The organism is Allobosea sp. 05T433, from assembly GCF_056396065.1.
In genome coordinates this window covers 1-55,739 of sequence record NZ_JBFTKS010000003.1, presented here as the reverse complement: position 1 = coordinate 55,739, position 55,739 = coordinate 1, and the positions used below count along the sequence as shown (strand labels likewise).

Below are 55,739 nucleotides of genomic sequence, written 5' to 3'. Positions count from 1 at the left end.
ATGAGATCTCGAAAGCCCGGTGACAGCTGCCAGGGATCTGGGCGGATGAGAGCCATGGTGCTGCATAGGATCGGCCAGCCCCTGTTTCTCGAGGAGCGGCCAGACCCGCTGCCAGGTCCCGGCGAGATCGGGGTGCGGATCGAAGCCTGCGCCGTCTGCCGTACCGACCTGCATATCGTCGATGGCGAACTCACCCCTCAGAGGCTGCCGATCGTTCCGGGGCACGAGATCGTCGGTATCGTGGAGACGGTCGGCGCGGGCGTTACAACACCAGCCGTTGGAACGCGGGTCGGGATCCCCTGGTTGGGGCACACCTGCGGCCATTGTCCCTATTGTGCTTCGGGGCGCGAAAACCTCTGCGACGCGCCGACATTTACCGGGCACACTCGCGATGGCGGCTTCGCGACCCATGTCGTGGCGGATTCGGCATTCGCCTTTCCACTCAATGGATTCGACGATCCGGTCGCCACCGCACCGCTGATGTGCGCCGGGCTGATCGGTTGGCGCTCGCTTCGGATTGCCGGGGAGGGACGCAGGATCGGCTTCTATGGCTTCGGCGCTGCTGCCCACATCCTGGTGCAGCTATGCTGCTGGCAGGGGCGCGACGTCTATGCCTTCACGCGCAACGGTGACGAGGCGGCGCCGACGCTTGCGCTTTCGCTGGGGGCGCGGTGGGCAGGGAGTTCCGGCTCGGCGCCACCCGAGCAACTGGATGCGGCGATCATCTTCGCTCCGATCGGCGATCTGGTGCCGGGCGCGCTGCGATCGGTGCGCAAGGGCGGCCGGGTTGTCTGCGCCGGTATCCACATGAGCGACATTCCGCAGTTTCCCTACAAGATTCTTTGGGAAGAGCGGCAACTGGTTTCGGTTGCCAATCTGACGCGGCAGGACGCGACGGAGTTTCTCGCCATCGCTCAGCAGGCCGATGTGAGGACGACGACAACGGCCTATCCACTCGACGGKGCGAATGTGGCTCTTGCCGACCTTCGGGCGGGACGGCTCCAGGGCGCCGCAGTACTGGTTCCCTGACCCTGTCACATGGGCTGGAACGTCCGGATACGAAGGGCGCGGTCGATCCTCTCAACTGCGAGCATCGCTCAAGCAAAGGTCGGTTTCTGGTATTCTACGCAATGCATTAGAGGGGCGACCGGCGCCGGCCAGGCTTGCCGCGGCGGTTCTCCATGGCGAGGGACTTCAGCCCTTCGGCTGCGGCAAGGTAAACGAGAGTAAGCCCGGCAACGGCGGCGAGGATGGGCAGAGGCAGCGCGACAAATCCGAAATAGCTGCCAAGCGGGCTCAGAGACAGGGCGAGCGCAATCGCGAGGGCGCCAAGCGACGTTGCTATGAGAACAGGATGAGGACTGCTTCGCCAGAGTGGTCGTGAGGTCCTGATGATGAAGATCACCAGGATCTGCGTCGCAATCGATTCAACGAACCAGGCTGTCCTGAACATCGCGATGTCCGCAGCGAAGACCCAAATCAGCATGGCAAATGTTGCGATGTCGAACAGCGATGAGAGCGGTCCCATGATGAGCGTGAAACGCAGGACCGATTTCATGTCCCAAACCTGCGGCGCGGCGAGTGTTTCCTCGTCGGCCCTGTCGAAGGGGATTCCGATCTCGGATAGATCGTAGATCAGGTTGTTCAGAAGGATCTGGAGCGGTGCCAGCGGCAGGAAAGGCAGCACCAGCGACGCAAGCGCCATCGACAGCATGTTGCCGAAGTTCGAACTCGTTCCCATACGGACATATTTCATGATGTTGGCATAGGTGCGCCGGCCCTCTGCCAGTCCCCCGGCCAGCACGCCGAGATCCGGCGCCAGCAGAATGATGTCGGCTGCCTGGCGAGCGACATCGGTCCCGCCTTCAACCGATAGACCGACATCGGCCGCATGGATGGCGGGCGCGTCATTGATACCGTCACCGATGAAGCCGACGGTATGACCATGCCGACGCAAGGCGCGCACGATCCGACTCTTCTGGTCGGGTGAGACGCGAACGAAGAGGTCGGCTCCTTCGGCTCGGGAAGCCAGGGAAATCTCGGACAGGCCGGAAATCTCCTCTCCCGTCATGAGGCCGCGGGTCGGCAGGCCCAGTGTCTCGACGAGGTGCTCGACGACCGGTGCGGCATCGCCAGAGATGATCTTGACGCGGACGCCCGCCTTGATGAGCTGGGCTACAGCCTCCGTCGCGGATGCCTTGGGAGGATCGAGGAAGGCGGCGCAACCGACAAAGGTGAGCCCGGCTTCATCGGTGAGTTCTGCATGATGGCAGCTGGCGGGCATGTCGCGTCTGGCGATCCCTAGCAGACGGAAGCCCTGTCGCCCCCTCTCGTCCAGCAGCGTCGCGATTTTGACCCGCTCGGTCTCATCAAGCGGCGTCACGATCCCGTCGGATGCCTCGATCTGCGTGCACAGGGCGAGCATCGCTTCTGGTGCGCCCTTGGTGATCAACTCAGAGGCGGTGCCGTGCGAAATGAGGACCGATGCTCGCCGCCGCTCGAAATCGAAAGGCAGATCGTCGACATGCGCCCAGCCGCCATCGAAACCTGTCGGCGCTCCGGCCAGGATCGCGTCATCGAGATTGCTGCGCATGCCGCTGGCAAAACGGCTGTTCAGGCGCACCAACTGTGCCGCGCGTGTGCTTTCCATGCCGTCTGCCCCAAAGCTGGCGACGTGCACGATTTTCGCCTCGGTCAAGGTGCCGGTCTTGTCGGTGCACAGGACGTCCATTGCGCCGAGATCGTGGATGGCGGACAACCGTTTCACCACGACCTGGCTCGTGGCCATCCGCACCGCTCCGCGCGCGAGGGTGACCGTCATGACCATCGGCAGCAGTTCGGGGGTGAGGCCTACTGCAAGTGCAACGGCGAACAGGAAGCTCTCGAGCGACAGGCCGTGATGAACAAGCTGCGTTAGGAGCACGAAGAGGACCAGGAACCCGGTGAGCCGCAGGATCAACATGCCGAGCGCATGCACGCCACGCTCGAACGCGGTCGGGGGCTCCTTCGCCTGGACGGAGCTGGATATCGCGCCGAAGCAGGTGGCACCGCCAGTCGCGACCACGAGCATGACTGCCTCCCCGCCGACGATACTGGTTCCGCCGAACAGGGCGTTGAAGGCGTCGGAGAGCGAAGCCCCTGAGGAAGGTCCCGGATGCTTTTCCACGGGATAGGGTTCGCCGGTCAGGAGTGCTTCGTTGGCGAGTGCGCCATTCGCGGAAAGCACGACGCCATCCGCGGGCACGAGTTCGCCGGCACGGAGTTCGAGCACGTCGCCCGGTACGATTTCCTTGACGGCGAGTTCCTGAAGCCTGCCATCGCGACGTACCGACGCCGTCACCGCGACCGAGCGCCTCAACGCCTCAATGGTGGTCTCGGCCTTGTGTTCCTGGGCAATGTCGAGCCCGATGGAAAACAGGACAATGATCAGGATAATGAGGAAGCTCTGCCAGTCTCCCGTGGCGCCCGAGATCGTGGCTGCAATGAGCAGGATGGCGATAAGGGGTTCACAAAGTCGCTTGCCTAGCTTGCCCACGAGACTGCGGCGCACGCCAGTGACAGCCAGATTCGGGCCATAGCGGCCCATTCGCGCGCGCGCCTCCTCGGAGGTCATCCCCTCCGGCCGCACATCGAGTACTCGCAAGATCTCGTCATTGTCGCCCGACCAGAAGGCGGGCACTCCATTGGCTGGTCCCGACCGCGTGGGCGCCTCTTTCGCGAGGCTCAGCGCACGATCCATTGCTCGCCCTCCTTGCGGTAGCTGTGCTTCACGGCCGCCCAGGCAATGCGGTGAGCGATTTCCTCGTGCTCCTCAGCGCTCCGGTCTGCGTAGCCTTCCCAGGCGCTGTTGAAAGCGGCGCGGTAGATTTCCTGAGCGTGGGCAGGCAAATGCGCCCGAACAGAAGCGGGAAGGTCTTCGAGCCTTGCATAAGGCATGAGGCGATCTCCCGTCAGTCGGATCCGGAGCTGGGACGGTGCATTGATCGCGAATGCGGCCCTGCACGTTCGGTTCTCGCGAGCTGCGCCTATGTGGCCCGCATTTCGATCCCTTGCGCGAGGTGGCGTCCTTTCCACGAACGCGCCGGGAAGCGTTCGATCAGCGGGCTTAACCGTGCACATAGAGCCCCGGCGCGGGGCCCAGTGCCTCGTCCCCGGGCGTGGCGACGCTCTGCGGTCGCGACGTCTGGCTGCTTGAGTGGAGGGCGAGCCAAGCAAACCAGTGAGGCCACCAAGAACCCTCATGGTATTCCGCCGCCTGAAGCCAATGCTCTGGTCCCTGATGCCGTTCATGCATCTTCGCCGTCGCGATCCGGACATGGCGATCTGCCCTGCTAGGCGGGGACACGATGCCCTGATTGTGGCCGCCATTCGTAAGGGCGAAGGTCACTTCAGCATCCGTCAGCATGTGCAGCTTGAAGACAGAGCGCCAGGGCGCGACATGGTCCCATTCGGTACCGACGGCGAAGATCGGGCGACTGATATCGCGTAAGGACACCGGGTGTCCGTCAACCAGGAGGCGTCCTTCCGCCAGGTCGTTGTTGAGGTAAAGCGAGCGCAGATACTCGCTGTGCATGCGGGACGGCATCCGTGTCGCATCGGTGGACCAGGCTGCGACATCGCCCATGGGCTCTCGCTGGCCGAGAAGATAGTGACGGATCATCCGAGACCAGATCAGGTCGTTGGAGCGCAGCAGATGAAATGTACTCGCCATGCGCGAGGCTTCGAGGATGCCTTGCTCCGACATCATGTCGTCGAGGATCGCCAGCTGGCTCTCGTCGACGAAGAGGCTCAACTCGCCAGCCTGGCGAAAATCGGTCTGCGCAGCCAGGAATGTCAGGGTCTCAATTCGGTCGTCGTAGTCACGCGCCATCGCGGCGGCCGCGAGACCCAGCAATGTGCCTCCGATACAGTAGCCGACGGCATGGGCCCGTCTGGCGCCAGTGATGGCCAGCGCCGTGGCGAAGGCAGGAAGCACACCCTGAACCCGATAGTCGTCGAGGCCGACGTCGCGATCGGCCGCGCTCGGATTCTTCAATGAGACCATGAACACCTTGAAGCCCGCGTCGACGAGATGTTTCACGAGCGAATTCTGTGGGCGCAGATCGAGAATGTAGTACTTCATGATCCAGGCGGGGATGATCACGACGGGCTCCGCATGCACCGCCGGGGTCGCAGGGGCATACTGGATGATCTCGGCCAGCGGCGTCCGATGGACGACCCGCCCGGGAGTGATCGCGAGCGTGTGACCGGGAACGAAGGCCTCTGCGCCAACCGGTGGCTGTCTGGCGAGAAGCCGCTGCAGATCCTCGAGCGCGAAGCTTGCACCGCGTACGAGATTGCTCCCGCCGCTCTTCAGCGTCGCATCCAGGACCTCTGGATTGGTCATCGGAAAATTGGAGGGAGCAACGAGATCGAGGGCCTGCCGGCCCACGAAGCGCAACAGTGCCATGTGGTGCTCAGTCGAACCATGAATGTGGCGGCTTGCCTCATCGAGTGTTCTCTCGCAGGCGAGCAGGGATTCCGCGAAGAGCGCGAACGGCCATTGTCGCCAGCTTGGGTGACGGAACCGCTTGTCCTGAGGCAACGAATGCTCGCAAGGCGAGCATTCGCCCCCCTTGGTCAACATCTGGACATTCAGCTCGGCCAAGCGACTGGCCTCCGACAGTCCGGTGATGGCGATCTCGGCCATTCGGGCGGGCGAAACCGATAGGTGAACGGCCCAATCGAACCAGGCCTCTGCGAGGCCCATAGGCGAGAAACCTGCGGCCATCCGGCCGATGCCGGCGTGCAGGAAACGATCCAACGGCTCTTCGGGACCAAGCCTGTCCTGTTGTGGTGGAGCCTCCGGCGGGAGGGGCGGCGCATTGGTCAAATGAGGAGTGGTGTTCGGATCAGTGAAGAGGGTGGATTCGACATTCATGTTCGAACTCCCGTCACCAGCGCACGCGCGAAACACAAACTATCAGTCGCAATCCGTTCGGTGGTTGACCTGCATCAAGGCGACCCTCGCCGGATTGTTCTTGATGATCGATACCCAGGCAGCGCTTGGTGCGCTGCCTTCAGAGGAGGCGAGACATGGTAGCTTCAACGAACCGCGCCAGCAGCCCCGACAAACTGGGTTTCCCGTCGTTTGGCTTCCCGGAGGGGATGGGCAAAACGATGCAGGCGCAATTCGCGACCGCCCTTTCCGTACCCCAGGCCATATTGGAGGCAAATCTGACTGTGGGGGCAGAATGGCTTTCCTTTATGGGGCGGCGCATGAAGGCGCAGGCCGAATTGTGCAATGCCCTCAGTCACTGCCAGGAAATTGGCGAAGCGGTCGAGGCGCACCGGAAGTTCAGCCAGGGCATCGCGAGCGACTACTCCACCGAGTTCGACCAACTGGCGACGATCATGCGCAAGGAAATGGCCGTCGTCACCGCGACCGCAACTGAGGCTGTCGAAGAAGCGGGCCGGGCAGGTAAGCTCGCGGCATAGACAGCATACGGCTGTGGCGCCGAAAGGATTCCTGATGCATTCTTGGCGTCGAGCGCAGGACCCTGTCCGTTCGTGGCCGAGAAACTCAGTAGCGCCTCAGTCGCGCCTGGAGGAGGCAAGCCATGTCCAGCAGTCTCCCCCTTGTTCAACGCGATAGCTGGCTTGTCGTGTGCGACGGCGCCAAGGCGCTCATCCTGCGAAATGATGGCGATGTCGACCGATTGCGGCTGCAGGTCCTTCACACGATGGAACGGCCGTCCGCCCCCGATCGCGAGCTTGGGACGGATCGTCCAGGTCGGGTCCATCAGTCTCTCGGCGAGGGGCGCAGCGCGGTTGAAGCAAATAGCCGCCACGCAGCTGCCGAGGTCTCGTTTGTTGGCGAGGTTGCACTCTTTCTGTCTCGACGAAGCGGCGTCGACCGTGTCAAGCGCATCATCCTGATTGCGCCGCCCAAGGTGCTGGGTGAACTGCGTCGCCAGCTGCTTCCGGCCGTGCAGGCTCTTGTCGTGGCGGAAATCGTCAAGGACCTGACGAATCTGCCTGTCGGCGAGATCGAGCGCCATCTTTTGAGGTGAACGGCTGATTGCCCTCCGCCGGAGGTGATTTTCACCGTGTCTGGCTTTAGTTCCGGGCCCTGGGCGAAGGCCGGCCCGGGGATCGCGAGAGCCGGATAGAGAGCGTGATCTGTGTCAATGCGAGCTGCGATAGGGCCGATAGGCTGAAACCATGAAGCGACAGCCCTCTCATTCTGCGATTTTGCTCCTCTTTGGCGCATGCCTTGGTATTATGGCGAGTGCCGTGAACGCGATGCCGGCGGATGCGCAACGCCCTGAGAATGCCCAGAGTGCGGACTTGGGCAAGAAAGTCGCTCAGCGTATCTGCAGTGGATGTCATGCTGTCGGGCGCACAGGTCAAAGTCCCAACCCCAGGTCGCCACGCTTTCCGCTCATCGCCGAACGTTACCCCGGCGGCAATCCCGCTCCCGTCTTGATTGACGGAACCGTGGTGCGTCACCCGGGAATGCCGGAGTTTCGTCTCACCGAAAGCGAAACCGACGGGCTTGTCGCCTATATCCGGCGGATTTCGCGAAAGTGGAGGCCAGAGTTCCGGTAAGGCCAGGCGTGTGCGAGCCAGGCTGCTGCGCAGGAGGATGGAAATGGACAAGCCTCTCAGGATCGCCTCGTTCCTCGGTCTGGTGGTGACCATGATCGGGATCGATGTGACGGCTGCGCAGAGTATCGGCGATGCTGCCGCTGGCCGCAATCTGGCCTCGACATGGTGCGCTGCATGCCATCGCATCACCGGGGAGGACCGAGATCGGGCCCGCACGCCTCCAGATTTCGGGGCGATAGCCGATACGAGCCAGCAGACCGAGCTCTCGCTCCGGGTGTTTCTCCAGACGCCTCACGGTCAAATGCCGCGCTACCAATTCAGCCGCTCCGAAATCGACGACATCATCTCCTATCTCCTGAGCCTCAGATCGCGCTGAGTCCGCCCTCGTTTCAGCGCAATGTCAGACGCAGGGGGCCGCAGCCCTTAGGATCAGACCGGCGCTGCGGAGTTGATCCAGGTCAACGGAACTGTCGGCTGCTGAGCTAACGATGATGATCAGCCTGGCGTGGAGCGTATCCTGATGAACGATCTGGGTCCAACCATTCGCCCATCCATGCGACGATCGGCCTACGAGATGAAGGCTTGGCCCGGTAAGGAGGCTGGATCACTTGCCGTGACCCCAATTCCATTGGCCACTTCTCCCAGCAGGCGGCAGCGTGCCCATTGGGGCGCCCATCTCATCGACTTGGGCTCAACCGGTCGCGCACGACGGGCTCTCCAGCCGAACGTCGGGGCATTCTCACTCCGAATACCAAAGAGTTTGCTGTTTATGCCACGATGCCGGAGCGTGGTCGCGGTTGGGCGCAAACGAACAGTCTCGTTCGAATAATAATCATATGTTCAGCCAGCCTTCATCTACTTCTCTAAATTTGTCTGGCTCGGAACCGCTGCCGAAGTCTCTCTTTCATTTTGTCTTTCGCATCAGCGGATGGCATCAATTATGGGTTTCCGTCATTTCTGTCGCTGTATTCCTCTTGAATGCCGCGCCAATCGAAATTCAAAGAAGGGTGATCGATACGGCGGTCAAAGGAGGGGCGGTCAGGGACATTCTCCTGCTTGTGACCGCACAAGCCGTGATCATACTCAGTTTTGGGCTGCTCAAGCTCCTCATGAATCTCTATCGAGCTTGGATTGGGGAAAGTGCGACCCGGGCCCTGCGCGTTGCGATCGACACTCGCCTTGCAACGCGCTCGGCCAAGTCACGACAAGACGGTAACGATGCCGTCGGTCTGTCAATGATTATGGCGGAAAGTGACGATGTTGGCGCTTTCGTCGGGTCCAGCATCAGTATCCCGATCGTGGAGATTGGGTTCTTGATCAGCGTCTTCAGCTACCTTTTGATACTGGAGCCGCGAATGGCGCTGGTGAGTGCAGCAATTCTCGCGCCGCAAATCGTTATTGTTCCATTGATTCAGAGGGCAATCAATCCAAGAGTTGCTGGTAGAATAGTTTTATTGCGAAAAATTGGATCTGATATTTTGACTGTCAGCAAATATGGCAGAGATAATCAGAATGACGACGATTTAAATATCGTATTTGATATTAGTATGGGAATATTCGCTTTGAAGTTCTCAATGAATTTTCTGATGAATCTGAGTTATAGCGTAGGCGGAATTCTAATATTGGGCTTGGGTGGCGTGCTTGTCGTCCGCGGTCAGACGGAGATCGCGACGGTCATTACCTTTCTTTCTGCGACGGGAAGGGTGGTCGATCCCTGGAATGACGTGGTCGATTGGGCACGGAACCTGGCAGTTTCAGTGGTGAAATACGATCTGATCGTCAATGGGTTCGCGCGCCTCGACACGGAGGAGGATTTCGCGAGCAGTCGATGAAACGTGACGCGGCGGGCGCGTGCGCGCATCTCGCTGGATCGAGCGATCCCGCGCGAGAGCGGGTGCGCGGCCGCGAGCGGGGCTCATGAATCGCGAGCTGGCGATAGTTCTCGATACATCGATCCGCCAGGGCTAAGATGCTTGCCTAGGTGTTTGCCATGCAGTTTGCCTAATGGGATCGTACGAATATCGAGCGGGCAGGTCGATCAGGCTAATATATTGATCAGCCTGATCGTATCCGGCCTTGCTCTCCAGAAATGACGGAATTTATTACCAGTAAATAAGTGTAGATGATTTCAGGGCGATGGTTTTCCGGTAAAGACGTAGCCGACCCCTCGCACCGTCTTGATGAGCGTCGGCCTCGTCGGGTCCTGCTCGATTTTCTTGCGCAGGCGTGAAATTTGGGCGTCGATCGTTCGATCGAAAGCTTCCAGCCTCCGCCCGTGTGTGATGTCCATCAGTACTTCTCGGGAGAATACGCGTCCGGGGTGTTTTGACAGCGCAGCCAGCATGTCAAACTCTCCGGTCGTGAGAACGATGTCAGAGCCGTCCGCCCTAAGGAGTTGGCGTCGTCCGAGATCGAGGCGCCAGCCATCGAAGCTGACGATTGCGCGATGGTCATTGTGATCAGGTGCTGTTGACGCGTGACGCCGGCGCATGACCGTACGCAGCCGTGCCAGTAACTCGCGAAGATGAAACGGCTTGGCGACATAGTCGTCGGCACCGATCTCGAGCCCAACGACCCGGTCGACGATGTCGTTCCGTCCGGTCAGCATGATGATCGGAACGTCGGAGTGGGAGCGGACTTCGCGAGCCAATCCGAGCCCGTCCTCGCCGGCGGGCAGGACGAGATCGAGCAGAATCATGTCGATCGAGGTTCGCTGAAGGCACTCGCGCATGCCCTGGCCGTTGGCGACCGCCGTGACGCGATAGCCCTCATCCTCAAAATAGCGGACCAGCATCTGCCTGATGCGCATATCGTCGTCGACGACAAGAAGATGCTCGTTCCGGGCTTGCTGTTCGGCCATGTCTGAGCTTCCGGATCACAGTCGTCGAGCCAGCGTACAATCCGTTACAATTTTATACCAACGGTAACTGGCCTATCGTTTCGTCGTCACTGAAGGGCGCTCAATTCTCCGGCTATGAGTGGTTATGCAGGGGAGTGTCATGTTAGCGGGCATCAGTGTTTCGTGCTTAGGCTTACCGCGCGGCAGCTTCCCGGACGCGCAGGTGTCAGCTCCTGACCTGGGGAGCTTGTTCAGGCGGCAACCCATCGAGAAGGTCGAGACTGGAGCTGCGGTCTTTTGGGAGGGAGACGAGGCAACGCATGTCTTCGAAGTTGTCGAGGGCGTCTTGCGCGTTTTCAAGATCATGAGCGATGGCCGCAGGGTGATTACCGGCTTCATCTATCCCGGAGATCTTCTGGGTGTGTCGCTCAAGGATCATTATCTCTATACGGCTGAAGCCATAACACCGGCAAAGCTGCGCCGCTTTGCCCGCTCCCGTTTCCAGGACGAGATCAATCGGTGCCCCGAGCTTCGCCCGCAGCTGTTTGCTCAGTTCTGCGACGAGATGGCTGCGGCCCAGGATCAGATGGTCTTGCTTGCTCGCAAGAGCGCCGAAGAGCGCGTGAGCAGCTTCCTGCTCCTCATTGCCCGCCGCCGGGCCGGAGGTCGGCCGACTTCGCCGTTGCTCGCGGTTCCGATGACGCGCTTGGATATGGCGGATTATCTGGGCCTCACGATCGAAACCGTATCGCGCAGCATGAGCAAGCTCATCGCCTGCGGCGTGATCGCGCCCAGCGGACGCAGCGCGATCATCATCCGCCAGTTGGCAAGGCTGGCAAGGCTTGCTGGTGAAGGGGATGGCGACGATGATGAGGATCGTCCGCCGACCATGACATCGGTGCGGCGCGCGGTCTGGCCTCACTGAGAGTTGATGCAATCCGCGGGGATGACGATGGAGTCCACCGTTACCAGTGACTTCAGTCTTGATGAGATCGTACGGATTCTCGATGGTGCCAATATTATCGTCCATGGCTTTGATGGGGTGATCAGCCGCTGGACATCCGGTTGCGCGGATCTGTACGGCTGGAGCCGCGAGGAAGCGGTCGGCGTCGTGGCGCATGACCTTCTGCGAACCGTCTTCCCGCGGCCGCTCGAAGATATCCGCGCCTACTTGAAGAAACATAATCTCTGGAAGGGCGAATTGACCCACCGACACAGGGATGGGCGTGCCATATCTGTCGCGAGCCATTGGGTCGCGGTGAAGTCGCAGAGCCGGGCAGGCTATTCGATCGTGGAGGTGAACATCGACGTAAGCGATCTGCGGCGCACGCAAACCGAACTCGCCGCCAGCTCCGCTCATCTGCGCTCGATCCTGGACACGGTGCCGGAGGCGATGGTCGTCATCGATGAAATCGGTACGATCCTGTCCTTCAGCGCCGCTGCCGAACGGCTCTTCGGATATGCGGCGGATGAGGTCTGCGGGTCGAACGTCCGGATCCTGATGCCGTCACCGGACCGGGAGGCGCATGATGGCTATCTCTCGCGCTACTTGGCGACCGGCGAAAGGCGCATCATAGGCTTCGGGCGCGTGGTGACCGGATTGCGCGCTGATGGAACCGAATTCCAGATGGAACTCGCCATCGGTGAGGCCGTCGCCGATGGCAGCCGTATCTTCACCGGCTTCGTCCGAGATCTGACGAGCCGGCAAAAAATCGAAGAAGAGTTGCGCCAGGCTCACAAGATGGAGGCGGTCGGTCATTTGACTGGCGGTATCGCGCACGATTTCAACAATCTGCTTACGGTCATCAGCGGCAATCTCGAGATGATCGAAAGGCGCATCGAGAGCGGGAGGCTGCACGATCTGGTGCGCGAAGCCCAAGATGCCGCTGATGACGGCGCCAAGCTGACGGAACAGTTGCTGGCCTTTGGCCGCCGGCAACCGCTCAATCCCAAGCTCATGGATGTCAGCCAACTGGTCGGCAACTTCTCAGCTCTCCTGCGTCGCACGCTTGGAGAGTCCATAGAGTTGCGCACGGTCGTGACGGGGGCGCCGCACCACGCTCTGATTGATGGGTCGCAGCTGCAAAACGCTCTGCTCAATCTCACCTTGAACGCCCGCGATGCGATGCCGCGTGGCGGGCGTCTTACGGTCGATGTTGCTTCGGTTCGGCTCGATGCCGACTATAGCCGCATTCATCCGGATGTGCGGACAGGAAATTACGTGCTGATTTCCGTCAGCGACACCGGAAGGGGCATGTCGGCCGAAACACAGCAACGCGCCTTCGAGCCGTTCTTCACGACCAAGGACGTTGGCGCCGGAAGCGGTCTTGGTCTCAGCATGGTCTACGGTTTTGCCAAACAGTCCGGCGGACATGTGCAGCTCTACAGCGAGTTGGGGCAGGGAACCTGCGTTCGGTTGTATCTGCCGGCAGCCACGAGAAGTCCTGTGCGTGCCCCTGGGCGAGCACCAGTCCCTGATGGACATAACAACCAGATTCCAGGGGGGACCGAAACGATCCTGGTGGCGGAGGACGATGCGCGCGTCCGCCATGTCGTCGTCGCCAGGCTGGAGGACGCAGGGTACAGGGTGCTGCAGGCCAATACCGGGGTAGAGGCGCTCCACCTGCTTTCGCAGCACCCGGAAATCCGGCTGCTCTTCACCGATATCATCATGCCTGGCGGCATAGCCGGGGATGAACTGGCGAAGCGAGCCCGCCGCATCCGGCCCGGAATCAAGGTCCTCTTCACCTCAGGATATGCGGAGCCCAGTATCGCAAGGCGAGAATTCGCCGCCGCGGGGAGCTGGCTCAGGAAGCCATACACCGCTCGGGAGCTGGCGGTCCGGCTACGGGAGTTGCTGAGCGACCCGATTTGAACAGCTTGCCATAGCAGGTTCTCATCGCAGTCCTCCGGCTCTGAGCGCGATGTGCTTCGTCTCCTGGAAATCGTGAAGAGAGGCGAGGCCATTCAGTCGGCCGATGCCGCTTTGCTTGAAGCCGCCTTCCTCGAACTCGTCGTGGATGGCGGCCCAATCATTGATCCAAACCGTGCCGACCTGCAGTTCGCGCGCGACACGGAGAGGCCGATCGACATCGCGGCTCCAGACGCTGGCGGCCAAGCCGAAATCGCTGTTGTTGGCGAGGGCGATGGCCTCCGCTTCGCCTTCGAAAACCTGGAAGGTCGCGACCGGTCCGAACACCTCTTCCTGGACGATCACCAGATTCGCATCGGAGACCTCGAGCAGTGTCGGTCGATAGAATGCCCCCGCCGCGAGTGCAGGCTCGCGCGGGATGCCGCCGCGGACGATGGCCTGAGCGCCCTCCGCCAGAGCTTTCTCCACCATCGCATCGACGCGGGCCACGCTTCGCCTGTCGATCAACGGGCCCATTTCGCTCCTCGGATCGGATGCCGGGCCGACTCTGACCTGATCCAGCCGCGCGCCAAGGGCCTGCCGCAGACGGTCAGCGATGCCGCGCTCCGCCAGGATCCGGCTTCCGGCCATGCAGAACTGGCCAGCGAAGACTGTGATGGCCTTCTCGAGTTGCGGGAGCGCTGCCGCGAGATCGGCATCGTTGAACACGATCATCGGCGTCTTGCCGCCGAGCTCGAGGCCGAAGCGCTTCAAGCGCGATGCGCCGGCTGCCGCGATCGCCCGGCCCGTGCGGGTGCTGCCCGTGAAACTGATCACCGGCACGTCGGGCGACTCGACCAGGAATCCCGAGCCGGAAATGCCGCTCTCGGAAAAGATGTTCACGACGCCAGGTGGCAACTCCGCAATCTCCGAAAGGATCTGCGCGACGAGAGCATTCACCTGCGCGGTCTGACCAGGCATTTTGGCGACGACCGTCGTGCCGGCGGCGAGGGCCGGGCCGAGGGAGCGCATCAGCAGGACGACCGGGCTGTTCCACGGCACGATGAGTCCGGCGACGCCGATCGGGTCGCGCAAGGCCATGGAATAAGCGCCCGGTCGAACCTCCAGAGCCCGGCCATGCTGGGAGAGCGCCAAGGCTGAGCAGTAGCGCAACTTGGGCGCGACCGTGGAGACTTCGAACCGGGCCTCAGGCAGGATCTTGCCATTCTCTGTTGCGAGCATCTGCGCCAGTTCTTCGGCGCGTGCTTCGAAGCGATCGGCGATCACATTGAGGGCGCGGGCGCGCAAGCTCCGGTCATCGCGCCAGGGGCTGTGCAGGAAGGCGTTTCGAGCGGCAGCAACGGCGCGCTTCGCATCGGCTTGCGTCGCGTCCGCGAAGGACCCGATGAGCCCGCCGGTGGCAGGATTGATGCTGGGGACGCGGTTCGCGCTGTCGCACCAGGCCCCGTTGATCCAGTTCATCGCATTCGGCAGATGTTTCACGACGATATCCTCCTGGCTCATCGGCGCGGGGCCGTGGCCGCAAACGCCTCAATCCAGTCCGTAGAGGCCAGGCACGGCCCGATCGACCAACACTTCGACGAGCCGCGGCTTCGCGCTGGCGAAGGCTTCTGAAAGAGCCGGCGCGAGGTCATCGGCGCGCGCGACGCGCACGCCCGCGCAGCCATGCCCGGCGGCGAGTGCCGGGAAGTCCAGGCCGGGCAGGTCGATGCCCGGTGGTGCGGCCCTTTTCATGAGTTGGCTGAAGGCGCGCATCGCGCCGTAGCCACCGTTGTTCAGAACCACCACTGTGATCGGGAGGCGGTGCTGTGCGGCGGTCCACAAGGCCTGGATGGAATACATCGCCGATCCATCACCAATCACGCAGATGACGGCTTGGGTTGGCCTGGCGAGGGCAATCCCAACCGATGCCGGCAGCGCGAAGCCCAAACCGCCGCTCGCCATGCAGTAGAAGCCGTTATCCCGAACCGGCAGATGCCGCTGGAGCGCTTCCTTGTGCGAGGGCGCCTCCTCCACGATCACGCCGCCGGGGTGACGCAGATCTGCGATCGTCTGCATGACGAAGCTCGCCAGGACCGGTTCGGTCGGGGCGATCCGCGGTGCCGGGGCGCGAACGGTGGCGGGTGGGCGATCGCGGAGCGGCACAGTCGCGAGCAGACCGGAGATCGCGGGACGCATCGTCGAGAGCAAGCTCACTCCACCAATGGCGGCTGCGGCGGCATCTGCATCGTCGGTGATGTGGAAGATGGGAGGCCCTGACCTGAGGCCTGCGAGATCGCCGGGAACGTGAAAGGTGAAGGCCGGGGCGCCAAGGATCAGCACCAGGTCGTGCCGTCCCAGTATCTTGGCAAGCGGTTCGGGGGCGGCGGGCAGAAAGCCGTTGAAGAGCCGGTGATCCTCCGGAAACGAGGCTCTGCTTGCCACCGGTGCGGCCCAGACTGCGGCGCCCAGACGTTCTGCGAGGGCAACGGCAAGTGCCGACGCTTCGTCCCGTGCGACCGCAGCACCGACGACGATGGCCGGGCGTTCGCTGGCATCGATCGCGTTGGCGAATGCCCGAAGACCTTCAGGATCGGGCCCGAAATCCCCGCTGGTTGGCCGGGCCTCGACGGGCTCGCAGGGAACTTGCCAGTCATCGGCAGGAATCGAGACGAAGGTAGGGCCGCAGGGCTTCTGCATGGCGATGGCGTAAGCTTGGGCGATCGCCAGCGGCACATCCTGCGGGCGCGCCGGTTCGCAGCTCCATTTCACATAGGGCTTGGGAAACTCCGCAGCCGAGGCGGCGCCGAGAAATGGGCGCAGCGGCAGCAGCGCACGTGCTTGTTGCCCGGCTGTGATGACCAGCGGCGTTTGATTTCGGTAGGCTGTGTAGATGCTCCCAAGCGCATGGCCGACGCCGGCCGCGGAATGGAGATTGACGAAGGCCGCCGAGCCGGTTGCCTGGGCATGGCCGTCGGCCATCCCGACGGCACTGCTTTCCTGCAGGGCGAGCACATAGCGGAAATCGCTTGGCCAGTCGTGCAGGAAGGCAAGCTCGGTCGAGCCGGGATTGCCGAACACCGTCGTCATCCCGAGCGACCGGAGAAGGGCGATCGTCGCATCGCGCACAGTGCCGGCCGGTTTTGTGAGGGCGGAGGGCAGGGCCGCGGACTGGTCTGCTGTCTGCATGGCAATTCCATTGGTTTGCTGCGGCCGCGTCGCGCGCCGATGCGAGCAAGCGTTGGTGAAGGCGGCGGCTTCGGCTCTTGCTCAGATCGCGCGAAGCCTGGTCTCTTCGGCAGCCATCACGGCGCCGATGGCGATGACCGAGACCAGGCTGAAGTAGATCAGGATGGGAAGAAGGCTGCCGCCGCTCCAGGCGAGCAGGCTCGCTGCGATGACGGGCATGGCGCCGCCGCCGAAGATCGTGCCGAACTGCCGCCCAAGTGATACCCCGCTGAAGCGAACGCGCGTGTCCGGGAACAACTCCGGATAGAAGCTCGAGGTGACGCCGATATGCATCGGCTGGATGAGCGCCCCGGGAATGGCCGTGGCCAGTACGACCAGCAGGGTGTCGCGGGTCTGCAGCAGCGGAAAGAAGAGGAAGGCCACATAGAGCCCGGCCAGGACGAAGCCGGTGCCCAGCACCACCCGCCGCCCGATACGGTCCGACAGCGCGCCGAACAGCGGCACCATTGCGATGGCAATGACATTGCCGAGCAGGACGCCGCGCAGCAGCGTGGCCTGATCGATGCCGAGCGTTTTCACCCCGTATGAAAGGCCGAAGATGGATGTGAGATAGAACACACCGGACTCCGCCAGGGCGCAGCAGAACACGATCAGTGCCGGCCGCTTGTAATTGTCGAGCACCTGCAACAGCGGTACCCGCGCAGGAGGCGTCCGCGTCGCTTCGAATACGGGCGACTCTTCGACCTTGAGCCGCACGTAGAAGCCGAGGCCCACGAGCACGATGCTCAACAGGAAGGGCACGCGCCAGCCCCATGTCAGCAGGACGTCGCTCGGCAGCGCGGCGGCAAAGGATACGACCAGTGTCGCAATCACGACGCCGGCGAAATTGCCGGATTGGGCGATCGAGGCGAAGACGCCGCGTTTGCCTTCAGGCGCGCTCTCCAGCATCAGCACCGGCGCTCCGGTCGACTCACCGCCAAGGGCGAAGCCCTGCAGGAAACGCAGGGCCAGCAGGAAGCCCGCCGCCCAGATTCCAATGGAATCATAGGTCGGCAACAGGCCGATGGCCGTCGTCGATAGACCCATCAAAATCAGCGTCGCCGCCATGACCGGCTTTCGGCCGAGACGATCGCCGAAGTGACCGAAGAACAGGCCGCCGAGAGGTCGTGCGACAAAGCCGACGGCAAAGATGCCGAGCACGGCAATCATGCCGGCGACCGGGTCCGCATGCGGGAAGAACAGTTTATCGAAGACGAGAGGCGCCAGGAACCCGTACAGCATGAAATCATACCATTCGATCGCTGACCCAAGGAAGCAGGAGAGGGCGACCTTCGTGCGATCCTTGTTGAGAAGCGCAGATTGACTGTTCAGTGCTGCGACCGACATGGCGTTCCTCTCTTGCATAGATTTTCTTCTTCGCAATGCTGCCTGCCTGCGAAGGATCTATCGTTGCAATGAGAATGGGTGTGGGCCTCGCTCCGGGTCGAGCGGTATTTCGTCAAGCATCGTTCGCATTCGGGAAACTGCCGCCGGGGTGGAGCGGAGCGGGCTTCGCCGACAATGGAACGCCCGGAGAGCGGGCGCCGGGGAGGGCGTCTCAGGAGCTCGGGCGGCGGCTGGAGTTCGCGCCGGTCTGTCTCACTCGATCGCGAGCATATCGACGAGAGCAGTCAATGCCGGAGTAAGAACGGCGTTGCGCTGGGTCGCCAGATGCAGGTTGCAAGGCGCCCAGTCTTCGGCAAGCGGGATGTCGACAAGGCCTCGGCTTGCAATTTCGCGCGCCGCGCTGCGCATCGGCAGCACCGTAATGCCGAGACCGCCCTGGACCACCCGGCAGATCGACGCGATGCCATGGACGCGGACGCGCGTAGACAATTCCGCGCCATGGCTTGCGGCCTCGCGGGCCAGCAAATGCCCGATTGCCGAGTCCGGTGGCAGAACCCAATCCTGGTCGAGCAGATCGGCAAGGCGAACAGCAGCCGCGCCCGCAAGAGGATGCTCGGGGCTGACGACGATCCCGAGTGCGTCGCGACGATAGGGTCTCAGGCGCAGGCCTGGGCTGGATTCCGCACCCAGCAGGATACCGAGCTCGGCCCGCCCATTGAGGACGCTCTCGGCAACTGCATTGCTGGTGAGTTCCTCGACTGAGAGCCGGACATGGGGGAAGGCGCCGAGAAACCTCCGCAACTGCTCCGGGAGGTCATGGAATAGCGCGGGCCCCGAGACGGACAGTCTGATCTGCTCCAGGACGCCGTCCGTGATGTCACGCAACTCGTCTTCAAGCTCGTCGACATCGGCAAGGATCCTGTGCGCATGCGCCGCGATCGCCCGGCCGGGCGCCGTCAGCCCGATCCCGCGGCCTGTCCGCTCGATCAGGCGGAAGCCGAGCGAGTCCTCGAGGAAGCGAATCCGACGGCTTGCGGCCGAAACCACAATGTGAAGTTCCTCGGCGGCCAGCGAAAGGTTGCCATGGCGCTCCACGCCCATGATCAGTTTCAGGGTCTTGAGGCTAAGCCGGTCATTGAGTTTCACCGAAGCGACGTCCCTCGAAGCTGGCAACGAGCCGACGGCCGTTGCCATTAGGTGGAGATATCTTGTCAAAATCTCAAAATATGGGAAATTGACTCATCCATTATCTTAATAATATCGCTATTCCAAGAATGGAGTAGCAAAATGATGCTCACCGCCTTGCAAGCCAGCGCCTATCTGCACCACCTCAATCTGAGAACGCCGGATGTGAAGCGGCTCGCCACCTTCTATGCGGAGGTCATGGACATGGAGCTGATCCGGCTGGATGGGGAAGAGGCGCTGCTGGTGGGGCAAGCGGGCGACACGGTCGAGGTCTCGATCGAAGGGATAGGTCGGCTGACGAATCCGATCGTCTCCGAAGCCGATCCGGACCGGACATGAACGCGCTCGGCCGCTTCGTCAGTCTGCTTCGGCTGTTCCGGGAAACAAAGGGAAGCTGGACGGTTCAGGACATGTCGGAGGCGCTAAGCGTGCCGGCGAGCACCGTCTATCGCACCGTGCGGGAGCTGGTCGGCGAGGGGTTTCTCGAACCGGCCTACGAGGCGCATTATCGTCTCGGCCCCGCCTTCGTCGAATTCGATCGGCTGGTGCGCCTGACCGATCCGCTGGTGCGCGCCGGGCAGTCCCGCCTGCATGATCTGATCGCGCAGGCGGGTGTCCCCTGTGTGGCGTTGCTGGCGCGTCTCTATGGCGACACCGTGCTGTGCGTCGCCGACGAAGCCGTCGGAAATCTACCGGCGCGGCCATCCTATGAACGCGGTCGGCCCATGCCGCTGACGCGAGGCGCCACGTCCAAGACGATCCTGTCATTGGTCCCGCCCCGACGGCTGGCCCGGCTTGTGGCGGGGAGTTTCGGCGGGCAGCCCGGCGCCGACCAGGCCGATCTGCCCATGAAGATCGCCGAACTGCGCGATCTGCTGGCCGGCATCCGCAAGCGCGGCTACTGCATCACGCGCGGCGAGATCGACGAGGGACTCGTCGGCATTGCCCTCCCGGTCGCGGTGCCGGAGCTCGGCATTGCCGCCAGCATCAGCCTCGTTCTCGATGCTGCCAGCCTGGACGAAAAGCTCGAGCATCGACTCGTGCTCCTGCTCGTCTCTTCAGCCAGCCTGCTGGGCGATCGGTTGTCCGGATCTCGGCTCGACGGAGCGGACGTGTCGCAATGATTCAGGAATGCGATGTCGCGATCGTTGGAGCCGGTCCCACTGGACTGACCCTGGCCAATCTGCTGGGACAGGCTGGCCTCGACGTCATCCTGGTCGAGCGCAATTGCAGCACGGTGCAGGAGCCACGGGCGGTCTCCATCGACGACGAGTCGCTGCGTACCATGCAGGCAACCGGCCTGCTCGATTCGGTCCTGCAGGATGTGGCCCTGGACTACGGTTCACATTATTTCACCCGGGACGGGCGTTGCTTTGCCAAGGTCGAGCCGGCCACCCGGGAATATGGCTTTCCGCGGCGCAACGCTTTCACCCAGCCGAAGCTGGAAGCCGCGCTACGCCGGGGGCTCGACCGTTTCCCCAATGTGGTGACGCTGTTCGGCCATTCCTGCGAGACGGTGGCGGAAGATGGTTCCGGCGTGTCGCTGTCCCTTCGTTCTGGAAGCGGCGGCGGCATTGCCATTCGCGGCCGCTATCTGGCGGCCTGCGACGGTGCCAGCAGCGCCTTGCGCAAGGTCGTCGGTGCAACGCTCAGCGGCTCGACCTATCGCCAACGCTGGCTCATCGTCGATCTGGCCTCGACCCGGGAGCAGCTGCGCCAGACGCGGGTCGTGTGCGATCCCGACCGCCCCCTGATCACATTGCCCGGCCCGGACGGAATCCGCCGCTACGAATTCATGCTGCGCGACGGCGAAGACGAGGAGCGCGCGGCTCACCCCGACCATGTGCGTGCGCTGCTCGAAGCCCACGGGCCCGATGCCGACGCACGAATCGTCCGTCGCCAAGTCTACGCCTTCCATGCCCGCATCGCCGATCGCTGGAACACGCAACGCATCTTCCTGGCCGGCGATGCGGCGCATCTGTCGCCGCCATTTGCCGGCCAGGGTATGAACAGCGGTGTCCGCGATGCGCATAACCTTGCCTGGAAGTTCGCCGAGGTGATTTCGGGACGGCTCGGGCCGGAGCTTCTGGCGACCTATCAGCGCGAGCGGGCACCGCATGCATGGGCCCTGATCCAGCTCGCCATCAAGATGGGGCGGGTGATGATGCCGACCTCCCGGCGGCAGGCGGCCATGATCCAACTCGGCTTTCGGCTTGCCCAACTGGCGCCGGGGATCCACGCGCATTTCACGCAGATGAAATACAAGCCCAAACCCTTCTATGAGAAAGGCTTTGTCGTTCCCGACGATGGCGGAATGCGTCTTGCCGGACGGATGCTCCCGCAACCGCTGCTCCAGATGACGGACCGCCGCTATCAGCGGCTGGACGATGTCATGGGCGGCCAGTTCGCGCTCGTCGCCTATGGTCCGGATGCACAGCGCATGGCGGCGACGGCCGAAGGCTTCGGGCTTCGCTCGCTCCGTCGCGTCGCGGTGCTGCCGACCACCTTCAATCCCTCTCAAGACCGCCCTGACGTTTCCGCCGGACGCGACACTGACGGGCATATGAGCTCGCTGTCGCCGGCTGGGCGCAACATCCTGATGCTGGTCCGGCCGGATCGTTATGTCGCCGCGGCCAGCGTCGCGGAAAGCGCATCGATCGCCCGGATGGCGCGATCGATGCGCGATCTTGCTGGCCAAACCTGGAATGCGACCACGTCCGCCACTGGTCCGGCTCCTGCAGAACCCGAGGTTTCCACCCGATGAGCACCGCCGACACGCACGCAGGACCACGGATGACCGCCTTCGAGCGGCGCTTTTCGCGCTATGCCAACCGCATCGTACCATCTGCCATTCGTGGCCTTGCGACCATGCCGAAGGCGGCCGATTGCGTGTCGTTCGGACCTGGTGAACCCGATTCCATGCTCTTTCCCGTTGCCGAGATCCGCGACAGCCTGGCCAGGATCCTGTCGAAACCGGAAACGGCGCGGGCTGCGCTGCAATATGGCGCTAGCGAGGGCGATCCTGCCTTGCGCGACCGGATCAGCGCCTACATGCGCGCCAAGGGCGTGCAATGCGACAGGCATAACATTCTCCTCACCAATGGCGCGCAACAGGCGCTCGATCTCGTCGCCGAGCTGCTGGTCGAGCCCGGGGCGACCGTGCTCGTCCAGACGCCGACCTATCCCGGGGCGCTGCAGGTCTTTGCCGCGCACGGCGCGCGGATGCGCGAGCTGGAAGCGGCACGGGCCGGGACTCACGATCGGCCGGCGCTGATCTACGCGATGTCGAATTTCCACAACCCGACCGGAGCGACCTTGTCGCTCGCCCAACGGCGCGAACTGGTCGCCTTGGCCGGTGAGCTCGATACGATCCTCGTCGAGGACGACCCCTACGAGATGCTGCGTTATGAGGGCGAGGCGTTGCCGCCGCTGCTGGCGGTCGACACGGAGGCCCGCTCGATCGAGGACGCGCGGACGATCTATCTCGGTACATTCTCCAAGGCGGTCGTGCCGGGCTTTCGTGTCGGTTGGCTGGTCGCCCCCCGTGCGGTGGTCGCGAAACTTGCTCTCATGAAACAAAGCGAGGATCTGCAGGCGGGTACCCTTGCCCAGGCCTGTCTCCTCGATCTTTTCGACAGCATCCTCGACACACATGCTGGCCGGCTTCGCGACGCCTATCGCATTCGGCGCGACACGATGCTGGCGGCGCTCCAGTCGGAGCTCGGCAACCGCGCCAGCTGGATCGTTCCCCAGGGAGGCCTGTTCATCTGGCTGAACCTGGAAGCGCATCTCGACATGCATGCCTTGCTGAGCCGTGCGGCTGAAGTCGGAGTGACCTATGTCCCCGGCTCTGCGTTCCAGCCCGATGGGCAGGGTGCGGCAGCGTTACGCCTCAGTTTTTCAGCTGCACCTCTCGATCGGATGCAGGACGGCGTGCGGCGCTTGGCGCAGGTGCTGGGGGACAGCGCGCCGGGGGCCGATCGGGGCTGACGCGATGAGGTCCGGCCTGGCGTTTCGGGACGTGTTCGCGGCGTGCTCGATCCTCGACGGCACTTGAATCACGCAGTTGCTCTCCGCCTGCGCGTGCCGCGCCCTCTCGCGGGCGGCAAGTTTGACCAACAGGTTCAGGGAAGGGGAGAGGGCCTGTTTCCCTCTGTCTCAAACGAAGGTTGCATTCTGTGGCCAGCGCCCCTGGCCGCCAGGGTATCCTGGCTGGCTGACGGGGGCGCTAGATGCTCTCCGCCCCAGACTGGTTGGGCACGATGACAGCCTCATGGGTGGGATCAACCAGGTCGCGCATCCTCTGCATGGCCAGGTCGCACATGGTCAGGAGGCGTTGCTCTGGCACGCCATCCCGCGCTTGCACGGAAAGGCCGTGCATCAGCGCAGTGACATAGTCGCCCATCGCGTCGGTGTCGGTATCCTGTCTCAGCTCGCCGGCGCGTACGGCTTGCACCAACCTGTCGACGATGGTCGCCGTTTGCTTCAGGCGGCGTTCGGCCAGCCATTCCCGCACGCGGTCATTCTCGACGGCGCAGTTGGTCGCGGCCGATACGACCATGCAACCCCATGGGCGTCCGGGCTTCGTGTAGGTCTCGACGGCGTCGCGTAGCATCCTTTCGACGGCCTTCACTGCGCTCGGCTCCTGGGCCAGCGCTCGTGCGACGAAGCTGCCGTCGCCTTCCTCGTAGAGCCCAACCGCCTCCCGGAACAAATCCTCCTTCGAGCCGAAGGCTGCGTAGATGCGTGCCGAGGCAAGACCCAGCGCCGCCACCAGATCAGCAATCGACGTTCCCTCGTAGCCGCGTGCCCAGAATGCGTCGCGAGCCCTTTCAAGCGCCAGATCTCGATCGAACTCCCGTGGCCGCGCCATCGATGCCTCCATTCTTTGATGATCGGTAAATAATTCGCTTGACTCCGGTTGGCAAGCTTTCATTCTTTGTCGATCAACAAAGAACGAGGAAGCGGAGACACGCATGAGCGCATCGGAACTGGCATCGCTGCCCGACGGATCATCGGTCAGGGGAGGTCTTGGGGGAAAACGCGGCGCGACATTGGCGCTGCTCGCCTTCGCGCAACTGATCATCGCACTCGACCTCAACATCGTCTTCGTCGCGTTGCCGGAGATCGGCGCGGGCCTGGGCTTTTCGGGCCAGACCCTGCAATGGGTGGTCAGTGTCTACACGGTGTTCACCGGTGGCTTCCTGCTGTTCGGCGGCCGGGCAGCCGACCTGATCGGCCAGCGGCGAATGTTCGTCTTTGCCCTTTGGCTCTATGCGCTGTCGTCATTGATCGGTGGCTTGGCCTGGAGCCCTGAAGTCATCATCCTGGCGCGCGCGGTTCAGGGTATCGGAGGCGCATTCCTGTTTCCGGCGACATTGTCCCTGGTCAACCGCCTGTTTGCCGAGGGGCCGGAGCGCAACAGGGCACTCGCTGTCTGGGGTGGCGCCGGAGCAAGCGGCCTCACGATCGGTTCGATCGCCGGTGGTCTCCTCACCAGTGCCTTTGGCTGGCCCTCAGTGTTCTATGTCAATGTCGCGCTCGCCGGCATTGCCATCGTCGCGGCATTCCTCGTCATCCCGCGGGACCCGAAGCGGCATGAACGCCGCAGCTTCGACCTGCCGGGCGCGCTGACTGTCACCGCCGGGGCGACACTGCTCGTCTTCGCGCTTGTGCAGGGGCCGGAATATGGCTGGGGTTCGGGCAGCATCATCTGGAGCTTTGTCCTGGCTGCCGCCCTGCTCACCGCTTTCGTGGTGATCGAAGCACGGAGTGCCGATCCGCTCATGCCCTTGCGCTTGTTCCGCAATCGCAGCCTCCTGACCGGAATGACAATCACATTCCTGTACATGGCGACATTCGGCACACTGCCCTATTTTCTGACGGTGTTGTTCCAGAACGTGCAGGGTTTCACAGCTCTTCAGACCGGGCTCGCGTTTCTGGTTCCCTCGATAGCGATTGCGGTGGGGACGCAGGTCGGCGAGCGGTTGGCTACGCGGCTTTCGATCCGCTCCACGCTGATTGGCGGCATGGCCGTGGGGGCTATCGGAACGGCATTGATGGTTCCCGGTGCTGCTGCGGAAAGCAGTTACCTCATCATCCTCCCAGGGCTGATCATTTCCGGCATAGGTCAGGGTGTTGTCTGGACCGGCATGTGGATTGCGGCCGCTTCCGGCGTTCATCATGACGAGCAGGGCGTCGCCTCGGGAATGGCGTCGACAACGCTGAATGTCGGTAACGCCATTGGCCTTGCGGTTCTCATCGCCGTTGCCAATTCCCAGGTCGGCGGATTGGCGGGCGACGCGTTGCGGATCGCCGTGGCCGAGGGCATCCAACGGGCGTTCTGGCTGGCAGCCGCGGGCATCGTCCTCAGCATTATCGTCGCCCTCGTTGCGCAACAGAAGCAGCCGAACGCTGACAGCGTGTGAACCCTGGACGTCGCGGTGCGAAGCGGAGATGGCGCGTCGTGCGCCATCTCGAGCCTTCGGCACGATGTCGCATGGCGCCATCTTCGGCTCATGCCCTCGATCGCTTCAGTCATGAGGCGGTGGCTTCTTGGGTTTCAGATGAGGCCAGCCGTGCCTGGGACGAACGGCGAAGCTAGCGCTCGCGTCTTCGGGGCTGCGGCATGCTGCTGACCGTGAGGGCCTGCTTGCGGACTGATCCGGGGAGCTGCCGGTTCGACTGATGGCGCGTTGTCTCGGTTCATCCTAAGGAGTAACGAAGCGATCGTAGCGATTCTGCGGATAATGCGCGTGCTCGGAAAGCCGTTTAACACCGTAAGCCACGCGTTGCCGACCCAGATCGCCGCCCGGGTGACGGAGTTCGGCTTCGGCGAAGCTGCGCACTTCTTCGGTGATCCACATCGCTATCTGGGCCGTCTCGACCTGTCCCGGCTGCAGCTCAATTCGGACGTGGCGCTCGAAGCCTCCGACGCGCACGCGGCGATCAAGGCACCGATCGCGGGATGATGGACCGCGCAGTTGTTCCGGCGTTCGGGCAGGTTCTGTTTGCGGTCGCGCTCGGGTATGCGGGGGTGGCTGGTGCCGCGGTTCTGGCCACAGCGCTCGTTGGCCGTCCCCTTGGCTTCGATGCTCGCGAGACTGCGTTCTTTCTGAGCGTTGGGCTTGGCACGGTGTTCGCAGTCGGGGCGATGAGCGATCTACCATGGCGGCGTGCATCGGCCCTTTCGTGGCCGGCGGATCGGCGCATCGTCATCCGGTTCGTGGCCGTGTTGCTGCTCGTACTGGCTATCGAGGCGACCGTCGCGGCATCGGGGCTGCTAGGGTCGCTCGAAGACATCAAGGCGATGTCCAGCTCGGAGCGCAGTTGGCTCGGTTTTCTGAATGCGGTGCTGCTCGCCCCCGTGGTCGAGGAAGCATTGTTCCGTGGGCTGCTGTTCACGCGGTTGCGCCAGCGCTTCTCCGCATGGCCGGCCTTGGTGATCGTGACGCTGGCCTTCGGACTGCTGCATATCGAGAACGGGCTGCTGCACGTCGTATCGGTTCTGCCGGCTGGCGCGTTCCTGAGCTATGCACGCGAGGTTTCCGGCGGAATCGGCCTACCCATTCTGCTGCATGCCTGCATGAATCTGGCGATCGTAGTCGCGGGGACCTTCCTATGACCCTTTCCATCCGTCMAGCCCGACCCGACGAGGCCGGTCTCGTCCTGACCTTCATCAGGGAGCTCGCCGAATACGAAGAGCTTCTGCACGAGGTTGCGGCCAGCGAAGAGCAACTCGCGCAGGCCCTGTTCGGGCCAGATCCCAAGGTCGCCTGCGATATCGCCGAATGGGAAGGTGCGCCTGCGGGATTCGCCGTCTGGTTCTATACCTATTCGACCTTCTCGGGCCGCCATGGCATCTGGCTCGAGGATCTCTATGTCCGGCCTGAATTCCGCGGCAAAGGCATCGGCAAGGCCCTGATCGCAGGGCTGGCGAAGCGCTGCGTCGACGAGGGGCTGCCGCGCCTGGCCTGGTGGGTGCTGAACTGGAACGAGCCCTCGCGCGTGTTCTACCGCTCTCTCGGCGCGAACGCGCAATCGGAATGGACGGTCAAACGCCTCGACGGCGACGCGCTGCGGCGGTTGGGAGAGAGCGTGTGAGCGGACCTCAAGCCCTTCCCATCGTGATCATCGCCGCCGTCGCCGATAATGGCGTGATTGGTGACGATAATCGCCTGATCTGGCGGCTGAAGACGGACCTCAGGCATTTTCGTGGCCTGACGCTCGGCCGGCCGGTGCTGATGGGGCGAAAGACCTTTCTCTCGATCGGAAAGCCGTTGCCGGGGCGCGAGACCATCGTCCTGACACGCGATCCCGGTTTTAATGCCGACGGCGTTCATGTCGCGCATGGCCTCGACGAGGCGATCGAGGCCGGTCAGCGGCTGGGCCTCGCGATGGGCGCGGATTCCGTCACTGTTGCGGGGGGCGCCGAGATCTACGCCCAGGCCTTGCCGTTGGCCGATCGGGTTGAACTGACCCAGGTTCACGCTGAGCCCGAAGGCGATGCCCTTTTTCCGGTCTGGGACAGGGCGGCGTTCGAGCGCGTGAAGCAGGAGAACCACCCTCGCAGTGCCGATGACGAGCATGCTTTCACCTTCGCGACCTTTCGCCGCCGGGCCTGAACGCTGTTTCCGTTGACGATGAAGGGCTTGCGTCGTTGACGAATCCGTGTCCGATGACCAAGTCACGGACACGCGTTCCCTAAGGGCGCTGACAAACAGCCGCCGTTCGCCTATGGCACGTGTGGTACAGATGTGAGGAACGGCACGAGTATGCCTTGGAGCAACCAGAGCGGCGGTAGCGGTGGCGGCGGGGGAGGACCCTGGGGCCAGCGCGGAAGTGGTGGCGGCGGCGGCGGCCCGTGGGGGCAGGGCCCCGGAGGCAGTGGCGGTGGTTCGCCACCGGATCTGGAAGAAATTTTGCGCCGTAGTCAGGATCGGTTGAAGGATTTGCTGCCGGGCGGCAATCTCGGCGGACGTGGCCTGGTTCTCGGCATCCTGGCCCTGATCGTGATCTGGCTGATGACGGGCTGGTATATCGTCCGGCCGAACGAGGTTGGTCTCAACCTCCGCTTCGGCAAATATATCGGCAAGACCGGCGAAGGCCTGAACTACAACTGGCCCTACCCGATCGGTAGCGTGATCAAGCCCCAGGTCACCAATGTGATCACGACGGAAGTCGGCTTCCGCACCATCGAATCGGTCCGCACCTCACGCCAGACGGATGTCGGCGAAGAGAGCCTGATGCTGACCGGCGACGAGAACATCGTCGATATCGACGTGATCGTGCAGTGGCAGATCGATCCGGCCGCGCCGGAGAATTATGTCTTCAATATCCAGGATCCGCCGGGCACGGTGAAGGCTGTGGCCGAGAGCGCGATGCGCGAGGTGATCGGCCAGCGCAACATCCAGCCCGTGCTGACGACGGATCGTGCCGCAATCGAGACCGAAGTGCGCCAGTTGATGCAGGAGACGCTCGACAGCTACAAGGCTGGCGTGCAGATCCGCCTCGTCCAGCTGCAGAAGGTCGATCCGCCGCAGCAGGTCATCGACGCGTTCCGTGACGTCCAGGCGGCGCGCTCCGACCAGGAACGCCTGCGCAACGAGGCGCAGACCTATGCCAATCGGGTCGTGCCGGAATCGCGCGGTCGTGCGGCGCAACTGGTCCAGTCGGCGGAAGCCTTCAAGGAGCAGACCGTCGCGGAAGCGCGCGGCCAGGCCAGCCGCTTCAATGCTGTCTATCTGCAGTACAAGGCGGCGCCGGCCGTGACCCGCGAGCGTCTCTTCCTCGAGACGATGGAGCGTGTGCTCGGTGGCACCGACAAGATCATCCTCGACCAGAGGGGTAACGGGCAAAGTGTCGTGCCTTACCTGCCGCTGAACGAGCTCCAGCAACGGCGCGCTGCGCCGGGTGCGCCGCAGGCGGGAGCGACCCGATGAACGGTTCCATCCTGCGCATTGGTGCGCTTGTCGTCCTCGCCGTCGCCGCGATCGTCTTCTATGCCGCGACCTTCGTGGTCCAGCAGACCCAGTCGGCCATCGTGTTGCGCTTCGGCGCGGTCCGCAGCGTCGTCACCGCTCCGGGCATCTACCTGAAGCTGCCGGCCCCCTTCGAGCAGGTGACGCTGCTCGACAACCGCATCCTCGATCTCGACCTTCCCGCCCAGGAAATCATCGCGTCGGATCAGAAGCGGCTCGTCGTCGACGCCTTCACGCGCTACCGGATCTCCGATCCGCTGCGCTTCTATCAGGCGGTGAACAACATCCCGCGGGCCAACTCGCAGCTTGCCTCGATCGTCAATGGTCAGGTTCGCGCGGTCCTCGCGGATGCCAGCTTCATCTCGGTGGTCCGGACCGACCGGTCGCGGCTGATGAGCCGTATCCGCGACGACGTGAACCGCGAGGCGGCCCGCTTCGGCATGACGGTCGTCGATGTCCGCCTGCGTCGGGTCGATCTGCCGCAAGCGAACTCGCAGGCGGTGTTCCAGCGCATGCAGACCGAGCGTCAGCGCGAAGCTGCCGAGGCGCGTGCGCTTGGCGCCCAGCAGGCGCAGGAGATCAGGGCCCGCGCCGAGCGTGACGCGACCGTGATCGTCGCCGAAGCCCAGCGTCGTTCCGACGAGATCCGAGGCGAGGGCGAGGGCGAGCGGAACAAGGTCTTCGCCGAGGCTTTCGGCAAGGATCCCGAGTTCTTCACCTTCTATCGCTCGATGCAGGCCTATGAGGCGAGCATCAAGCCGGGGGACACGCGGATGCTGCTTTCGCCGGATTCGCCGTTCTTCCGCTACTTCAACGACCCTACGGGACGTCCCCAGAGCTCGGCTGCAACGCCGGCCCCGGCGGCCAATCCCTGATCGATAGCGAGCGTCGCGTATGCTGGATTTCATCGCGGCGCTCGGCCTCGTCTTCGCCATCGAAGGCATCTTGTTCGCAGCGATTCCAAATCTGGCGAAGGATGCGTTGCGCAGCGCAGCGGAGACGCCAGCAGACCGAATGCGGCTGATCGGTATCGGTTCAGCCGTGTTCGGGGTGCTCCTCGTCTGGCTAGTGCGCATCGGGGTGTAGAAGCGGCGGTCGGAATGCCTGGTGACGTGATTGTGTGTCGCCCTTCCGCCGCAATTTGAGGTTCAATCTCTAGGCCAACATCCTGGCCGCACGATCGGCCTGCTTCTTCACGAGGACCCTGATTGATGGCACTGAAAATCGTTTCCGCTTCCGGACTTGCGCGGGCCGCGCTCGTGGCCGGCGTCGCGGCGCTGCCGATGCTGGCGACGCCTGTGATCGCCCAGCCGCCGACGGGAGTGTCGCCGCTGGTCCAGGGGCAGATCTCGCTCGCCGACCTGGCCGAGCGGGTGATGCCGGCGGTGGTCAATATCTCGGCTGTCACGACGAGCGACACGCGCAACCGCAACCTGCCGCAACTGCCGCAGCTCGGCCCCGATACGCCCTTCGGCGATCTGTTCGAGGAGTTCTTCAACCGCCGCGGTCAGGGCCAGCAGGGCCAGGGTCAGGGCCAGCCGCCGCAGCAGCGACGGTCGCAATCGGCCGGCTCGGGCTTCGTGATCGATTCCTCCGGCATCGTCGTCACCAACAACCACGTCATCGGCGACGCCAACGAAATCACGGTGATCTTCAACAGTGGCCTGCGCCTGAAGGCGGAGATCATCGGCAAGGACACCAAGGTCGATCTCGCGGTGCTGCGCGTGAAGCACGACAAGCCGCTCGATGCCGTCAAGTTCGGGGATTCCGACAAGATGCGGATCGGCGACCCTGTCATGGCGATCGGCAATCCGTTCGGCCTCGGCAGCTCCGTGTCGTCGGGCATCGTCTCGGCCCGCAACCGCGATATCCAGCAGGGCCCCTACGACACCTATATCCAGACCGATGCGGCCATCAACAAGGGTAATTCCGGCGGCCCGCTGTTCAACATGGCCGGTGAGGTCATTGGCATCAACACCGCGATCCTGTCGCCGACCGGCGGCTCCGTCGGCATCGGCTTTGCCGTTCCCTCGTCGCTGGCGGTGAATGTCGTCGATCAGCTCCGTGAGTTCGGCGAGACCCGCCGCGGCTGGCTCGGCGTCCGTATCCAGAGCGTCGACGACGCCACCGCCGAGGCGCTCGGTCTCGGCACGGCGCGCGGCGCGCTCGTTGCCGGCATCGATGACAAGGGCCCGGCCAAGCCGGCGGGGCTTGAAGTGGGCGATGTCATCGTCAAGTTCGACGGTAAGGAAGTGAAGGATTCGCGCGATCTGCCGCGGATTGTCGCCGGTACGGCGGTCGGCAAGGATGCGCCGATCACGGTGGTCCGCAAGGGCAAGGAAGTCGTCAAGACGGTCAAGCTCGGCCGGCTCGAGGATGGCGAGAAGGTCCAGCAGGCCTCTGCCAAGCCGAATGCCGAACCGGCCAAGCCTGCCGTGACCACGGCCTTGGGTCTGGAGCTCTCGCAGCAGACGGACGAGCTCAGGAAGCGCTACTCCATCAAGGACGGCACCAAGGGCGTTGTGATCACCAAGGTCGATCCCAACTCCAATGCCGCGGACAAGCGCATCTCGATCGGTGAACTGATCGTCGAGGTTGGCCAGGAGGCGGTGAACTCGCCCGAGGATGTGACCAAGCGCCTGGATACGCTGAAGAAGGAGGGCAAGAAGTCGGCTCTGCTTCTGGTCGCGAACGGGCAGGGTGAGGTTCGTTTCGTCGCGGTCACGATGAACTGACCAAGCTGGTCTTGGACAGGATCAAGGGCGGCCCTCGTGGCCGCCCTTTTCATTTCTCCGGATTGCGATCAGGCCGATGAGCAATTTGCATTGGTTGCGCTCCGCCCGGTGTGCGATCAGGGCGACGAGCAGGGGAGTGGATATGCGATGCGGATGAGCGAAATTCCTTTCGGAACGGTCGACTGGAGTTCAGTGGAGCCGGTGCGTCACCCAGGCGAGAAGGGCGAGGCGATCTGGCGCACGCGTTTCTTCGGACCGGCGGATAATGCGATCAGGGTTCGCATGGTCGAGTACTCCGCGGGCTACGTCTCGGATCACTGGTGCTCGAAGGGGCATGTCCTGCTCTGCCTCGAGGGCGAACTGGAGACCGTGCTGGAAGACGGTCGCGCTTTCACGCTCCGGCCTGGCATGAGCTATCAGGTCGCCGATCAGGCCGAGGCGCATCGCTCACAGGCGCCCAGGGGCGCGAAGCTGTTCATCGTCGACTAAAGCATCGGCCCGAAAAGTGGATTGCGGTTTTCGGGAAAGCCGATGCAGACACAAAGAGCATCGGCCGAAAGGCGGACTGCGGGGCGATGCAGACACCGAAGCCTGGATTATCGGGCGGGATTCGCGATCCGGTGCGATAATTCAGGCTTGGATGATCTCGTCGCCGCGATAGCCCTGAGCGTAGAGCAGCGCCGTCAGGTCCGCGTGGTCGAGCCGGGCATCTGCCGCAGCCGCAACCGCCGGCTTCGCTCTGAAGGCGACGCCAAGCCCGGCCTCGCCGAGCATCGCGAGATCGTTGGCGCCGTCGCCGACCGCCAATGTCGCGGCCCTTGAAAGGCTGCGCTGCTCGCGCAGTTCGACAAGCGAGTCCAGCTTGGCCTGTTTGCCGAGGATCGGGGCTTCGACTTCGCCGGTCAGGACGCCGTTTGCGACAAGGAGCGTGTTCGAACGATCTTCGTCGAAGCCGATCGTCGCGCCGAGCGGGCCCGTGAACACGGTGAAGCCACCCGAGACCAGCGCCGTATAGGTGCCGTTGGCGCGCATGGTGCGCACCAGTTGCCGGCCTCCGGGCGTCAGCGTGATGCGCTCGCGGATGATCTCGTCCACGACCGATGCCGGAACGCCCTTCAGCAGCGCCACGCGCTCGCGCAGCGCCGGTTCAAATGCAATCTCGCCGCGCATGGCGCGTTCGGTGATGCTTGCGACCTTGTCCTTGAGTCCGACATAGGCGGCGAGCTCGTCGATGCATTCCTGACCGATCATGGTCGAATCCATGTCGGCGAGGAACAGCGCCTTACGACGCGTCGCCGCCGGCTGGACAATGATATCGACCGCGGTTCCGTCGAGCGCTGCACGAATGTCGGCTTCGAGCTTGCGTGCGTCCGCCCCATCCGCGAAGAGGTCTGCTGCGACCTCGCCATCCAGGCGGGCTTGCCGGGTTACGCCGGATACGGCATTGGCGAGACGCGTCAGCAGGGCGTCGTTCAGCAGCGCCTGGCCGTGAGCGGAAACAAGTGTCGCGACGAGCATGAGAAGGACCGATTGAGCGTGGCGTACAGGGCGGTGCTCATCGCAGGTCCTACGGCGAGCGGCAAGTCCGCGCTGGCGATAGAGATCGCGCGCCGCTTTGGCGGAACCGTCGTCAATGCGGATTCGATGCAGGTCTATGCCGATCTGCGGATCATCACCGCGCGGCCGACGATCGACGATGAGGCGATGGTTCCTCATCGTCTCTATGGCCATGTCGACGGCGCCGTGAATCATTCGGCGATGCGCTATGTCGCCGATGTCAGCGCGATCCTTGACGAACTGGCGGGCAACGGGTCGCTTCCCGTGTTGGTCGGCGGGACGGGGCTCTACTTCAAGGCGCTGACCGAGGGCCTTTCGGAAATCCCGCCGGTGCCCGAGGCGGTTCGCTCGGCCTTTCGTGCCCATGCCGAGGCGCGCGAGACGGCTGCGCTCCATGTCGAACTTCAACGCTGCGATCCCGTCATGGCCGAGCGGCTGCGTCCGAGCGACCGCATGCGGATCATGAGAGCGCTGGAAGTCTTTGCCGCGACCGGGCGGTCGCTGGCGAGCTTTCAGGGCGCACGCAAGCCGGGCCCGCTGGACGGGGGAGCGCTGCTTCAGCTCTTCGTCTCCCCCGAACGCGATCTGGTGCGTGCCCGCATCGATCGACGCTTCGAGCAGATGATGGGGGAGGGCGCCCTGGAAGAAGTTGCGGCGCTGCGGGCGCGCGGGCTCGATCCCCTGCTGCCGGTCATGCGCGCGCATGGCGTGCCCGGCCTGATCGCCCATCTCGACGGGGCGCTCAGCCTCAAGGAAGCCATTGCCAGGGGGCAGGCCGACACGCGTGCCTATGCGAAGCGCCAGGTCACATGGTTCCGTCACCAGATGGCGGGCTGGCATGCTGTAGCACCCGAGGCCGCTCTCGGCTTTGCGCTCCGCGAGCTGGAGACACGGGCCTGAGATCAGGCGGCTTCGGCGACGTCCGCCCCCGCGAAGCGGATACAGTCGCGGCCTTCGTGCTTGGCGCGGTACAAGGCACTGTCGGCGCGCGCGAAGAACTCCGCGAAGCTCTCCGCACTCTCGCGGGTCGCGACCCCGAGGCTCGCAGTGACACGCAGGGACATCGTCTCGGAGGTCGGCAGTTCGCGCATCGTCAGTGCGTCCTGGATACGATGGGCGATGCGCATCGCCGCCGCGGAGCCGGTGCGCGGCAGGAAGACGGCGAACTCCTCACCGCCGAAACGCCCCACCAGATCGCGCTCGGGCCTGACCAGGCCAAGCAGGAGATCGGCGAAGGCCCTGATCACGGCATCGCCGGCGACATGGCCATGCGTATCATTGACGCTCTTGAAGTGGTCGATGTCGACGATGATCAGGGACGCGTCGTCACCGTCCGTTTCGCACGCGAGGATCTCGCGATTGGCCTTCTCGATGAAGGAGCGCCGGTTCAGGAGCGCGGTCAGCGGATCTGTCTCGGCAAGGCGGCGCAGTTCCTGCTCGCGTTCCTCGCGCTGGCCGATCTCATGTGACAGCGCCCGTCGGGTCGCGCGCTCCCGGCCGATCTCGAGCGCCAGCGTTGCGGCCCGGCTCTGCAGCGTCAGGTTCGCGATCATCAGCTCGGAGATGTCGGTGAGCGTGATCACCAGCCCGTCGCCGAGCGGCGCCAGTGCGAGCTGGAGCCAGATCTCACGGCCATTCACCGTAAAGCTGGATTCGAAGATGTCGTTGCGGCGCAGCTCGATGGCATAGAGGCAGCGGCGCCAGATCATGGCGTCAGAGAGGAAGGGCAGGCTCGTGCGGGCGTCCGTGTCGAGCAGGTTCTCGTCGGGATGGCCCGCCATCAGTGCTGCGCGGCGATTAGCGGTGATGATGATCGTGCGCTCGATATTGCCGTCATCGTCGCGTACGGCCCGCAATGCGACAATGCCGCTGGGCGAGGTCTCCAGAACCGTGGTCAGCAGTTCCTCGCGGAATTGCAGCGGCCGGCTGAAGACGACAAGGAAGCGATCGCCATTTGCGCCGGTGGTCGGCAGGACCAGTCGCTCCCACAGGCACACCCGGACGGTCTTGAGGGAGCGATGCACCGTATACATCGGCTTGCCGTGCGTCAGGGCCTGATCATAGCATTGGATCGTGAACCGGGCGACCTGAGGGGTCATCTGCGAGATGCGTTCGCCCTGCCGGCTGCCGCCGACATAGCGTGTGATTTCGCGGCCGTAATGCTCATAGCGATAGTCGCCGTCTCCGGTCGGGACACACACCATGAGGTCGTCCCCGAAGCGGGGCATGAGGTCCTCGAGCAGCGCCTCGTAGGAGACGCCGCCTGCGCCAGGGGCATGCAGGGCAAAGCGCTGCAGAAGTTCGGCCACTTCCGGTGCATGGGCGCGTTCGACGATATTTTCGGTGTGCACTTCCTGATACATGGCGGCCCCGTTTCGCGCGCAAGGACCTTAGCAAGGCCGTTCTTGAAAAAGTGTTCCCTTTCGTCATGGGATTTTCGGAACTGAGGGCCATGAGTTTTTGCAGCTTGACCATGCCAAACCGGTCGTCTAGCGTGCCGCAATTATCGCAAAGGATGTCGGGCGCGATGCGCAAGCTTATTCTCGTACGGGTGCGCTGGTAGGGGGCGGTTGAACAAACCGCTTGGCCCCTGACGCCAGCGCACGCCCAGGCCCCTCCGAGGGCCTTTTTTATTGCCCGATTTTCCCTGAACTGACCCGAAGACCCCCGAGGAGAGCGACATGAGCGAGATGATGACCGGCGCGGAAATGGTCGTCCGTGCGCTTCAGGATCAAGGCGTCGAACATCTGTTCGGCTACCCCGGCGGCGCCGTGCTGCCGATCTATGACGCGCTCTTCCTCCAGGACAAGGTGAAGCACATTCTGGTCCGGCACGAGCAGGGTGCCGTCCATTCAGCGGAGGGCTATGCGCGCTCCTCGGGCAAGGTTGGCTGTGTCCTGGTGACCTCCGGTCCCGGGGCGACCAACGCCGTCACCGGATTGACCGACGCGCTGCTCGACTCGATCCCGGTTGTCGTCATCACCGGGCAGGTCCCGACGCATCTGATCGGCTCCGACGCCTTCCAGGAATGCGATACGGTCGGCATCACGCGTTCCTGCACCAAGCATAATTATCTCGTGAAGAGCATCGCGGATCTGCCGCGCATCCTGCACGAGGCTTTCTATGTCGCCGCTAACGGCCGTCCCGGGCCGGTCGTCGTCGACATTCCGAAGGACATCCAGTTCGCCAAGGGCGAGTACACCCGCCCGCGCGACAACCAGCACAAGACCTACCGTCCGACGGTCAAGGGGGACCTGAACAAGATCAGGGCCGCAGTCGAACTGATGGCCAAGGCGAAGCGCCCGATCTTCTACACTGGCGGCGGCGTCATCAATTCCGGCACGCACGCCTCGGCGCTGCTGCGCGAACTGGCGCGGCTGACCGGCTATCCTGTCACCTCGACACTGATGGGGCTGGGCGCTTTCCCGGCGGCCGACAAGCAGTGGCTCGGCATGCTGGGCATGCACGGCACCTACGAAGCCAATCTTGCGATGCATGACTGCGACGTCATGATCAATATCGGCGCACGCTTCGACGACCGCATCACCGGTCGGCTCGACGCCTTCTCGCCGCACTCGAAGAAGATCCATGTCGATATCGACCCGTCCTCGATCAACAAGAACGTCAAGATCGACATCGGCATCGTCGGTGATTGCGCCCATGTCCTGGAGGACATGGTCCGGATCTGGCGCGAGACGAGCCCGCAGGTCGACAAGGAGGCCTTGAAGGGCTGGTGGGAGCAGATCAGCGGCTGGCGCGCGCGCAACAGCCTCGGCTACAAGCAGTCCGGTGCGGTCATCAAGCCGCAATACGCGATCGAGCGGCTCTATGAGCTGACCAAGGACCGCGACACCTACATCACCACCGAAGTCGGCCAGCACCAGATGTGGGCGGCGCAGTACTTCCACTTCCAGGAGCCGAACCGCTGGATGACCTCCGGCGGACTCGGCACCATGGGCTACGGCCTGCCGGCGGCAATCGGCGTGCAGATGGCCCATCCGAAGGCGCTTGTCGTCGACATCGCCGGCGAAGCCTCGATCCTGATGAACATGCAGGAGATGTCGACGGCGGTGCAGCACCGGCTGCCGGTCAAGATCTTCATCCTGAACAACGAATATATGGGCATGGTTCGTCAATGGCAGGAACTGCTGCATGGCGGGCGTTATTCGGAGAGCTATTCGGCTTCGTTGCCCGATTTCGTGAAGCTCGCGGAAGCCTATGGCGGCCACGGCATCCGCTGCTCGGATCCGGACCAGCTCGATGATGCGATCCGCGAGATGATCGATACGCCAAAGCCGGTGATCTTCGACTGCCTTGTTGCGAAGGAAGAGAACTGCTTCCCGATGATCCCGTCGGGCAAGGCCCATAACGAGATGATCCTGCCCGATTTCGAGGGAAATACGGGCGATATCATCGATGCCAGGGGCAAGCAGCTTGTCTGACGATCGGCACGCGGGCGAGGAGGCGCGGGCATGAGCACGATCGGCCTGATCGGCGGCATGAGCTGGGAATCGACTGCGGTTTATTACCGGCTGCTCAATGAGCGGGTGCGCGCCCTTCGGGGCGGGCTGCACTCGGCGGATGTGCTGCTGCATTCGCTCGATTTCGCGCCGATCGCCGAGATGCAGGCGAGCGGGGACTGGGCTGCGGCCGGCCATCTCCTGGCCGACAGCGCCATCCGGCTCGAGCGGGCGGGCGTGAACTGTATCCTGCTGTGCACCAATACCATGCACAAGCTGGCGGACCGGATCACGGCTGCGACTCGCGTGCCGTTCCTGCATCTGGCCGACGTGACCGCGACGGCGATCCGCAAAAGCCCGTCGCGGCGGCCGCTATTGCTGGCGACGCGCTTCACGATGGAACAGGCTTTTTATCGCGAGCGCCTCGCTGCGTTCGGCGTCGAGGCCATGGTTCCCGATGCCGAACAGCGCGACGATGTCCATCGCATCATCTACGAGGAACTCTGCCGTGGCCGGATCGAGCCTGCCTCGAAGGCACGCTATCTCGACATCGTCGCAGCGGCCGTAAAGCAGGGCGCGGACGGGGTGATCCTTGGCTGCACCGAGATCACCCTCCTGGTCTCGCAAGCGGATTTCGACATCCCGGTCTTCGACACGACGGCGCTGCATGTCGAAGCGGCGCTCGATTTCGGCCTGGAAACGGCGAGCCAGGCGGCATGAAGCTCCTGATCGGAAACAAGTGCTACTCGTCCTGGTCGCTGCGGGCCTGGCTCGTGCTGCGCGCCAAGGGCATTGCCTTCGATGAGAAGCTCGTCCTGCTCGACGAGCCTGGCTTCAAGGAGGCGATCTTCGCCGAGGCTCCGGGCAGCGGCGGCACCGTGCCAACGCTGGTCGACGGGGACATTGCGGCGTGGGAGACGCTCGCGATCCTGGAATACCTGCATGACAGCTATCCCGATCTCGGGATCTGGCCAAGGGACCGGGCGGCGCGCGCCCATGCCCGTGCCATGTCGAGCGAGATGCATGCCGGCTTCTTCGCGTTGCGCCGGGCCTGTCCGATGAATCTCGGCAAGCGCTTTGCGGCACGCGATCGCGGGGGCGACGTCGCGAAGGATGTCGCCCGTATCACTGCACTCTGGCGCGAGGCTCGCTCCCGCTTCGGCGAGGCGGAGGGAGGGCCCTTCCTCTTCGGCGGCTTCTCGGCAGCCGATGCCATGTATGCGCCCGTCGTCACAAGGCTCGATACCTATTCGATCCCGGTCGACCCGGTCAGTGCGGCCTATATGGCCGCGGTGCTCGACCATCCCTCCTATCGGGATTGGCTGAAGGCCGCCCTGGCCGAGCCCTGGATCGTAACCCAGGACGAGGTCGACGAGCCCGCCATCGCCAATCTCCGTCACGTCTAGTTCCGAATTCCGCTTCAGCTCCTGCAGGTGTCCGATGCCGACGTCAGCCACGCATTATCCGAACGCTCCCAAGATCCAGCCGGTCGCCCGCCACACGCTGGCGGTGATCGTCGACAATGAACCGGGCGTTCTCGCCCGCATCGCCGGGCTGTTCTCGGGCCGCGGCTACAATATCGAGAGCCTCACCGTCTCGGAAACCGAGCACGAGAAGCACATCTCGCGCATCACCGTGGTCACGTCGGGCACCGCCAACGTCATCGAGCAAATCAAGGCACATCTCGACCGGCTGGTGCCCGTGCACCGGGTCGTCGACCTGACGCTGCAGGGCGAGGCGCTGGAGCGCGAGCTTGCCTTGGTCAAGGTCGTCGGCAAGGGCGACCATCGGGTCGAGGCAATGCGGCTTGCGGCGGCTTTCGGCGCGCGCACACTCGATGCCTCCCTGACCTCCTTCGTCTTCGAGCTCACGGGCTCGACCGAGGAGATCGAGCGGTTCATCAAGCTGATGACCGTGGTCGGGCTCACCGAAGTCTCGCGCACCGGCATCGCGGCGATGAGCCGTGGCCCTGAGGCGATGTGATCTAGGGCGATGGATGCGGCTTCGCTCAATATGGTGGCGCTTGCGCTCGGGGGGGCCGGGTTCGGCTGCTTCGCCTGGCCGATCATCCAGCGGCTCAATGGCAAGGCGCCGCCGGAAGCTCCCGGCAGCGGCAAGAGCCTGCGTTCGCCGCTGTGGTGGGCGGGCTTCCTGCTGACGATTGCGGCGATCTTCCTGCAGCGCGTCGCGAGCCAGCAGGCGGGAGGAGGCTAGCCTCCCGCGGCAGCCTCAGCCGCTGAAGCCGCCCGCGTCGAGAAATGCGCGCTCTTCGGGTGTCGTGTCCCGGCCGAGAATGGCGTTGCGATGCGGGAAGCGGCCGAAGTCGCGAATGATGTCGCGGTGGATGATCGCGTATTTGGTGCTGTTCTCATCGCCCGAGGCGCGGCTCAGATCGATGCAGCGTTCCTGATGCTCCAGCTCTTCGGAATGCATGAAGGGCATGTAGAAGAAGCGCCGCTCCGGATTGGTGAAGTGCTGGTCGAAGCCACGGGCGATGGCGCGCTCGGCGACCTCGACAGCGAGATCGTCGCTGGCGAAGGCCTCGGGCGAGCCGCGATACAGGTTGCGTGGAAACTGGTCCAGCAAGATGAGCAGCCCATAGGCGCCTTCGGGGGTCTCTTCCCAAGAGCCGAGCTCGCCCGCCGCGGCGGCGCGCTGGGCCTCGAGAAAGCGATCGCGGATTTCCCGGTCGAAGGCGTCGTCCTTGTCGAACCACTTATCCGGTCCGGCTTGCCGCCAGAAGGCGACGGTCTCGGCGGCCGTAGGCAAGCTCATACTTGTATCTCCAGATCGGATAACGCGTTGTCCATGAAGCGCAATTGCCCCAACCGGTGGGACGGATGGCGGCGCAGATTGACGCATTCCGGGCGGAAGCGAAACCCGGCCGGGCCCGTGTCGAGGATCTTCGCAGGCTGGCCCTTGCGCTCAGAAAAACCTTCCTGTAGAGACCGAACCGTAACGTACGGTACTGATCCTTGAGCGCCACTCCAGATACATCGAGCGAAGGACTGACAGCCCGGCAACAGGCCGTGCTGGATGCTGTGCTTGGCCTGATGGTCGAGAAGGGCGAGCACCTGACGATGACGGCTGTCGCCCGGCGTGCGAGCTGCTCGAAGGAAACCCTCTACAAGTGGTTCGGCGATCGTGACGGCCTGCTGACCGCGACCGTGCAGTGGCAGGCCTCGAAGGTGCGCGCCGGCAATTATGATCGCCAGAAACTCGATGCCCTGACGCTGCGCGAAAGCCTGACGCGTTTCGCGACGAACTGGCTCAATGTGATCACCAGCGACACCTCGATTGCACTGAACCGGATTGCTATCAGCCAGGCCGGATCGAAGGCCGGCAATCTCGGCGGGATCGTGCTGGCGAACGGGCGTGTCGCCATCGGCGAACGCCTGAAGCCGGTTCTTGACGCAGGCCGTGAGGCGGGGCTCCTGGCTTTCGATGATACGGAGACCGCCTTTCGCACATTCCTCGGCCTTGTCGGGCGCGATGTGCAGATCAGGCTGCTGCTGGGTGATGCGCTCGTGCTGAGCCCAGCGGAGAACGAGCGCGATGCAGCGCGCGCGACCGATCAATTCCTCACTCTGTACGGCGCGGTTGAAGCCGCTCCGGGCAAAGAAAAACCCTAACGCGAGACCAAGGAGCAACCTATGCGCGTTTATTACGACCGCGATGCGGACATCAATCTGATCAAGGGCAAGAAAGTCTGCATCGTCGGCTATGGCTCGCAGGGCCATGCCCACGCGCTCAACCTGCGCGATTCCGGCGTGAAGGACGTGATCATCGCCCTGAAGGCCGGCTCGGCCACCCGCAAGAAGGCCGAGGAAGCAGGCTTCAAGGTCATGACCCCGGCCGAGGCCGCCAAGACCGCCGACATCATGATGATGCTGACCCCTGACGAGCTGCAGGGCGACATCTATCGTGACGAACTGCATGGCAACATGAAGGAAGGCGCCGCGCTGCTCTTCGCGCACGGCCTCAACGTGCATTTCAACCTGATCGAGCCGCGCAAGGACCTCGACGTGCTGATGGTCGCGCCGAAGGGCCCCGGCCACACCGTGCGCTCGGAGTATCAGCGCGGCGGCGGCGTGCCGACCCTGATCGCGATCCACCAGGACGCCACCGGCAACGCCCATGATCTCGGCCTGTCTTACGCTTCGGCCAATGGCGGCGGTCGCGCCGGCATCATCGAGACCACCTTCAAGGAAGAGTGCGAGACCGACCTCTTCGGCGAGCAGGTCGTGCTCTGCGGCGGCCTGGTCGAGCTGATCAAGGCTGGCTACGAGACCCTGACCGAGGCCGGCTATGCACCCGAGATGGCCTATTTCGAGTGCCTGCATGAAGTAAAGCTGATCGTCGACCTCATCTATGAGGGCGGCATTGCCAACATGAACTATTCGATCTCGAACACCGCCGAGTTCGGCGAGTATGTCACCGGCCCGCGCATCATCACCGCCGAGACCAAGGCCGAGATGAAGCGCGTGCTGACCGACATCCAGTCGGGCAAGTTCACCCGCGACTGGATGCTCGAGAACAAGGTCAACCAGACCTCGTTCAAGGCCACCCGTGCCCGTATGGCCGCGCACCCGATCGAGGAAGTCGGCGCCAAGCTGCGCGACATGATGCCCTGGATCAAGGCCAAGGCGCTGGTCGACAAGACCAAGAACTGATCGGGCTCAGGCTCTGACTCACGGACTTGGCGAGCCGCTGCAATACCGCTCGCCAAGCGCCTGAGAGGGTTAACAAATCATTGATTCCGAGAGGGCGGATGCAGTAATGTGTCCGCCCTCTCGCCTTTCCGGGCGTGGAACCGGTTCCAGTCCGATGCGTTCGTCGAGGCAGTCGTACGTGGAGGCGGCCATGAGGACGATGAATCTGAACAGTGTCATTGACAGCCCTATCTGTGCGCGGGCCTTGCTTGCAGTGTCGCTCGTGATCGTATTCGCCGCGGTGTTCGGACTTTTCGGATACTGAAGGGCGTTTGCGTCAGACGGCAGGATTTGGCGAAGAACGCGGTACCATCGAAAACGGAAAAGGCCTCCGGCGTTTTGCGCCGGAGGCCTTTCTCCTCGCAGGGATAGCGGGGTCAGAAGGTGATCTTGTCCTTGATGTCGGACTCGACATTCGAGGGCAGGACGCTGCGCTTCACGAGATCATTGAAGTCTTTGAACTTCGCCTTGGAGCGCTCCTCGATGATTTTCTTGGAGCGCGCTTCGCCGATGCCCTTGAGACTGTCGAGTTCGGCGGCGGTCGCGGTGTTGATGTTGATCTTCTTGACCTGAGCGGCGGCTGCGGGCTGTGCAGGCTTGGCGGCTGTGCCAGCGGCGGGCGCTGCGGGCGTCGTGACTGGGGCCGGGGCACGTGCGGGGGCGCTCGGCTGCGTGGCGGGCTGTTGTGCGAAGGCGAAGCCGGCGGTCAGCGCGAGGGCGACGATCGGCGAGATGATGCGCGAAAGGCTCATGGTTGGACTCCATAGTCCTGCCCCGGGAGGGTAGCATCGGACAGGCGCCGGGTCGCCCGCCTCGACAACGCCGGCAGCCTGGAGCCGTTCGGCGTGCCGCGTCAGATCCGCACTGGTGAGTGGCGATATCGCGACGCAACGCCGTCAATTCGCGCCTTCTGGCCTGAACCCGCCCTGAATGCGCCGTTCAGTGTTCGGACGGTTTTCGGGATCAGCGCGTGACGAACTCGGCCAGCCGTCCGGCACCATAGAGCAGGCCAAAGCCCCATGCGAAAGACGCGGCCCAGTTGGCGAGCTGGAACGGCAGGAACGGCATCTTCACGATGCCGGCGACGATGGCGATGACCGCCCGCAGCGGCCCGAAGAAGTGGCCAATGAGAATGCTGAAGATGCCCCATTTCTCGAAGAAGGCATGTCCCTTCTCGAGCAGTTCAGGGTTCTTCTTGAGCGGCCAGGTTTCTCCGATGCGCGGGCCGAGCACGATGCCGGCCCAATAGGAGATCCAGAAGCCGCAACCCGCGCCGAGCGAGGCCGCGAAAGCCAGCGGAACCAGGTCGAGACCGGAGGCTCCCGCCGCCGCGCCGAAGGCGGTGAAGAACACCGTGGCGGGTACGAGCCAGGACAGCACCGCCACACATTCGGCGAAGGCCACCAGAAAGACGATCGGGATCGCCCATTGCTGGTTGGTGCGCATGAACTCGACGAGTCCCTGCATCAGGCTTTCGAGTTGCTGCATGAGGGTCGAGATCTTTCAGGCCAAGGCGCTGGCTTATCGCTGTCTCGGGCCGTGGATGCAACAGCTGCGCGCTGCGGCGAATCTGCCGGGCAAGACCAAGGTTGGGTTGCCTTCCGGAGGCGATCACCTAGAGTTTCGTCAAACGAACGCGATATTCGGCCAGGGCGCTTGGCGCAGCAGGCCGTTGGGGAACGCTTTATGGAGCTTCAAGACCGCCTGCACGCTTATGCGGGCCCTGCTGGCGTGCCCGGGGCGGATACCGCGCCAGCTGTCAATCTCAGCGGCATCGACATCACCTTCCAGCTTGCAGGCGGGCATCGCTACAAGGCGGTGACTGGCATCGATCTCACCGTCTCGGCCGGGGAGTTCGTTTCGGTCGTGGGGCCGACCGGCTGTGGAAAGTCGACCTTGCTCAATGCTGCGGCCGGGCTGCTGACCCCGTCTGCCGGCAAGGTCGGGATATTCGGCAAGCCGCTCGCGGGGCTGAATGTACGCGCGGGCTATCTCTTCCAGCAGGACGCGCTGATGCCGTGGAAGACGGCGCTGCAGAATGTCGCCGTGGCGCTGGAGCCGATGGGCGTGCCGGCTGCGGAGGCCGATGCGCGTGCCCGCGACTGGCTCGGCCGTGTCGGTCTGCGCGCTTTCGTCGATCGTTATCCGCATATGCTTTCGGGGGGGCAGCGCAAGCGCGTCAGCCTCGCGCAGATGCTGATCCGCAATCCCGAGATTTTGCTGATGGACGAGCCGTTCGGACCGCTCGATGCGCAGACCCGGCAGATCATGGGCAACCTGCTGCTGGATCTCTGGTCGAAGGATCGAAAGGCGTTGATCTTCGTCACCCATGATCTCGAGGAGGCGATCGCGCTCTCCGACCGCGTCGTGGTGATGTCGGCGGGGCCGGCCGCCGGAATCGTCGCCGATTACAGGGTCACCCTGCCGCGCCCGCGCGACATCGCCGAGATCCGGCTGGAAAAGGCCTTCCACGAGATCCATCGCGACATCTGGTCGTCGCTGCGCATCGAGGTGCAGAAGGCTTACGCCATGGGCGAAGGCAAGGAACTGGTGCAGGGAGACGCCTCGTGAACCGCCTGACGCTCCTTGCACTGCAGATTCTCGTCGCGGTCGTGTTCCTGCTGATCTGGCACGTCTTCACGGTCTATCCGCTGCTCGGCGACACCAAGACAATCCAGTTCTTCTTCTCGACGCCGCTGCAGGTCCTCGGTCGGACCTGGACCCAGCTCACCGGCGGCGACATCTATTTCCATCTCGGCATCACGCTGACCGAGACCGTGCTCGCCTTCGTCATCGGCTCGGCGGCGGGCGTCTTCTTCGGCTTCACCTTCGCGCGCCGGCAGCTGATGGCGGCGGTGTTCGACCCCTATATCAAGGCGGCCAATGCGCTGCCGCGCGTGGTGCTGGCGCCGATCTTCGCGCTCTGGTTCGGCCTCGGCATCTGGTCGAAGGTGGCGCTCGGCTTCACGCTGGTCTTCTTCATCGTCTTCTTCAACGTCTACCAGGGCGTCCGCGAGGTCTCGCCGACGGTACTCGCCAATGCCCGCATGCTCGGCATGAACGAGCGCCAGCTCTTCCGCCATGTCTACTGGCCGTCGGCCCTGACCTGGATGTTCTCCTCGCTGCACACCTCTGTCGGCTTTGCGCTGGTCGGTGCGGTTGTCGGCGAATATCTCGGCTCGTCGGCCGGTCTCGGCTACAAGATCCACGAGGCCGAGAGCGTCTTCGATGTCACCGGCGTGTTCTCCGGCATGCTGATCCTGGCGCTCTTCGTCATCGTGATCGATTCACTTGTCACCTTCGTCGAGAAGCGCCTGCTGGTCTGGCGACCGGGACAGAGCGCGACCACGACGACTTAGATCATCAGGCCGGATATCGTATCCAGTCTGATGATCTAGTCATCTGTATTTGCATCGGCCTTCCCGAAGACCGTAATCCACTTTTCGGGCCGATGCTTTAGGCTGGCGCGGCCGGTTCACCCCGCGCTTGCTGTCTTGGGGCGCTGCCGAGGAGCCTTGAGCCCGACAGCGGCGCTGTTTTCGATCAGGGTCAGGAAAGCTGTCGCGACCGGGCGAAGCGTCTCCGCCGGCGGCGATACGGCGTGCAAGGTGCGACGGAGATTCGGGCGAAGGGGGATCCCAACCACGCCGCGGCTGTCGTCGAGGGCCAGCTCGGGCATGATCGTCAGGCCGAGCCCTTCACGCACCATACTGAGCAAGGTCGCGTTGTCGCGCACGAGGCAGGCGATCTCGGGATGGCTGGCTGCTGCTGTCAGGAGTTCCTGGATGAGCGTTTCGCAGCCCCCTCCCGAGAGCAGCATGCGTTGCCCGTCCAGGGCAGCGAGCGGGAGCGAGGCCCGGGATGCAAGCTCGTGGTCGGCGGGAACAACGACGAGGTAGTCGTCGGAATAGACCGGGCGGGCTGCCAGTTCGGGATGGGTACGGCTGGTGATGCCGATCTCGACCACGCCGGCCTGGATCCAGGCGGTGACCTCCGGATCCGTCCCCTCATACAAGCTCACCGTGATGCCGGGATGCTCGGTGCGCAGGCGCCGCAGCCATGCGGGCAGCAGCCGGACGGCTGCGCTCTGTACGACGCCGATCCGCAAGGTGCCGCTCAACTTGCCGGCAAGTCCGCTGCACGTGCCGAGCCGTTCGACGGCCGCGAGTACCGCACGCGTCTCGACAAGGGCCGCTTCGCCGGCTGCCGTCAGCACCAATCCATCGCGGCCGCGTAGCACCAAGGCGGTGTCTAACGCCCGTTCCAGCCCCGCGACCGCCTGGCTCACGGCTGACTGCGACAGGCGGAGGCGGTCGGCTGCCACCGTGAAGCCGCCATGTTCGACGACGCCGGCGAAACAACGCAGCTGCACCAGAGTGACATTAGGTGGCATGATCGAGGGGTATTCCAAGGATTAATTGGACTGATCTTGTCCACGTCCTTAACCCGGCCATCGCAACACACTCAAGGCCCGGGATGGGGCTCGATGACCCGTATCAGACAGATTGACCGTGGGCCTGGCCCAGATCGCTCCGGTATGGCTCGATCGCGATGCCACCCTGGGGAAGGTGGCCAACTGGATCGCGCGCGCCGCCGCGGCAGGGTGCGGCTTCGTCGCGTTCGGGGAGGCGCTGGTGCCGGGTTATCCCTTCTGGATCGAACATACCGACGGGGCGCGCTTTGAATCGTCGCTGCAGAAGGAGATTCACGCGCATTATCTGGATCAGGCCGTTCAGATCGAGGCCGGCCATCTGGCTGCGGTCTGCGCTGCGGCACAGCGCGGCGGCATCGCCGTCATCCTCGGCATCATCGAGCGGCCGGCAGATCGCGGCGGGCACAGCGTCTATTGCTCGCGCGTGCATATCGGTGCGGATGGCATGATCGCGTCGGTGCATCGCAAGCTGATGCCGACCTATGAAGAGAGGCTGAGCTGGGCGCCGGGCGACGGACATGGTCTTCAGGTGCACCGTGTCGGGGCCTTCACGGTTGGCGGGCTGAACTGCTTCGAGAACTGGATGCCGCTGTCGCGAGCAGCGCTGTACGCGCAGGGTGAGAACCTGCATGTGGCGCTTTGGCCGGGGAACCTCCGCAACACGGTGGATACGACCTGCTTCCTGGCGCGCGAGGGACGCAGCTACGTACTGGCGGTCTCGGGACTGATGCGCAAGCAGGATGTGCCGGCCGGCAGTCCTGCTGCCGCCATGCTGGAAACCTGCCCCGAGATCCTCGCTGATGGCGGCTCCGGCATCGCCGGCCCGGACGGCAAATGGGTGATCGAGCCCGTGACGGGGCGCGAGGAGCTTCTCGTTGCGACGCTTGATCATCGCGAGGTCAGGCGCGAGCGCCAGAATTTCGATCAGGCCGGACACTATGCCCGCCCGGATGTGACACGCCTCGTCGTCAACCGGACCCGGCAGGGCATTGCGTCCTTTCTGGATGAGGGGACGCTATAGCGACGCGGGCTCACCGGCGTTCGCCTGGGGGCTCAGACGAAAGTTGCGCCCCGGGCCTCGGGCTGATCGGGGAGGCGAGGTTGCCCGTGCCGTGCAATCTCGCCTATCGTCGGGGCCGACTGCGCCAGTTCAGAAGCGCAAACCGATCCCATCAGGAGGAAATTCGATGAGCTTCACCCGTCGCGGCGCGCTGGCCGCGCTCGCCTTGTCCACCTCTCTCGGCTTCGTGCCGTTTGGCGCACAGGCCCAGACGGCCGAGAAGCCGAATGTCACGCTCGGCGTCGGCGGCAAGCAGCTGCTCTATTATCTTCCGCTGACGGTCGCGGAGAAGAAGGGCTTCTTCAAGGAGCAGGGGCTCGACGTCACGATCAACGATTTCGGCGGTGGCGCGAAGTCGTTGCAGGCCCTCGTCGGCGGCTCGGTCGATGTCGTGACCGGCGCCTATGAGCATACCATCCGGATGCAGGCCAAGGGGCAGGACATCCGCGCCGTGGTTGAGCTCGGGCGTTTCCCAGCGATCACCATCGCCGTGCGCAAGGAGCTTGCCGACAAGGTCAAATCCGCGGCCGATTTCAAGGGCTTGAAGATCGGCGTCACCGCGCCCGGCTCCTCGACCTCGCTGACCGCGCAATATGCCATGGTCAAGGCCGGCCTGAAGGCGACCGACGCGCCGATCATCGGTGTCGGTGCCGGCGCCAGCGCCGTTGCCGCGATCAAGCAAGGCCAGGTCGACATCATCTCGCATCTCGATCCCGTGACCTCGAAGCTCGAAGCGGATGGCGATGTCGTGGCGCTGATCGACACCCGCACCGAGGCCGGCACCAAGGCGCTGTTCGGCGGTTCAAACCCTGCTGCCGTGCTCTATCTCAAGAATGATTTCGCCGAGAAGAACCCGGTCACGACGCAGAAACTCGTCAACGCGCTGGTCAAGTCCCTGAAATGGCTGGAGACGGCCAAGCCCGAGGATGTCGCCGATCTCGTCCCCGCCGAATACCATCTCGGCGACAAGCCGCTCTATCTGCGCGCCGTCAAGAATTCGCAGGAAAGTTATTCGCGCACCGGCATTTCCACGCCAGATGCGATGAAGAGCATGTATGACTCGCTGAAACTGCTCGATCCTGAGCTTGCGACCTCGAATGTCGACCTGAACAAGACCTTCATCGACAGCTTCGCGAAGAAGGCCGCCGCCGGATCGTAGTCTCTCGACTCCTTTCTGCAGGCCGGTCAAACTCGGCTCTTCCATTGGGAGAGCCGAGATGACCGAGCGCGCTGCGATCGAGACCTTGCTCCTGAGCGCCTATGAGGCGCGTGTGCACGGGGATCTCGATGGAGTGATGGCCTTCTTCCATCCCGATTGCCGGTTCCATTTCATGGGAGCGGAGGATCTCGGGCCCATGTGCAGCCCACAGACGGGCTGTGCCGCGGTTCGGGAGCAGATGGCCGGGCTGATCGGCACGTTCGCCTTCTCGAAGTTCAAGACGCTGGGGCTGCTCGTCGAAGGCGCTCGCGCCTCGTTTCACTGGAGCGCCGATGTCACCCATGTGCCGACCGGTCGTACCCAGAGCTTCGAGGCGGTCGATCTGGTCACTGTGGAAGACGGCAAGGTACGAAGCCTGACGCAGTTCACCGACACGGCCAGCGTGATGCGTCTCGGCTCCGCCTGATCGCCGTTTGTCATCGCCTGCATCAACGCTTTCGATTTGCTCCCGGCGCGGCAACCGCTAGGTTCGCCGCGTCGTTTCGTTGAAGGCTTGTGCTGCGCGCCATGAACATCCTCTCGATCCAGTCCCATGTCGCTTTTGGCCATGTCGGCAACGCCTCCGCCGTTTTCCCGATGCAGCGACTGGGGGTCGAGGTCTGGCCGATCCATACCGTGCAGTTCTCGAATCATACGGGCTACGGGGACTGGAAGGGCCGGGTCTTCGAGGGCGGCATGATCGACGAGGTGATGGAAGGCATTGCCGAGCGTGGCGTGCTGCCGGGCTGCGACGGCGTGCTCTCCGGCTATATGGGATCGGCCGATATCGGCCACGCCATCCTGTCTGCCGTCGAGCGGGTCCGCGCGGCCAATCCCGATGCGCTCTATTGCTGCGATCCGGTGATCGGCGATGTCGGACGCGGCATTTTCGTGCGGCCGGGCATTCCCGAGTTCATGCGCGAACAGGCGGTGCCGGCTGCCGATATCGTCACGCCGAACCAGTTCGAGCTCGAACTCCTGACCGATATCGAGGTGAAAACCATTGCCGACGCGCACCGCGCCGTCGAAACGCTGCGCGATGCCGGCCCGAAAGTCGTGCTGGTGACATCGCTGGTCACGGAAGAAACGCCGGCGGATGCGATCGACCTGATGGCGGCCGACGCCAAGGGCGCCTTCCGGGTGCGCACGCCGAAGATCGATATCAGCGTCAACGGTGCGGGCGATGCGATCGCCGCACTCTTCTTTGTCCACTACATGCGCGAGGGATCGGCTGCCGCTGCCCTCAGCAAGGCCTCGTCCTCGATCTATGGCCTGCTGAAGCGGACGAAGGAGGCCGGCTCGCGCGAGATCCTGACGGTCGCCGCGCAGGACGAATTCGCGACGCCTTCGCAGCTCTTCACGCCCGAAGCGATCTGAGCCGCAGGCTGAACGCGATGAAACTGCGCGTCGGCACCTTCAATGTCGAAAACCTGCTGACGCGCCACCGCTTCGAGAATGGCGGACGCATCGACACCGCCGCCGCGATGTCGCTCTTTCATTTTCCGCGCGCCGACCAGCGCGATGCCGTCGAGCGCTCGCTCGCGGTGGCGCTTGAGGACGACAAGCGGCAGATGACGGCGCTCGCCATCGCCGAGGCGCAAGCCGATATCTGGATGCTGCAGGAAGTGGACTCGCTCGCGAGCCTGCAGGCGTTCTTTGCCAATTACGTCCATCGCATCGCCGATTACCGCTACGGCCATTTCGCTCTGATCGACGGCAATGACAGGCGCGACATCGATATCGGCTTTGGCGCCCGGCGCGATCTGCTGGCGCCCCAGGCGGTCCGTGTCGTCTCGCACAAGGACCTCAGCTTCGGCCAGGCCGGCGCTTATGATCCTTCGCTCGCGCGGTTCGGCATCAGGCCGGGCGACAGGGGCTTTGCCCGCGATTGCCTCGCTGTCGAGCTGAGCTTGGGTGACCGTTCGCTGACGCTCTTCGGTTGCCATTTCAAGTCGATGAACAACGGCCGCGACGATGGCCGGCAGGAGACCCTGCCGATCCGGCGGGCGGAGGCCCTGGCCGTCAGGCACATCGTCAAGACCTGGTTCGGGGCGTCTTGGCGCGAAGCCAACTGGATCGTGCTGGGTGATCTCAACGGTTATCGCCATGGCCTTGGCCCACTTGGCGAGTTGGTCGACGAAGGGGATAGCGGCATCGAGCCGTTGCTCGAGGATTTGGCTGTCGACCCGATCATGCATCTGCTCCAGCATGAGCGCTGGACGCATTTCCGGCGCTACTGGTCGGAGGCCGAACAGCGGCTCATCGATAGCCATATGCCGCTGGACCATATCCTGCTGTCGCCGGCGCTGGCGGCTGCGAACCCCAATCCGGCCATGCAGATGATCCGGCGAGGTTTGCCCTATCGCGTGCCGCTCGATCCGCGCGAGCCCGATCGTTCGATGGCGCGGCTGGCGACCTGCAGCGACCGCTATCCGCGCGTCGGCTGGGACAGGCCAAAGGCGTCGGATCATTGCCCGCTGACCATCGATCTGGTCGTGCCTGCCACCAAGGGAGGGTTGCCGTGAAACGCCGCTTCGTCACGCTCGATGTCTTCACCGGGGCACGTCACGCCGGCAACCCTTTGGCGGTGGTGCTGGACGCAGAGGGCCTCGACACCGAGGCGATGCAGGCGATCACGCGCGAATTCAACCTGTCCGAGACGGTCTTCGTCGCGCCGCCCGCCCACCCGGCCAACCGTGCCGCCATTCGGATTTTCACGCCGGGCCGGGAGCTGCCATTCGCCGGCCATCCAACCGTCGGCACAGCCATCCTGCTCGCTCTCCACGATGCCCAGGCGGGCAGGGAAAACGACAAGCTCGTCCTGGAGGAGCGGATCGGTGCCGTCTCCTGCGACGTCTCGGTCGGGAATGATCAGGGCAGGGCGACCTTCACCTTGCCGCGCTTGCCGGAGCGGATCGGAGAAGCGGCATCGCCAGTGGAGCTTGCAACTGCGCTCGGGCTCGATCCTGCCGAGATCGGCTTCGATGCCCATGAGCCAGGCGTATTCTCCGGTGGAGTCGGCTTTACGCTGGTTCCGGTGGCGAGCCTCGAGGCGATGGGCCGCATCACGCTCGACATGATGCGGTGGAATACGGTGATGAAGCCGGCCGAGCATCCCAACGCCTTCGTCTATTGTCGGCAGACCCGCGATGCGGGCCATCACTTCCATGCCCGCATGTTCGCGCCAGGGATGGGCATCGGCGAAGACCCCGCGACCGGTGGCGCAGCTGCCGCCTTCGCCGCCGCTGTGATGGCCTTCGATCGTCCCGGCGATGGCGAGCACCGCCTCGTCATCGAGCAGGGGTACGAGATGGGACGGCCGTCGCAGATCGAACTCACTTTGCGGGTCGAGCGCGGTGGACTCGTTTCGGCCAGCATTGGCGGCGAAGCTGTGCTGGTGAGCGAGGGCGTGCTGCTGTGAGTGGGACCGAATGATGAATGGTGTTGTCGACGGGACGATCGTTCCGCTTGCGCGGGTCGAGGCCGTGGTCGAGCCGCATGACTGGGTCTTCGCGCGGGAGAACCACACTGCCATTGCCGCGCATTGGGCCAGGATCAGCGCCGGCAAGCCGGCGATGTTCAATGGCCGGATCATGCTGCAGCATCGCGGCGCGATCGCGGATGGCGTGTTCAGCGCACGCTATTTCGAGACGGATTACGCCGCCTTCATGACCTGGCGCGATCTTGGCCATCCCGGCCCGGTGGTCCGCAACGGCTATGCGATGGCGGCCCTGAGGGCGGCGGATGGCGCCTTTCTCTGCGGCGTGATGGGCGACCACACCGCCAATGCGGGCAAAGTCTATTTCGCCGCCGGTACGCCGGATCGCGAAGATCTCAGGGACGACGGCATGCTCGACCTTGCCGGCAGCGTCACCCGCGAACTCTGTGAGGAGACCGGACTGACCTTGGGCGAAATCGACGTCGATGAAAGCTGGACGGCGGTGATCCTGACGGGGCGCGTCGCCTTCATGCGGCCGGTGGCGCTGTCCTGGTCGGCCGAGGAGGCGCGCGAGATCATGCTGTCACGCATCAAGCAGCAGGCGGAGCCGGAACTCTCCGACATCGTGATTGTGCGCAATCTTGCCGAGAGCGACCATCTCGACATGCCGCCCTTCATGCGGCGCTATCTCGCCCATATCTACGCTCAAGACTGACCTTCCCCTGTTTTTCCGGAACGGAACGAGATGACCGCGCCAGAAGCCTTGCCGCTACCCGTCGACAATCCCTTCGCCGCCGTCTGGGAGACACCCTTCGGCCTGCCACCCTTCGCGGTGATCAAGCCTGAACACATCACGCCGGCATTCGAGGCGGCTCTGGCCAAGCACAAGTCGGAGATCGCGGCGATCTCCGACGATCCGGCAGTGCCTGAATTCGCCAACGTGATCGAAGCGCTGGAACGGTCGGGCCGCGCGCTCAGCCGCGTCGGCGGTGTCTTCTACAATCTCGCCGGGGCTGACACGAACGAGGCGCTGCAGTCGATCGAACGCGAGATGTCACCGGTCACCTCGCGGCACTGGTCGGCAATCATGATGGACCCGGCCCTGTTCGCCCGCGTCGATGTGGTCTTCGCGAAGCGCGAGAATCTGGGACTGGACGCCGAACAGAAGCGCCTGCTGGAGCGGACCTATCGCGGCTTCGTTCGCTCGGGTGCGCAGCTTGGTCCCGAGGAAAAGAAACGCCTTGCCGCGATCAACGAGCGGCTGGCGGGGCTCGGCACGCAGTTCAGCCAGAACGTGCTCAAGGATGAGGCCTCCTATGCGCTTGTCCTCGATGACGAGGCCAAGCTCGCGGGCGTGCCGCCCTTCCTCCGGGCGGCGATGGCCCATGCCGCTGGCGACCGGGGCCATGATGGCAAGCATGCGGTTACACTTTCACGTTCGATCATCGAGCCCTTCCTGACTTTCTCCACCCGCCGCGAGCTCCGCGAGGAGGCCTTCGTGGCCTGGAGCAAGCGCGGCGAGAATGGCGGCGAGACGGATAACCGCGCCATCGTCGCGGAGATGGTGGCTTTGCGTGCCGAGAAGGCGAAGCTGCTCGGCTTCGAGACCTTCGCGCATTTCAAGCTCGACGATTCCATGGCCAAGACGCCGGAGAATGTCCGGGGGCTGCTCGAACTGGTCTGGAAGCCGGCCAAGGCGCGGGCTGCGAAGGAAGCGGCTGACCTTGCCCTGCTCGCGCAGGAGGAGGGCGAGAATGGCCCGATCCGACCGTGGGACTGGCGCCACTATGCCGAGAAGGTGCGCCAGAAGACCTATGCGCTCGATGAGGCGGTGCTGAAGCCTTATCTCCAGCTCGACCGCATCATCGCTGCAGCCTTCGACACCGCGGGCAAGCTCTTCGGCCTGACCTTCGAGGAGAAGCACGATCTCGCTGGCTATCATCCCGATGTCCGCGTCTTTGAGGTCCGCGACGTGGGCGGCCGGCATATCGGGCTCTTCCTCGGTGATTATTTCGCCCGCGCATCGAAACGTTCGGGCGCCTGGATGAGCGCCTATCGCGGCCAGCGGAAGCTCGGCGGCGAGGTTCGCCCGATCATCGTCAATGTCTGCAATTTCGCGAAACCCGCAGCCGGAAAGCCGGCGCTGCTTTCGATCGACGATGCGCGCACCCTGTTCCATGAATTCGGCCACGCCCTGCATGGGCTGTTGTCCGACGTGACCTATGGCTCGCTCGCCGGCACCTCGGTCTCGCGCGATTTCGTCGAGTTGCCCTCCCAGCTTTACGAGCACTGGTTCCTGACGCGCGAGGTGATGCAGGCCTATTGCTTGCATGCCGAGACCGGCGAGCCGATCCCCGAGGGGCTGATCGACAAGATCAAGAAGGCGCAGACCTTCAATCAGGGCTTTGCGACGGTGGAATACACCTCCTCGGCGCTGGTCGACCTCGCCTTCCATTCGCTGAAGGATCCAGCAACGGTCGATCCGCTTGCCTTCGAGGCGGCAGAGCTGGAGCGTATCGGCATGCCGGCCGAGATCATCATGCGTCACCGCACGCCGCATTTCACCCATGTCTTCTCGGGCGACGGCTATTCGGCCGGCTATTACAGCTATCTCTGGTCCGAGGTGATGGATGCCGACGCCTTCAATGCCTTCATCGAGGCTGGAGACGTCTTCGCTGCCGATGTCGCCGCCAAGCTGAAGCGTTTCATCTATTCGGCGGGCGATACGCGTGATCCGGCAGAGGCCTACACGCTCTTCAGGGGCAGGCTGCCCACGCCCGATGCGCTGCTGGAGAAGCGAGGCCTGGCGGCGTAGGCGAAGCGCAGGCTCTCCCTGTCACGCGGGCTGTCACGCGGGCCATCCACGTCTTGAACCGTCGGGGGCGAAGCGTGGAGCTTGGACGGAAGTACAGGTGGTCGGGACAAGCCCGACCACGACGCGTGCTGCAGACTAGACTAGATGCCGTAATGGGCCGGCGCTTCGAATAGCCATTTTGGGTGGCTGTCCCTCAGAATGATGGTGTTGAAAACGAGGTCCGAGCGATCGGCCTCAAGCATCATGAGAGGAACAGCCGTGGAGCATTATGCTGGAATCGATGTCTCTCTATGCTGGAATCGATGTCTCTC

General features: G+C 63.7%; 56 protein-coding genes (1 of these 56 running past the window's edge). 41 read left to right on the top strand and 15 right to left on the bottom strand.

Annotation, left to right across the window (positions count from 1 at the left end; all coding sequences use genetic code 11):
• Both AC1DGP_RS04510 and AC1DGP_RS04505 read left to right on the top strand, forming a co-directional pair.
• Positions 1–23, top strand: partial view of a CBS domain-containing protein gene (locus tag AC1DGP_RS04510; protein ID WP_476831770.1) — the final stretch only. It extends 715 nt beyond the left edge of the window; the window shows 23 of its 738 coding nt (coding positions 716–738); its start codon lies off the left edge, out of view; the stop codon is at positions 21–23.
• Positions 24–45: 22 nt separating this feature from the next.
• Positions 46–1,029 (top strand): zinc-dependent alcohol dehydrogenase family protein, encoded by a 984-nt coding sequence (locus tag AC1DGP_RS04505; protein ID WP_476831769.1) that lies wholly within the window; start codon positions 46–48, stop codon positions 1,027–1,029.
• 106 nt (positions 1,030–1,135) lie between these two features.
• Here the strand turns inward: AC1DGP_RS04505 and mgtA are convergent, their stop codons facing one another.
• From mgtA to AC1DGP_RS04490, 3 genes are all read right to left on the bottom strand, one after another.
• A complete protein-coding gene (mgtA, locus tag AC1DGP_RS04500) occupies positions 1,136–3,739 on the bottom strand; it encodes a magnesium-translocating P-type ATPase (RefSeq protein ID WP_441505359.1) in 2,604 nt (867 codons plus the stop codon).
• Positions 3,724–3,936 carry a ChaB family protein gene (locus tag AC1DGP_RS04495; protein WP_441505360.1) on the bottom strand — a complete coding sequence of 71 codons (213 nt, stop codon included), beginning with the start codon at positions 3,934–3,936 and terminating at the stop codon, positions 3,724–3,726. The genes mgtA and AC1DGP_RS04495 overlap by 16 nt, the downstream gene beginning before the upstream one ends.
• Before the next feature lie 169 nt (positions 3,937–4,105).
• Complete coding sequence (locus tag AC1DGP_RS04490) at positions 4,106–5,920, bottom strand: PHA/PHB synthase family protein (protein WP_476831768.1); 1,815 nt, start codon at positions 5,918–5,920, stop codon at positions 4,106–4,108.
• A gap of 155 nt (positions 5,921–6,075) precedes the next feature.
• On the opposite strand from AC1DGP_RS04490, the gene AC1DGP_RS04485 reads away from it, so the two are divergent.
• From AC1DGP_RS04485 to AC1DGP_RS04465, 5 genes are all read left to right on the top strand, one after another.
• Positions 6,076–6,477 carry a hypothetical protein gene (locus AC1DGP_RS04485; protein ID WP_441505362.1) on the top strand — a complete coding sequence of 134 codons (402 nt, stop codon included), beginning with the start codon at positions 6,076–6,078 and terminating at the stop codon, positions 6,475–6,477.
• Between the two features lie 122 nt (positions 6,478–6,599).
• A complete protein-coding gene (locus AC1DGP_RS04480; RefSeq protein WP_441505363.1) occupies positions 6,600–7,052 on the top strand; it encodes a baeRF12 domain-containing protein in 453 nt (150 codons plus the stop codon).
• Between the two features lie 151 nt (positions 7,053–7,203).
• A complete protein-coding gene (locus AC1DGP_RS04475) occupies positions 7,204–7,590 on the top strand; it encodes a c-type cytochrome (protein WP_476831767.1) in 387 nt (128 codons plus the stop codon).
• A gap of 43 nt (positions 7,591–7,633) precedes the next feature.
• Positions 7,634–7,966 carry a c-type cytochrome gene (locus AC1DGP_RS04470; protein ID WP_441505364.1) on the top strand — a complete coding sequence of 111 codons (333 nt, stop codon included), beginning with the start codon at positions 7,634–7,636 and terminating at the stop codon, positions 7,964–7,966.
• A 460-nt stretch (positions 7,967–8,426) separates the two neighbouring features.
• Positions 8,427–9,422, top strand: a complete 996-nt coding sequence (locus AC1DGP_RS04465) for an ABC transporter ATP-binding protein (RefSeq protein WP_441505365.1) — start codon at positions 8,427–8,429, stop codon at positions 9,420–9,422.
• A 296-nt stretch (positions 9,423–9,718) separates the two neighbouring features.
• Here AC1DGP_RS04465 and AC1DGP_RS04460 read toward each other — a convergent pair whose 3' ends face one another.
• Positions 9,719–10,450: a response regulator gene (locus AC1DGP_RS04460; protein ID WP_441508468.1), complete on the bottom strand. Its 732-nt coding sequence runs from the start codon at positions 10,448–10,450 to the stop codon at positions 9,719–9,721.
• A gap of 139 nt (positions 10,451–10,589) precedes the next feature.
• Between AC1DGP_RS04460 and AC1DGP_RS04455 the strand changes: the two genes are divergently transcribed.
• Together AC1DGP_RS04455 and AC1DGP_RS04450 are read left to right on the top strand one after the other, a co-directional pair.
• A complete protein-coding gene (locus tag AC1DGP_RS04455) occupies positions 10,590–11,354 on the top strand; it encodes a Crp/Fnr family transcriptional regulator (RefSeq protein ID WP_441508467.1) in 765 nt (254 codons plus the stop codon).
• 21 nt (positions 11,355–11,375) lie between these two features.
• Positions 11,376–13,304, top strand: coding sequence for a hybrid sensor histidine kinase/response regulator (locus tag AC1DGP_RS04450; protein ID WP_476831766.1), 1,929 nt, complete (start codon positions 11,376–11,378; stop codon positions 13,302–13,304).
• 21 nt (positions 13,305–13,325) lie between these two features.
• Here AC1DGP_RS04450 and AC1DGP_RS04445 read toward each other — a convergent pair whose 3' ends face one another.
• The 4 genes from AC1DGP_RS04445 to AC1DGP_RS04430 all read right to left on the bottom strand — a co-directional run bounded on the left by AC1DGP_RS04445 (position 13,326) and on the right by AC1DGP_RS04430 (position 19,001).
• On the bottom strand, positions 13,326–14,783 hold the full coding sequence (locus AC1DGP_RS04445; RefSeq protein ID WP_441508465.1) for an aldehyde dehydrogenase family protein: 1,458 nt from the start codon (positions 14,781–14,783) through the stop codon (positions 13,326–13,328).
• Between the two features lie 48 nt (positions 14,784–14,831).
• Entirely contained in the window at positions 14,832–16,469 is a 1,638-nt protein-coding gene (gene mdlC, locus AC1DGP_RS04440; RefSeq protein ID WP_476831765.1) for a benzoylformate decarboxylase, read from the bottom strand.
• Between the two features lie 81 nt (positions 16,470–16,550).
• A complete protein-coding gene (locus tag AC1DGP_RS04435; protein WP_441508463.1) occupies positions 16,551–17,855 on the bottom strand; it encodes an MFS transporter in 1,305 nt (434 codons plus the stop codon).
• A 252-nt stretch (positions 17,856–18,107) separates the two neighbouring features.
• Positions 18,108–19,001: a LysR family transcriptional regulator gene (locus AC1DGP_RS04430; RefSeq protein WP_441489275.1), complete on the bottom strand. Its 894-nt coding sequence runs from the start codon at positions 18,999–19,001 to the stop codon at positions 18,108–18,110.
• Positions 19,002–19,142: 141 nt separating this feature from the next.
• On the opposite strand from AC1DGP_RS04430, the gene AC1DGP_RS04425 reads away from it, so the two are divergent.
• Genes AC1DGP_RS04425 through AC1DGP_RS04410 form a run of 4 tightly spaced genes read left to right on the top strand, consistent with a single transcriptional unit; the run spans position 19,143 to position 23,030 of the window.
• A complete protein-coding gene (locus AC1DGP_RS04425) occupies positions 19,143–19,379 on the top strand; it encodes a VOC family protein (protein WP_476831764.1) in 237 nt (78 codons plus the stop codon).
• Entirely contained in the window at positions 19,376–20,164 is a 789-nt protein-coding gene (locus tag AC1DGP_RS04420; protein WP_476831763.1) for an IclR family transcriptional regulator, read from the top strand. The genes AC1DGP_RS04425 and AC1DGP_RS04420 overlap by 4 nt, the downstream gene beginning before the upstream one ends.
• Positions 20,161–21,804: a bifunctional 3-(3-hydroxy-phenyl)propionate/3-hydroxycinnamic acid hydroxylase gene (locus AC1DGP_RS04415; protein ID WP_441508459.1), complete on the top strand. Its 1,644-nt coding sequence runs from the start codon at positions 20,161–20,163 to the stop codon at positions 21,802–21,804. The genes AC1DGP_RS04420 and AC1DGP_RS04415 overlap by 4 nt, the downstream gene beginning before the upstream one ends.
• A 29-nt stretch (positions 21,805–21,833) precedes the next feature.
• The gene (locus tag AC1DGP_RS04410; RefSeq protein ID WP_476831762.1) at positions 21,834–23,030 is read left to right on the top strand and encodes an aminotransferase-like domain-containing protein; all 1,197 of its coding nucleotides are present in this window, start codon (positions 21,834–21,836) and stop codon (positions 23,028–23,030) included.
• A 238-nt stretch (positions 23,031–23,268) separates the two neighbouring features.
• Here the strand turns inward: AC1DGP_RS04410 and AC1DGP_RS04405 are convergent, their stop codons facing one another.
• A complete protein-coding gene (locus AC1DGP_RS04405) occupies positions 23,269–24,018 on the bottom strand; it encodes a TetR/AcrR family transcriptional regulator (protein WP_476769036.1) in 750 nt (249 codons plus the stop codon).
• Between AC1DGP_RS04405 and AC1DGP_RS04400 the strand changes: the two genes are divergently transcribed.
• From AC1DGP_RS04400 to AC1DGP_RS04355, 10 genes are all read left to right on the top strand, one after another.
• Positions 24,017–25,468 carry an MFS transporter gene (locus tag AC1DGP_RS04400; protein WP_476831761.1) on the top strand — a complete coding sequence of 484 codons (1,452 nt, stop codon included), beginning with the start codon at positions 24,017–24,019 and terminating at the stop codon, positions 25,466–25,468. The genes AC1DGP_RS04405 and AC1DGP_RS04400 overlap by 2 nt on opposite strands.
• A gap of 327 nt (positions 25,469–25,795) precedes the next feature.
• On the top strand, positions 25,796–26,011 hold the full coding sequence (locus AC1DGP_RS04395; protein WP_476831760.1) for a thymidylate synthase: 216 nt from the start codon (positions 25,796–25,798) through the stop codon (positions 26,009–26,011).
• The gene (locus tag AC1DGP_RS04390; RefSeq protein ID WP_476831759.1) at positions 26,008–26,664 is read left to right on the top strand and encodes a lysostaphin resistance A-like protein; all 657 of its coding nucleotides are present in this window, start codon (positions 26,008–26,010) and stop codon (positions 26,662–26,664) included. Before AC1DGP_RS04395 ends, AC1DGP_RS04390 begins: the two co-directional genes overlap by 4 nt.
• Positions 26,661–27,143 (top strand): N-acetyltransferase family protein, encoded by a 483-nt coding sequence (locus AC1DGP_RS04385; protein WP_476831758.1) that lies wholly within the window; start codon positions 26,661–26,663, stop codon positions 27,141–27,143. Before AC1DGP_RS04390 ends, AC1DGP_RS04385 begins: the two co-directional genes overlap by 4 nt.
• Entirely contained in the window at positions 27,140–27,664 is a 525-nt protein-coding gene (locus tag AC1DGP_RS04380) for a dihydrofolate reductase (RefSeq protein WP_441489264.1), read from the top strand. The genes AC1DGP_RS04385 and AC1DGP_RS04380 overlap by 4 nt, the downstream gene beginning before the upstream one ends.
• 150 nt (positions 27,665–27,814) lie before the next feature.
• Positions 27,815–28,981 carry an FtsH protease activity modulator HflK gene (gene hflK, locus AC1DGP_RS04375; protein ID WP_441489263.1) on the top strand — a complete coding sequence of 389 codons (1,167 nt, stop codon included), beginning with the start codon at positions 27,815–27,817 and terminating at the stop codon, positions 28,979–28,981.
• Positions 28,978–29,895 (top strand): protease modulator HflC, encoded by a 918-nt coding sequence (gene hflC, locus AC1DGP_RS04370; protein WP_113513693.1) that lies wholly within the window; start codon positions 28,978–28,980, stop codon positions 29,893–29,895. The genes hflK and hflC overlap by 4 nt, the downstream gene beginning before the upstream one ends.
• A gap of 19 nt (positions 29,896–29,914) precedes the next feature.
• Positions 29,915–30,106, top strand: a complete 192-nt coding sequence (locus tag AC1DGP_RS04365; RefSeq protein ID WP_043237452.1) for a DUF2065 domain-containing protein — start codon at positions 29,915–29,917, stop codon at positions 30,104–30,106.
• A gap of 125 nt (positions 30,107–30,231) precedes the next feature.
• Positions 30,232–31,755, top strand: coding sequence for a Do family serine endopeptidase (locus tag AC1DGP_RS04360; protein WP_476831757.1), 1,524 nt, complete (start codon positions 30,232–30,234; stop codon positions 31,753–31,755).
• A 153-nt stretch (positions 31,756–31,908) separates the two neighbouring features.
• A complete protein-coding gene (locus AC1DGP_RS04355; RefSeq protein WP_476831756.1) occupies positions 31,909–32,244 on the top strand; it encodes a DHCW motif cupin fold protein in 336 nt (111 codons plus the stop codon).
• Between the two features lie 141 nt (positions 32,245–32,385).
• Here AC1DGP_RS04355 and serB read toward each other — a convergent pair whose 3' ends face one another.
• Positions 32,386–33,273, bottom strand: coding sequence for a phosphoserine phosphatase SerB (gene serB / locus AC1DGP_RS04350; protein WP_476831755.1), 888 nt, complete (start codon positions 33,271–33,273; stop codon positions 32,386–32,388).
• Positions 33,274–33,291: 18 nt separating this feature from the next.
• On the opposite strand from serB, the gene miaA reads away from it, so the two are divergent.
• The gene (miaA, locus tag AC1DGP_RS04345) at positions 33,292–34,212 is read left to right on the top strand and encodes a tRNA (adenosine(37)-N6)-dimethylallyltransferase MiaA (protein ID WP_476831754.1); all 921 of its coding nucleotides are present in this window, start codon (positions 33,292–33,294) and stop codon (positions 34,210–34,212) included.
• 2 nt (positions 34,213–34,214) lie between these two features.
• On the opposite strand, the gene AC1DGP_RS04340 is transcribed toward miaA, so the two are convergent.
• Entirely contained in the window at positions 34,215–35,675 is a 1,461-nt protein-coding gene (locus AC1DGP_RS04340) for a GGDEF domain-containing protein (RefSeq protein WP_441489257.1), read from the bottom strand.
• Between the two features lie 318 nt (positions 35,676–35,993).
• Between AC1DGP_RS04340 and AC1DGP_RS04335 the strand changes: the two genes are divergently transcribed.
• Genes AC1DGP_RS04335 through AC1DGP_RS04315 form a run of 5 tightly spaced genes read left to right on the top strand, consistent with a single transcriptional unit; the run spans position 35,994 to position 39,986 of the window.
• Positions 35,994–37,754, top strand: coding sequence for an acetolactate synthase 3 large subunit (locus AC1DGP_RS04335; protein ID WP_441489256.1), 1,761 nt, complete (start codon positions 35,994–35,996; stop codon positions 37,752–37,754).
• Between the two features lie 30 nt (positions 37,755–37,784).
• Positions 37,785–38,492, top strand: coding sequence for an aspartate/glutamate racemase family protein (locus tag AC1DGP_RS04330; protein WP_476769030.1), 708 nt, complete (start codon positions 37,785–37,787; stop codon positions 38,490–38,492).
• Positions 38,489–39,178 (top strand): glutathione S-transferase family protein, encoded by a 690-nt coding sequence (locus AC1DGP_RS04325; RefSeq protein ID WP_476831753.1) that lies wholly within the window; start codon positions 38,489–38,491, stop codon positions 39,176–39,178. The genes AC1DGP_RS04330 and AC1DGP_RS04325 overlap by 4 nt, the downstream gene beginning before the upstream one ends.
• 34 nt (positions 39,179–39,212) lie before the next feature.
• On the top strand, positions 39,213–39,755 hold the full coding sequence (ilvN, locus tag AC1DGP_RS04320; RefSeq protein ID WP_069879874.1) for an acetolactate synthase small subunit: 543 nt from the start codon (positions 39,213–39,215) through the stop codon (positions 39,753–39,755).
• 9 nt (positions 39,756–39,764) lie between these two features.
• On the top strand, positions 39,765–39,986 hold the full coding sequence (locus tag AC1DGP_RS04315; RefSeq protein ID WP_476831752.1) for a hypothetical protein: 222 nt from the start codon (positions 39,765–39,767) through the stop codon (positions 39,984–39,986).
• 15 nt (positions 39,987–40,001) lie between these two features.
• Here the strand turns inward: AC1DGP_RS04315 and AC1DGP_RS04310 are convergent, their stop codons facing one another.
• Positions 40,002–40,547, bottom strand: a complete 546-nt coding sequence (locus AC1DGP_RS04310) for a DUF924 family protein (RefSeq protein ID WP_476831751.1) — start codon at positions 40,545–40,547, stop codon at positions 40,002–40,004.
• A 200-nt stretch (positions 40,548–40,747) separates the two neighbouring features.
• On the opposite strand from AC1DGP_RS04310, the gene AC1DGP_RS04305 reads away from it, so the two are divergent.
• A complete protein-coding gene (locus AC1DGP_RS04305) occupies positions 40,748–41,404 on the top strand; it encodes a TetR/AcrR family transcriptional regulator C-terminal domain-containing protein (protein WP_441476755.1) in 657 nt (218 codons plus the stop codon).
• A 21-nt stretch (positions 41,405–41,425) separates the two neighbouring features.
• Positions 41,426–42,445 carry a ketol-acid reductoisomerase gene (gene ilvC, locus AC1DGP_RS04300; RefSeq protein WP_043237478.1) on the top strand — a complete coding sequence of 340 codons (1,020 nt, stop codon included), beginning with the start codon at positions 41,426–41,428 and terminating at the stop codon, positions 42,443–42,445.
• A gap of 416 nt (positions 42,446–42,861) precedes the next feature.
• On the opposite strand, the gene AC1DGP_RS04295 is transcribed toward ilvC, so the two are convergent.
• Entirely contained in the window at positions 42,862–43,236 is a 375-nt protein-coding gene (locus AC1DGP_RS04295) for a ComEA family DNA-binding protein (protein ID WP_441508443.1), read from the bottom strand.
• Between the two features lie 211 nt (positions 43,237–43,447).
• Positions 43,448–43,972, bottom strand: coding sequence for a DedA family protein (locus AC1DGP_RS04290; RefSeq protein ID WP_441508442.1), 525 nt, complete (start codon positions 43,970–43,972; stop codon positions 43,448–43,450).
• Positions 43,973–44,170: 198 nt separating this feature from the next.
• On the opposite strand from AC1DGP_RS04290, the gene AC1DGP_RS04285 reads away from it, so the two are divergent.
• Together AC1DGP_RS04285 and AC1DGP_RS04280 are read left to right on the top strand one after the other, a co-directional pair.
• The gene (locus AC1DGP_RS04285; protein WP_476769808.1) at positions 44,171–45,055 is read left to right on the top strand and encodes an ABC transporter ATP-binding protein; all 885 of its coding nucleotides are present in this window, start codon (positions 44,171–44,173) and stop codon (positions 45,053–45,055) included.
• Positions 45,052–45,843, top strand: a complete 792-nt coding sequence (locus AC1DGP_RS04280; protein WP_441489247.1) for an ABC transporter permease — start codon at positions 45,052–45,054, stop codon at positions 45,841–45,843. The genes AC1DGP_RS04285 and AC1DGP_RS04280 overlap by 4 nt, the downstream gene beginning before the upstream one ends.
• Positions 45,844–45,959: 116 nt before the next feature.
• Here the strand turns inward: AC1DGP_RS04280 and AC1DGP_RS04275 are convergent, their stop codons facing one another.
• A complete protein-coding gene (locus AC1DGP_RS04275) occupies positions 45,960–46,877 on the bottom strand; it encodes a LysR family transcriptional regulator (protein ID WP_476831750.1) in 918 nt (305 codons plus the stop codon).
• Positions 46,878–46,995: 118 nt separating this feature from the next.
• On the opposite strand from AC1DGP_RS04275, the gene AC1DGP_RS04270 reads away from it, so the two are divergent.
• The 8 genes from AC1DGP_RS04270 to AC1DGP_RS04235 all read left to right on the top strand — a co-directional run bounded on the left by AC1DGP_RS04270 (position 46,996) and on the right by AC1DGP_RS04235 (position 55,428).
• Entirely contained in the window at positions 46,996–47,937 is a 942-nt protein-coding gene (locus AC1DGP_RS04270; protein ID WP_476831859.1) for a carbon-nitrogen hydrolase family protein, read from the top strand.
• Positions 47,938–48,103: 166 nt separating this feature from the next.
• Positions 48,104–49,135: an ABC transporter substrate-binding protein gene (locus tag AC1DGP_RS04265; RefSeq protein ID WP_069879884.1), complete on the top strand. Its 1,032-nt coding sequence runs from the start codon at positions 48,104–48,106 to the stop codon at positions 49,133–49,135.
• Positions 49,136–49,193: 58 nt separating this feature from the next.
• Positions 49,194–49,601: a nuclear transport factor 2 family protein gene (locus AC1DGP_RS04260; RefSeq protein ID WP_476831749.1), complete on the top strand. Its 408-nt coding sequence runs from the start codon at positions 49,194–49,196 to the stop codon at positions 49,599–49,601.
• Positions 49,602–49,702: 101 nt separating this feature from the next.
• On the top strand, positions 49,703–50,551 hold the full coding sequence (gene pdxY / locus AC1DGP_RS04255; protein WP_476831748.1) for a pyridoxal kinase PdxY: 849 nt from the start codon (positions 49,703–49,705) through the stop codon (positions 50,549–50,551).
• A gap of 17 nt (positions 50,552–50,568) precedes the next feature.
• A complete protein-coding gene (locus tag AC1DGP_RS04250; RefSeq protein WP_476831747.1) occupies positions 50,569–51,699 on the top strand; it encodes an endonuclease/exonuclease/phosphatase family protein in 1,131 nt (376 codons plus the stop codon).
• Complete coding sequence (locus tag AC1DGP_RS04245) at positions 51,696–52,595, top strand: PhzF family phenazine biosynthesis protein (RefSeq protein ID WP_441489241.1); 900 nt, start codon at positions 51,696–51,698, stop codon at positions 52,593–52,595. Before AC1DGP_RS04250 ends, AC1DGP_RS04245 begins: the two co-directional genes overlap by 4 nt.
• 13 nt (positions 52,596–52,608) lie before the next feature.
• The gene (locus AC1DGP_RS04240) at positions 52,609–53,328 is read left to right on the top strand and encodes an NUDIX hydrolase (protein WP_441489240.1); all 720 of its coding nucleotides are present in this window, start codon (positions 52,609–52,611) and stop codon (positions 53,326–53,328) included.
• A 30-nt stretch (positions 53,329–53,358) separates the two neighbouring features.
• Positions 53,359–55,428 (top strand): M3 family metallopeptidase, encoded by a 2,070-nt coding sequence (locus AC1DGP_RS04235; protein ID WP_441508437.1) that lies wholly within the window; start codon positions 53,359–53,361, stop codon positions 55,426–55,428.
• The last annotated feature ends 311 nt before the right edge of the window (positions 55,429–55,739 follow it).

What these genes read in the sequence shown, in the direction of transcription:
- mgtA (WP_441505359.1), bottom strand. Translation starts at nt 3,739, where the DNA reads ATGGATCGTGCGCTGAGCCTCGCGAAAGAGGCGCCCACGCGGTCGGGA.
- AC1DGP_RS04495 (WP_441505360.1), bottom strand. Translation starts at nt 3,936, where the DNA reads ATGCCTTATGCAAGGCTCGAAGACCTTCCCGCTTCTGTTCGGGCGCAT.
- AC1DGP_RS04490 (WP_476831768.1), bottom strand. Translation starts at nt 5,920, where the DNA reads ATGAATGTCGAATCCACCCTCTTCACTGATCCGAACACCACTCCTCAT.
- AC1DGP_RS04485 (WP_441505362.1), top strand. Translation starts at nt 6,076, where the DNA reads ATGGTAGCTTCAACGAACCGCGCCAGCAGCCCCGACAAACTGGGTTTC.
- AC1DGP_RS04480 (WP_441505363.1), top strand. Translation starts at nt 6,600, where the DNA reads ATGTCCAGCAGTCTCCCCCTTGTTCAACGCGATAGCTGGCTTGTCGTG.
- AC1DGP_RS04475 (WP_476831767.1), top strand. Translation starts at nt 7,204, where the DNA reads ATGAAGCGACAGCCCTCTCATTCTGCGATTTTGCTCCTCTTTGGCGCA.
- AC1DGP_RS04470 (WP_441505364.1), top strand. Translation starts at nt 7,634, where the DNA reads ATGGACAAGCCTCTCAGGATCGCCTCGTTCCTCGGTCTGGTGGTGACC.
- AC1DGP_RS04465 (WP_441505365.1), top strand. Translation starts at nt 8,427, where the DNA reads ATGTTCAGCCAGCCTTCATCTACTTCTCTAAATTTGTCTGGCTCGGAA.
- AC1DGP_RS04460 (WP_441508468.1), bottom strand. Translation starts at nt 10,450, where the DNA reads ATGGCCGAACAGCAAGCCCGGAACGAGCATCTTCTTGTCGTCGACGAC.
- AC1DGP_RS04455 (WP_441508467.1), top strand. Translation starts at nt 10,590, where the DNA reads ATGTTAGCGGGCATCAGTGTTTCGTGCTTAGGCTTACCGCGCGGCAGC.
- AC1DGP_RS04450 (WP_476831766.1), top strand. Translation starts at nt 11,376, where the DNA reads ATGACGATGGAGTCCACCGTTACCAGTGACTTCAGTCTTGATGAGATC.
- mdlC (WP_476831765.1), bottom strand. Translation starts at nt 16,469, where the DNA reads ATGCAGACAGCAGACCAGTCCGCGGCCCTGCCCTCCGCCCTCACAAAA.
- AC1DGP_RS04435 (WP_441508463.1), bottom strand. Translation starts at nt 17,855, where the DNA reads ATGTCGGTCGCAGCACTGAACAGTCAATCTGCGCTTCTCAACAAGGAT.
- AC1DGP_RS04425 (WP_476831764.1), top strand. Translation starts at nt 19,143, where the DNA reads ATGATGCTCACCGCCTTGCAAGCCAGCGCCTATCTGCACCACCTCAAT.
- AC1DGP_RS04420 (WP_476831763.1), top strand. Translation starts at nt 19,376, where the DNA reads ATGAACGCGCTCGGCCGCTTCGTCAGTCTGCTTCGGCTGTTCCGGGAA.
- AC1DGP_RS04415 (WP_441508459.1), top strand. Translation starts at nt 20,161, where the DNA reads ATGATTCAGGAATGCGATGTCGCGATCGTTGGAGCCGGTCCCACTGGA.
- AC1DGP_RS04410 (WP_476831762.1), top strand. Translation starts at nt 21,834, where the DNA reads ATGACCGCCTTCGAGCGGCGCTTTTCGCGCTATGCCAACCGCATCGTA.
- AC1DGP_RS04400 (WP_476831761.1), top strand. Translation starts at nt 24,017, where the DNA reads ATGAGCGCATCGGAACTGGCATCGCTGCCCGACGGATCATCGGTCAGG.
- AC1DGP_RS04405 (WP_476769036.1), bottom strand. Translation starts at nt 24,018, where the DNA reads ATGCGTGTCTCCGCTTCCTCGTTCTTTGTTGATCGACAAAGAATGAAA.
- AC1DGP_RS04390 (WP_476831759.1), top strand. Translation starts at nt 26,008, where the DNA reads ATGATGGACCGCGCAGTTGTTCCGGCGTTCGGGCAGGTTCTGTTTGCG.
- hflK (WP_441489263.1), top strand. Translation starts at nt 27,815, where the DNA reads ATGCCTTGGAGCAACCAGAGCGGCGGTAGCGGTGGCGGCGGGGGAGGA.
- hflC (WP_113513693.1), top strand. Translation starts at nt 28,978, where the DNA reads ATGAACGGTTCCATCCTGCGCATTGGTGCGCTTGTCGTCCTCGCCGTC.
- AC1DGP_RS04365 (WP_043237452.1), top strand. Translation starts at nt 29,915, where the DNA reads ATGCTGGATTTCATCGCGGCGCTCGGCCTCGTCTTCGCCATCGAAGGC.
- AC1DGP_RS04360 (WP_476831757.1), top strand. Translation starts at nt 30,232, where the DNA reads ATGGCACTGAAAATCGTTTCCGCTTCCGGACTTGCGCGGGCCGCGCTC.
- AC1DGP_RS04355 (WP_476831756.1), top strand. Translation starts at nt 31,909, where the DNA reads ATGAGCGAAATTCCTTTCGGAACGGTCGACTGGAGTTCAGTGGAGCCG.
- serB (WP_476831755.1), bottom strand. Translation starts at nt 33,273, where the DNA reads ATGCTCGTCGCGACACTTGTTTCCGCTCACGGCCAGGCGCTGCTGAAC.
- AC1DGP_RS04340 (WP_441489257.1), bottom strand. Translation starts at nt 35,675, where the DNA reads ATGTATCAGGAAGTGCACACCGAAAATATCGTCGAACGCGCCCATGCA.
- AC1DGP_RS04335 (WP_441489256.1), top strand. Translation starts at nt 35,994, where the DNA reads ATGAGCGAGATGATGACCGGCGCGGAAATGGTCGTCCGTGCGCTTCAG.
- AC1DGP_RS04330 (WP_476769030.1), top strand. Translation starts at nt 37,785, where the DNA reads ATGAGCACGATCGGCCTGATCGGCGGCATGAGCTGGGAATCGACTGCG.
- AC1DGP_RS04325 (WP_476831753.1), top strand. Translation starts at nt 38,489, where the DNA reads ATGAAGCTCCTGATCGGAAACAAGTGCTACTCGTCCTGGTCGCTGCGG.
- ilvN (WP_069879874.1), top strand. Translation starts at nt 39,213, where the DNA reads ATGCCGACGTCAGCCACGCATTATCCGAACGCTCCCAAGATCCAGCCG.
- AC1DGP_RS04315 (WP_476831752.1), top strand. Translation starts at nt 39,765, where the DNA reads ATGGATGCGGCTTCGCTCAATATGGTGGCGCTTGCGCTCGGGGGGGCC.
- AC1DGP_RS04310 (WP_476831751.1), bottom strand. Translation starts at nt 40,547, where the DNA reads ATGAGCTTGCCTACGGCCGCCGAGACCGTCGCCTTCTGGCGGCAAGCC.
- ilvC (WP_043237478.1), top strand. Translation starts at nt 41,426, where the DNA reads ATGCGCGTTTATTACGACCGCGATGCGGACATCAATCTGATCAAGGGC.
- AC1DGP_RS04295 (WP_441508443.1), bottom strand. Translation starts at nt 43,236, where the DNA reads ATGAGCCTTTCGCGCATCATCTCGCCGATCGTCGCCCTCGCGCTGACC.
- AC1DGP_RS04290 (WP_441508442.1), bottom strand. Translation starts at nt 43,972, where the DNA reads ATGCAGCAACTCGAAAGCCTGATGCAGGGACTCGTCGAGTTCATGCGC.
- AC1DGP_RS04285 (WP_476769808.1), top strand. Translation starts at nt 44,171, where the DNA reads ATGGAGCTTCAAGACCGCCTGCACGCTTATGCGGGCCCTGCTGGCGTG.
- AC1DGP_RS04275 (WP_476831750.1), bottom strand. Translation starts at nt 46,877, where the DNA reads ATGCCACCTAATGTCACTCTGGTGCAGCTGCGTTGTTTCGCCGGCGTC.
- AC1DGP_RS04265 (WP_069879884.1), top strand. Translation starts at nt 48,104, where the DNA reads ATGAGCTTCACCCGTCGCGGCGCGCTGGCCGCGCTCGCCTTGTCCACC.
- AC1DGP_RS04260 (WP_476831749.1), top strand. Translation starts at nt 49,194, where the DNA reads ATGACCGAGCGCGCTGCGATCGAGACCTTGCTCCTGAGCGCCTATGAG.
- pdxY (WP_476831748.1), top strand. Translation starts at nt 49,703, where the DNA reads ATGAACATCCTCTCGATCCAGTCCCATGTCGCTTTTGGCCATGTCGGC.
- AC1DGP_RS04250 (WP_476831747.1), top strand. Translation starts at nt 50,569, where the DNA reads ATGAAACTGCGCGTCGGCACCTTCAATGTCGAAAACCTGCTGACGCGC.
- AC1DGP_RS04240 (WP_441489240.1), top strand. Translation starts at nt 52,609, where the DNA reads ATGAATGGTGTTGTCGACGGGACGATCGTTCCGCTTGCGCGGGTCGAG.
- AC1DGP_RS04235 (WP_441508437.1), top strand. Translation starts at nt 53,359, where the DNA reads ATGACCGCGCCAGAAGCCTTGCCGCTACCCGTCGACAATCCCTTCGCC.